This window comes from Kaistia algarum, from assembly GCF_026343945.1.
In the GTDB taxonomy this organism is placed as follows: domain Bacteria; phylum Pseudomonadota; class Alphaproteobacteria; order Rhizobiales; family Kaistiaceae; genus Kaistia; species Kaistia algarum.
On the sequence record NZ_JAPKNJ010000002.1, the window covers coordinates 852,313 to 909,983 of the forward strand.

The 57,671-nt window shown below is 64.8% G+C and carries 49 protein-coding genes, 1 tRNA gene and 1 riboswitch (2 of these 51 only partly in view); of the genes, 17 read left to right on the forward strand and 33 right to left on the reverse strand.

What is annotated here, in order from left to right:
• The 3 genes in view from OSH05_RS17235 to crcB are tightly spaced (at most 33 nt apart) and all read right to left on the reverse strand, a layout consistent with a single transcriptional unit that may run on beyond the window.
• On the reverse strand, positions 1–377 hold the 5' portion of the coding sequence (locus tag OSH05_RS17235; protein WP_104221155.1) for an ATP12 family chaperone protein. The gene continues 388 nt to the left of window position 1, outside the view; only the first 377 of its 765 coding nucleotides appear in the window; it begins with the start codon at positions 375–377; the stop codon falls past the left edge of the window.
• Positions 374–1,372, reverse strand: a complete 999-nt coding sequence (locus tag OSH05_RS17240) for an RluA family pseudouridine synthase (RefSeq protein ID WP_104221154.1) — start codon at positions 1,370–1,372, stop codon at positions 374–376. The genes OSH05_RS17235 and OSH05_RS17240 overlap by 4 nt, the downstream gene beginning before the upstream one ends.
• Before the next feature lie 33 nt (positions 1,373–1,405).
• On the reverse strand, positions 1,406–1,792 hold the full coding sequence (gene crcB, locus OSH05_RS17245; RefSeq protein WP_104221171.1) for a fluoride efflux transporter CrcB: 387 nt from the start codon (positions 1,790–1,792) through the stop codon (positions 1,406–1,408).
• Between the two features lie 99 nt (positions 1,793–1,891).
• Positions 1,892–1,972, reverse strand: a riboswitch (Fluoride riboswitch).
• A 161-nt stretch (positions 1,973–2,133) separates the two neighbouring features.
• Between crcB and OSH05_RS17250 the strand changes: the two genes are divergently transcribed.
• Both OSH05_RS17250 and OSH05_RS17255 read left to right on the forward strand, forming a co-directional pair.
• Complete coding sequence (locus OSH05_RS17250; protein ID WP_133163164.1) at positions 2,134–3,276, forward strand: hypothetical protein; 1,143 nt, start codon at positions 2,134–2,136, stop codon at positions 3,274–3,276.
• A 149-nt stretch (positions 3,277–3,425) separates the two neighbouring features.
• Complete coding sequence (locus tag OSH05_RS17255) at positions 3,426–5,474, forward strand: hypothetical protein (RefSeq protein ID WP_104221152.1); 2,049 nt, start codon at positions 3,426–3,428, stop codon at positions 5,472–5,474.
• 101 nt (positions 5,475–5,575) lie between these two features.
• Here OSH05_RS17255 and OSH05_RS17260 read toward each other — a convergent pair whose 3' ends face one another.
• Positions 5,576–6,214: an FMN-dependent NADH-azoreductase gene (locus tag OSH05_RS17260; protein ID WP_104221151.1), complete on the reverse strand. Its 639-nt coding sequence runs from the start codon at positions 6,212–6,214 to the stop codon at positions 5,576–5,578.
• Between the two features lie 99 nt (positions 6,215–6,313).
• On the opposite strand from OSH05_RS17260, the gene OSH05_RS17265 reads away from it, so the two are divergent.
• Positions 6,314–6,937 (forward strand): TetR/AcrR family transcriptional regulator, encoded by a 624-nt coding sequence (locus OSH05_RS17265; protein WP_104221150.1) that lies wholly within the window; start codon positions 6,314–6,316, stop codon positions 6,935–6,937.
• Here OSH05_RS17265 and cydC read toward each other — a convergent pair.
• Together cydC and cydD are read right to left on the reverse strand one after the other, a co-directional pair.
• On the reverse strand, positions 6,934–8,577 hold the full coding sequence (gene cydC, locus OSH05_RS17270; protein ID WP_104221149.1) for a thiol reductant ABC exporter subunit CydC: 1,644 nt from the start codon (positions 8,575–8,577) through the stop codon (positions 6,934–6,936). The two genes, OSH05_RS17265 and cydC, sit on opposite strands and share 4 nt — an antisense overlap.
• Positions 8,574–10,364 (reverse strand): thiol reductant ABC exporter subunit CydD, encoded by a 1,791-nt coding sequence (cydD, locus tag OSH05_RS17275; RefSeq protein ID WP_104221148.1) that lies wholly within the window; start codon positions 10,362–10,364, stop codon positions 8,574–8,576. The genes cydC and cydD overlap by 4 nt, the downstream gene beginning before the upstream one ends.
• A gap of 167 nt (positions 10,365–10,531) precedes the next feature.
• Between cydD and OSH05_RS17280 the strand changes: the two genes are divergently transcribed.
• Entirely contained in the window at positions 10,532–11,830 is a 1,299-nt protein-coding gene (locus OSH05_RS17280) for a DUF1576 domain-containing protein (protein ID WP_104221147.1), read from the forward strand.
• Between the two features lie 5 nt (positions 11,831–11,835).
• Here the strand turns inward: OSH05_RS17280 and yut are convergent, their stop codons facing one another.
• Complete coding sequence (yut, locus tag OSH05_RS17285) at positions 11,836–12,807, reverse strand: urea transporter (RefSeq protein ID WP_104221146.1); 972 nt, start codon at positions 12,805–12,807, stop codon at positions 11,836–11,838.
• Between the two features lie 204 nt (positions 12,808–13,011).
• Here yut and OSH05_RS17290 point away from each other — a divergent pair, with 204 nt between their 5' ends.
• From OSH05_RS17290 to cydX, 3 genes are read left to right on the forward strand one after another with little or no spacing between them, the layout of a single operon-like run.
• Positions 13,012–14,595, forward strand: a complete 1,584-nt coding sequence (locus OSH05_RS17290; protein ID WP_207778828.1) for a cytochrome ubiquinol oxidase subunit I — start codon at positions 13,012–13,014, stop codon at positions 14,593–14,595.
• A gap of 13 nt (positions 14,596–14,608) precedes the next feature.
• A complete protein-coding gene (gene cydB, locus OSH05_RS17295) occupies positions 14,609–15,754 on the forward strand; it encodes a cytochrome d ubiquinol oxidase subunit II (protein ID WP_104221144.1) in 1,146 nt (381 codons plus the stop codon).
• Between the two features lie 15 nt (positions 15,755–15,769).
• Entirely contained in the window at positions 15,770–15,892 is a 123-nt protein-coding gene (gene cydX / locus OSH05_RS17300; RefSeq protein WP_104221143.1) for a cytochrome bd-I oxidase subunit CydX, read from the forward strand.
• 97 nt (positions 15,893–15,989) lie between these two features.
• On the opposite strand, the gene OSH05_RS17305 is transcribed toward cydX, so the two are convergent.
• The 15 genes from OSH05_RS17305 to rpsB form a co-directional block, all read right to left on the reverse strand.
• Entirely contained in the window at positions 15,990–16,988 is a 999-nt protein-coding gene (locus tag OSH05_RS17305) for a CorA family divalent cation transporter (RefSeq protein ID WP_165801722.1), read from the reverse strand.
• A gap of 87 nt (positions 16,989–17,075) precedes the next feature.
• The gene (gene lpxB, locus OSH05_RS17310; protein WP_104221141.1) at positions 17,076–18,296 is read right to left on the reverse strand and encodes a lipid-A-disaccharide synthase; all 1,221 of its coding nucleotides are present in this window, start codon (positions 18,294–18,296) and stop codon (positions 17,076–17,078) included.
• Positions 18,293–19,141, reverse strand: a complete 849-nt coding sequence (locus tag OSH05_RS17315) for an LpxI family protein (RefSeq protein ID WP_266352668.1) — start codon at positions 19,139–19,141, stop codon at positions 18,293–18,295. The genes lpxB and OSH05_RS17315 overlap by 4 nt, the downstream gene beginning before the upstream one ends.
• A 4-nt stretch (positions 19,142–19,145) precedes the next feature.
• Complete coding sequence (lpxA, locus tag OSH05_RS17320) at positions 19,146–19,961, reverse strand: acyl-ACP--UDP-N-acetylglucosamine O-acyltransferase (protein WP_104221139.1); 816 nt, start codon at positions 19,959–19,961, stop codon at positions 19,146–19,148.
• 9 nt (positions 19,962–19,970) lie between these two features.
• Complete coding sequence (fabZ, locus tag OSH05_RS17325; RefSeq protein WP_104221138.1) at positions 19,971–20,426, reverse strand: 3-hydroxyacyl-ACP dehydratase FabZ; 456 nt, start codon at positions 20,424–20,426, stop codon at positions 19,971–19,973.
• Positions 20,427–20,430: 4 nt separating this feature from the next.
• Entirely contained in the window at positions 20,431–21,495 is a 1,065-nt protein-coding gene (gene lpxD / locus OSH05_RS17330) for a UDP-3-O-(3-hydroxymyristoyl)glucosamine N-acyltransferase (protein WP_104221137.1), read from the reverse strand.
• An 88-nt stretch (positions 21,496–21,583) separates the two neighbouring features.
• Complete coding sequence (bamA, locus tag OSH05_RS17335; protein ID WP_266352670.1) at positions 21,584–23,860, reverse strand: outer membrane protein assembly factor BamA; 2,277 nt, start codon at positions 23,858–23,860, stop codon at positions 21,584–21,586.
• Between the two features lie 278 nt (positions 23,861–24,138).
• The gene (gene rseP / locus OSH05_RS17340) at positions 24,139–25,284 is read right to left on the reverse strand and encodes an RIP metalloprotease RseP (protein ID WP_104221135.1); all 1,146 of its coding nucleotides are present in this window, start codon (positions 25,282–25,284) and stop codon (positions 24,139–24,141) included.
• Positions 25,285–25,325: 41 nt separating this feature from the next.
• Positions 25,326–26,552: a 1-deoxy-D-xylulose-5-phosphate reductoisomerase gene (dxr, locus tag OSH05_RS17345; RefSeq protein WP_104221170.1), complete on the reverse strand. Its 1,227-nt coding sequence runs from the start codon at positions 26,550–26,552 to the stop codon at positions 25,326–25,328.
• Positions 26,549–27,406 (reverse strand): phosphatidate cytidylyltransferase, encoded by an 858-nt coding sequence (locus OSH05_RS17350; protein WP_165801721.1) that lies wholly within the window; start codon positions 27,404–27,406, stop codon positions 26,549–26,551. The genes dxr and OSH05_RS17350 overlap by 4 nt, the downstream gene beginning before the upstream one ends.
• A complete protein-coding gene (locus OSH05_RS17355; protein WP_104221133.1) occupies positions 27,403–28,152 on the reverse strand; it encodes an isoprenyl transferase in 750 nt (249 codons plus the stop codon). Before OSH05_RS17355 ends, OSH05_RS17350 begins: the two co-directional genes overlap by 4 nt.
• Positions 28,153–28,215: 63 nt before the next feature.
• The gene (gene frr, locus OSH05_RS17360) at positions 28,216–28,761 is read right to left on the reverse strand and encodes a ribosome recycling factor (RefSeq protein ID WP_104221132.1); all 546 of its coding nucleotides are present in this window, start codon (positions 28,759–28,761) and stop codon (positions 28,216–28,218) included.
• A 45-nt stretch (positions 28,762–28,806) separates the two neighbouring features.
• Entirely contained in the window at positions 28,807–29,529 is a 723-nt protein-coding gene (gene pyrH, locus OSH05_RS17365; RefSeq protein ID WP_104221131.1) for a UMP kinase, read from the reverse strand.
• 104 nt (positions 29,530–29,633) lie between these two features.
• Positions 29,634–30,560 carry a translation elongation factor Ts gene (tsf, locus tag OSH05_RS17370; protein ID WP_104221130.1) on the reverse strand — a complete coding sequence of 309 codons (927 nt, stop codon included), beginning with the start codon at positions 30,558–30,560 and terminating at the stop codon, positions 29,634–29,636.
• Between the two features lie 105 nt (positions 30,561–30,665).
• A complete protein-coding gene (gene rpsB / locus OSH05_RS17375; RefSeq protein ID WP_104221129.1) occupies positions 30,666–31,466 on the reverse strand; it encodes a 30S ribosomal protein S2 in 801 nt (266 codons plus the stop codon).
• A gap of 274 nt (positions 31,467–31,740) precedes the next feature.
• Between rpsB and OSH05_RS17380 the strand changes: the two genes are divergently transcribed.
• Entirely contained in the window at positions 31,741–32,976 is a 1,236-nt protein-coding gene (locus OSH05_RS17380; RefSeq protein ID WP_133163163.1) for an acyltransferase family protein, read from the forward strand.
• Between the two features lie 796 nt (positions 32,977–33,772).
• Positions 33,773–34,336: a hypothetical protein gene (locus OSH05_RS17385; protein ID WP_104221018.1), complete on the forward strand. Its 564-nt coding sequence runs from the start codon at positions 33,773–33,775 to the stop codon at positions 34,334–34,336.
• Positions 34,337–34,342: 6 nt separating this feature from the next.
• Here OSH05_RS17385 and dnaE read toward each other — a convergent pair whose 3' ends face one another.
• Complete coding sequence (dnaE, locus tag OSH05_RS17390; protein ID WP_104221017.1) at positions 34,343–37,819, reverse strand: DNA polymerase III subunit alpha; 3,477 nt, start codon at positions 37,817–37,819, stop codon at positions 34,343–34,345.
• A gap of 388 nt (positions 37,820–38,207) precedes the next feature.
• On the opposite strand from dnaE, the gene OSH05_RS17395 reads away from it, so the two are divergent.
• A tRNA-Ser gene (locus tag OSH05_RS17395) sits at positions 38,208–38,279 on the forward strand.
• A 212-nt stretch (positions 38,280–38,491) separates the two neighbouring features.
• Here OSH05_RS17395 and OSH05_RS17400 read toward each other — a convergent pair.
• From OSH05_RS17400 to OSH05_RS17425, 6 genes are all read right to left on the reverse strand, one after another.
• On the reverse strand, positions 38,492–39,478 hold the full coding sequence (locus OSH05_RS17400) for a Gfo/Idh/MocA family protein (protein WP_104221015.1): 987 nt from the start codon (positions 39,476–39,478) through the stop codon (positions 38,492–38,494).
• Between the two features lie 193 nt (positions 39,479–39,671).
• Complete coding sequence (locus OSH05_RS17405; protein ID WP_104221014.1) at positions 39,672–39,947, reverse strand: TM2 domain-containing protein; 276 nt, start codon at positions 39,945–39,947, stop codon at positions 39,672–39,674.
• A gap of 73 nt (positions 39,948–40,020) precedes the next feature.
• A complete protein-coding gene (locus OSH05_RS17410) occupies positions 40,021–40,710 on the reverse strand; it encodes an ABC transporter ATP-binding protein (protein ID WP_104221024.1) in 690 nt (229 codons plus the stop codon).
• Positions 40,711–40,739: 29 nt separating this feature from the next.
• Positions 40,740–42,008, reverse strand: a complete 1,269-nt coding sequence (locus tag OSH05_RS17415; RefSeq protein ID WP_266352675.1) for a lipoprotein-releasing ABC transporter permease subunit — start codon at positions 42,006–42,008, stop codon at positions 40,740–40,742.
• A 49-nt stretch (positions 42,009–42,057) separates the two neighbouring features.
• Positions 42,058–43,377, reverse strand: a complete 1,320-nt coding sequence (proS, locus tag OSH05_RS17420; protein WP_104221022.1) for a proline--tRNA ligase — start codon at positions 43,375–43,377, stop codon at positions 42,058–42,060.
• Positions 43,378–43,898: 521 nt separating this feature from the next.
• Positions 43,899–44,783 carry an SMP-30/gluconolactonase/LRE family protein gene (locus tag OSH05_RS17425; protein ID WP_104221013.1) on the reverse strand — a complete coding sequence of 295 codons (885 nt, stop codon included), beginning with the start codon at positions 44,781–44,783 and terminating at the stop codon, positions 43,899–43,901.
• 387 nt (positions 44,784–45,170) lie between these two features.
• On the opposite strand from OSH05_RS17425, the gene OSH05_RS17430 reads away from it, so the two are divergent.
• The 3 genes from OSH05_RS17430 (at position 45,171) to OSH05_RS17440 (ending at position 49,450) form a co-directional block, all read left to right on the forward strand.
• Positions 45,171–46,253, forward strand: a complete 1,083-nt coding sequence (locus OSH05_RS17430; protein WP_104221012.1) for a substrate-binding domain-containing protein — start codon at positions 45,171–45,173, stop codon at positions 46,251–46,253.
• Positions 46,254–46,386: 133 nt separating this feature from the next.
• Entirely contained in the window at positions 46,387–48,672 is a 2,286-nt protein-coding gene (locus tag OSH05_RS17435; protein WP_165801712.1) for an ABC transporter permease, read from the forward strand.
• Entirely contained in the window at positions 48,665–49,450 is a 786-nt protein-coding gene (locus OSH05_RS17440; protein WP_104221011.1) for an ATP-binding cassette domain-containing protein, read from the forward strand. The genes OSH05_RS17435 and OSH05_RS17440 overlap by 8 nt, the downstream gene beginning before the upstream one ends.
• Positions 49,451–49,460: 10 nt before the next feature.
• On the opposite strand, the gene OSH05_RS17445 is transcribed toward OSH05_RS17440, so the two are convergent.
• Entirely contained in the window at positions 49,461–50,369 is a 909-nt protein-coding gene (locus tag OSH05_RS17445) for a DMT family transporter (RefSeq protein WP_266352676.1), read from the reverse strand.
• Positions 50,370–50,651: 282 nt separating this feature from the next.
• Complete coding sequence (gene moaA, locus OSH05_RS17450) at positions 50,652–51,680, reverse strand: GTP 3',8-cyclase MoaA (RefSeq protein ID WP_104221009.1); 1,029 nt, start codon at positions 51,678–51,680, stop codon at positions 50,652–50,654.
• Between the two features lie 131 nt (positions 51,681–51,811).
• Between moaA and OSH05_RS17455 the strand changes: the two genes are divergently transcribed.
• The 3 genes from OSH05_RS17455 to ligD all read left to right on the forward strand — a co-directional run bounded on the left by OSH05_RS17455 (position 51,812) and on the right by ligD (position 55,707).
• The gene (locus OSH05_RS17455; RefSeq protein WP_104221008.1) at positions 51,812–52,180 is read left to right on the forward strand and encodes a gamma-butyrobetaine hydroxylase-like domain-containing protein; all 369 of its coding nucleotides are present in this window, start codon (positions 51,812–51,814) and stop codon (positions 52,178–52,180) included.
• A gap of 63 nt (positions 52,181–52,243) precedes the next feature.
• Positions 52,244–53,167, forward strand: a complete 924-nt coding sequence (gene ku / locus OSH05_RS17460; RefSeq protein WP_104221007.1) for a non-homologous end joining protein Ku — start codon at positions 52,244–52,246, stop codon at positions 53,165–53,167.
• A gap of 2 nt (positions 53,168–53,169) precedes the next feature.
• Positions 53,170–55,707 carry a DNA ligase D gene (gene ligD, locus OSH05_RS17465; protein WP_104221006.1) on the forward strand — a complete coding sequence of 846 codons (2,538 nt, stop codon included), beginning with the start codon at positions 53,170–53,172 and terminating at the stop codon, positions 55,705–55,707.
• Here the strand turns inward: ligD and OSH05_RS17470 are convergent.
• Positions 55,697–56,251 (reverse strand): RNA 2'-phosphotransferase, encoded by a 555-nt coding sequence (locus OSH05_RS17470; protein WP_266352754.1) that lies wholly within the window; start codon positions 56,249–56,251, stop codon positions 55,697–55,699. The genes ligD and OSH05_RS17470 overlap by 11 nt on opposite strands.
• Positions 56,252–56,408: 157 nt before the next feature.
• On the opposite strand from OSH05_RS17470, the gene OSH05_RS17475 reads away from it, so the two are divergent.
• Positions 56,409–57,044, forward strand: coding sequence for a DsbA family protein (locus OSH05_RS17475; RefSeq protein WP_104221004.1), 636 nt, complete (start codon positions 56,409–56,411; stop codon positions 57,042–57,044).
• Positions 57,045–57,072: 28 nt separating this feature from the next.
• On the opposite strand, the gene OSH05_RS17480 is transcribed toward OSH05_RS17475, so the two are convergent.
• On the reverse strand, positions 57,073–57,671 hold the 3' portion of the coding sequence (locus OSH05_RS17480) for a LysR family transcriptional regulator (protein ID WP_266352677.1). It continues 277 nt past the right edge of the window; 599 of the gene's 876 nt are visible here — the last part of the coding sequence; the start codon falls outside the window, past its right edge; it ends in the stop codon at positions 57,073–57,075.

Sequence of the window (57,671 nt, forward strand, 5' to 3'; positions counted from 1 at the left end):
CCGGGCGCGCGGTAGCAAAGCAAATCGCTGCCGGCATAGCTGACGATCTCGGCTCGCACCGGCTCCTGATTGGCCGCAACACCGTCGATCGCCGAATTCACCAGTCGCGTCAGCGGCATGGTCGCCGGATCGATGAATTCGCCCTGAGCCGCCCATTCGGCCGCCACTTCCGCGGCGATCGGCTCGCGATTGACCTTCAGCAGGTTCTTGCCGGGCGTGCGAACCATCTTACCGTCGAGGCGCACGACAAGAGCATCACCCTCGGCGGCGTAGTCGGCGCGCTCATAGAACCGCTTCGGCAGCACCCGGCGATCCGAGGGCGTGCGGATGGGATCGCGCGGCGCATCGCCGGCGCTATCGTCGAAGAGCCCGCTCATTCTTCGTCCGGCGCGCCGGTCTCGCCCAGGTCGGAATCAAAGCCGAGCAGGTTCCAGCTCTGCAGCATGTGTGGCGAAAGCGGCGCGGTCACATCGAGCGTTCCCTTGCCCGAAGGATGGGGGATGATGATCCGCCGCGCATGAAGATGCAGCTTGTTCTGCATGCCGCCGGGGAAATCCCAGTTGGAATCGGCCTCGAAATACTTCGAATCGCCGAGGATCGGATGGCCGATATGGGCCGCGTGAGCGCGAAGCTGGTGCGTGCGGCCGGTCACGGGGCGCATGGTCAGCCAGGAAAAATTAGGGCCGGCATTGTCGACAACCGAATATAGCGAGACAGCATGGCTCGCATCGTCCTCGCCATGACGGGCGATCTTCATCTTCTCGCTGCTTTCCTCGCGTGCCAGCCAGGTCGAGACGCGGCCTTGCGGCGGACGCGGGACACCCTTCACCAGAGCCCAGTAGACTTTCTTGGTCGTGCGGGCGCGAAAGCTTGCGGCGAGCCGTGACGCGGCAAGGCGCGTGCGGGCCACGACGAGCACGCCGCTCGTCTCGCGATCGAGCCGGTGCACCAGCCGCGGCTTCTGGCCCTTGGGATCGCGAAGCGCCTCCAGCATGGCGTCGACATGGGTGGAGAGGCCAGAGCCGCCCTGGACGGCCAGGCCCCACGGCTTGTTGAAGACGTAGACGTGATCGTCCTCATAGAGCAGCATCGCCATGAGCGCATCGGCATCGCTGCCGCGCGCCCCGGCCGGCCTTGCCACATGCGGCGAGCCGCCGGCCTCATCGACACCGAGCGGCGGGATGCGGACCAATTGCCCCGGCGACACGCGGTCGCTGGTCTTGGCGCGGCCGCCATCGACGCGCACCTGGCCCGAGCGGACGAGCTTCTGCAAATGTCCGAAGGAAAGACCCGGATAATGCTGCTTGAACCAGCGATCGAGGCGCATATCCGCCTCGTCGGGTCCTACTGTCTTGGTGACGACGCTCGCCATCCCGCTCCGTCCTGATGCCAAACGCGGCTCATATCATCCGGCGAGGCTTCTGACGAGAAAAAGTCCGGCAAAGACGGCAATCAGCGAAACGAGGACCGATCCGCCGACATAAAGCGCCATCAGAACGAACTCATCCCGCTCCCAGAGATAGGCCGCATCGAGCGAGAAGGCGGAGAAGGTCGTGAACCCGCCGAGGACGCCCGTCGTCAGGAAAAGCCGCCATGCCGGCATGCCAAAAAAGCCGATCTTCGCGATGAAGGCGGCGGCAACGGCGCCCATGACGAACGAGCCGACGACATTGATCGCGAAGGTGCCGAACGGAAAGGCCTCGCCGAGCAGCCGGATCGCGGCAAGGCTGACGCCGTAGCGGATGACGCCGCCGATCCCGGCGCCGATGAAGACGATAGCAGCAAATAGCATGGAGCCTCCTTGCCGGCCGCGGCCGATGAACAAGGTCCGGTCAGTGATTGGATCGCAGCCGGACACCGGACGGATTCCTGCCGCGCGCCCTGTCCGGGCAGCGTCGCAGGAGCCATCAGCCGGTACCGGCGGTTCAGTTCTCGATTTGAAAACTCGGGAGACCCCATTCCCGAACCGACAACTAGGCGGGCGGCGGGGAAATTGCAAACACGCACGCTGCCGGCTGCCGGGTGACCACCGTCACATGTCGCCTGCGCCGTTCTTGCTCTCGCCATGAACTCACGACAGAATGCCGCCCCGATGCTTCGGCGCTGCCGACGCCCAATCGTTCCTCGGAGGACATGATGAGAGTTTCGCTTTCCGGCGCCCGCGGCCTTATGCTCATATCGACGCTTCTGCTGTCGACGACGGCCTTCGCTGCCCCTGATGCCACCAAGATCGCCAATAGCGTCGTCGCCTCCCTCCAGGCGAAGGGCGGCACCAAGGCCAGCTTCGACTCGGCTGCGGCGAATGGCGATGACGTGGTCATCACCAATCTGAAGATCAGCAACGAAGGTTCCGAGGCGACGGTTCCCTCGGTCGTCATCGCAAGCCCGGTTGAGCGCACGCCTGGCGGATTCACCGCGAAGAGCATCGCTTTCGACGCGGGCAAGGTGGTTGACGGCGACCAGACGATTTCCTGGAAGACCGGCATTTCGAACGACGCCATCGTTCCCGACCCGAGCGAAATGCATTCCACTGCCAAGATCACCCCGTTCTCCCATTTCGAGATCGCGGGGATCAGCGTCGTCAACAAGTCAGCGCCCGACCCGGTAACGGTCGATTCGGTCACGTTTGATCTCGGCAACGTCATTGACGGCGCTCCGAACGACGGCAAGCTCGCCATCTCCGGCATCAATGTTCCGGGCAGCGTCCTGAAATCGGCCGGCCAGGGCGCCAGCACGCTCACCGATCTCGGTTATGACAGCCTGCTGCTGAATATCGGGGTCGATGGCGGCTATGACAGCGCCAAGAACGCGCTGACGATCAACGGCATCACGGTCGACGGCAAGGACATTGGCAAGCTCGCCATCGGCGGCACCTTCGGCGGCCTGCCGCGCGAGAAGCTGCAGAACGCCGACCAGCTCAAGGAACTCGCCCCGACCGCGACGCTCGAAGTGGCGTCGATCCGTTATGACGATGCCGGCCTTACCAACCGTCTGCTCGACATGCAGGCCAAGCAGCTCGGCGCCAAGCGCGAGGATCTCGTCGCGATGGTTCCCGGCTTCCTGCCGCTCGCCTTCAGCCAGGTCAACATCACCGACGAGGCCTTCAAGACCCAGGTTTCCGATGCGGTCTCGGCCTTCCTGAAGGACCCGAAGTCGCTCAGCATCAAGTTTGCCCCGACGGCTCCGGTGCTGCTGATGGATGTGAGCAAGGCCGCAATGGTGAACCCGAACGGGGTCATCTCGCTGCTCGGCGTCGGCGTCTCCGCCAACAACTAAGACAATCACGGGACGGCCGCCGGTAAACCGGCCGTCCCGGCTTGACTGTCCCCTGCGACCTCAGGTTACCCTTGCCGAGGTCGCTCTACCGCCGATGCTGCCGGCCCGACCCAGCGCCTTCCGTCATCGATGCCGAGGAATGTAGAGACATGATCCCCTCCCTCCGGCGCCGTTGCGCCGCCGCCCTTGTTGGAAGCGTGGTGTTTGTTTCGGCTATTCCCGCCTTCGCGGAAGAGCCGGTGGAAACCGCGATCCGTAGCCTCGTATCGACCATCGATGCCTCGCCCAACTGGGTCGCCGGCTTCGGCGAACTCAGCTATGACGCCGCGACGCAGACGGCGACGGTGCGCAACCTCAGCATTCGCACGGAGAATGTGACGATCGTTCCTGGCGGCAAGCTAGAGGTCACCTTCGACCGGATCGACCTCAAGGGGTTCAGCCAGCAGCCGGACGGCGCGTTTTCGTTCAGCGAATTGCGCGTGCAGGATGCCCGTGCGCTCGCATCGGGGGCGCCGCCAGCCAAGGCTCCGGCTACCGATACCGGCACCGACGTCGTCGACACCCCGATTCGTCTGGATGTCCGGTTCGGATCGATTTCGTACAAGGACGCGTCCGTGCCCAGTTTCGCCGGTATCGTCATCGACCCGGCGACGCCTGTCGCTTCCTGGATCCGGGTGATGGCCACGGCGATGAAGGCTTCCGTCGGCCCGATGGAGGCTCGCAATATCGTCTATGACACGGAGATGCAGGGCGAAAAGACGCATTCGACGATCGAGTCCTATCAGTCCGACGGCTTCAAGAATGGCCTGGTGGAGAAGATGACCGTCGGTCCGATGGCGCAGGAAACACCTTCGCCGGACGGTCTCGTGAAGATGCGCATCGAATCCATGGAAGTGCGCGGTTATGATCTCGACGCCCTCCTTTCGGTCATCGATCCCGATCGCTACGTCGGTGGCGTTGGTGACGGGAAATGGCGCATCGCGATCGCCCTCGAGTCGCTCCGCAATTGGAGCATCACCATCCCGGGCGGCGAAGTGCGGATTGGCGCTTATGAGGTCGAGAACGTTAAGGTGCGCCAGCCGCCGCGGTCCTTCCCGGCAGCGCTGGTCCTGGACGAGCTCATCGCCAACCCCAATATGGAGGAGGAGAAGGTCCAGAAGCTCATCCTGGACAATCTGCCGAGCCTCTTCAACGCGTTCGGCTTCGGCGCGCTGCGCTTGACCGACCTCGATGTCGTAGCGCCGGAGATCGACCGGTTCCATCTCGGTGATTTCCATATCAACGATCTGTCCAGCGAGGGGCTCGGAGAGATCGGCATCGGCGATCTCGACGTCTCGGTGCAGGACAAGGGGTCATTCGGAGCCGAACGGCTTGCGATCGGCGGCTTCCGTTTCCCGTCGATGGACAAGATCATCGCCGCGATCCAGGCCGACGAGGCCGGAAGCGAAGTCGATCCGCTGCCGCTCATCCCGACGCTCGGCTATGGCGAGGCCATCAATCTCGACCTCGTCCAGGCAGGCAAGAAGCTCGGCGCGGTCGACCGCGCCCGTTTCGATCTCACCGATTATATCGGCCCGGTGCCGACCAAGCTTGCGCTCGATCTGCGCGGCCTTGATCTCGACCTCTCGCTGGTCGACGATCCGAAGGCGCGCAAGATGCTGGAAGGGCTCGGCTATGACCGCCTGCAGGCCGACTATGGCTTCAAGGTGAACTGGCGCGAGGCTGACCAGAGCCTCAATCTCGAGGACTTCAAGCTCGCCATCAAGGATGTCGGCTCGATCACCGCCGACGTGGCCCTCACCGGACTGACGCGCGCCACCATCGAGAATCCGATGGCCGCCGAAACCGCCCTGACCAGCCTGCTGTTCTCGCGTGGCAAGGTCGTGGTGAAGGATAGTTCGGTCGTCGACCGGGCCATCGCGATGGAAGCCAAGAAGAAGAACCAGACGCCGGAAAAATTTCGCGATGATATAGCCGGCGCTGTTCCCCTGTCGCTGATGCTGGTTCTGAAGAACCCGACCTTCCAGCAGAAGCTCGCTCCGGCGCTGCAGGCCTTCATCCGCACTCCCGGAACGATGACGCTGACGGCCGCCCCGGCGACGCCGGTTCCCGTCCTGGCGATATTGGCCGCCGCGGAGAACGATCCGCGCAGCCTGCCGAACCTGATCTCGCTCGACGTCAAGTCGGAGAAGCCATAGTCCCCGGCTTCGTAAGCCGCCGACCCAAGACGCTAAACGGAAAAGGCCCGCATCGTTCCAACGAACGCTGCGGGCCTTTTTTCAATCTACCGTTCCTGAATTCAGGCCGCCGCGCGCGCCTCGTGGACCATGCGCGCCGCCTCGTCCGCCCGGATGCCGGCGGCGGCAAGCGACTTTTCGGCCGCTTCCGGACCGAAGGCGACGCCCTCGACGCCGACCACTTCGACGTCGGTCATGCCCATGAAGCCGAGGATGAAGCGCAGATAGGGCTGCTGGTAGTCGTGGATTTTCATCGGCCCTTCGGAATAGATGCCGCCCTTCGCTTCGACCAGAATGACATGCTTGCCCTTCACCAGGCCCTCCGGACCCTTCTCGCCATAGTGGAACGTCTTGCCCGACCGCGCGATGTAGTCGAGCCAGGTCTTCAGCGTCGAGGGTATGGTGAAGTTGATCATCGCCGCGGCAATGACGATCACGTCAGCGGCGAATACCTCGTCGACCAGCTTGTCGGAGAGCGCCACCAGATCGCGTTGTTCTTCCGAATGCGCGTCCGGCGAACTGAAGAACGCACCGAGCAGGGTCTCGCCCAGATGCGGCAGCGGCTCGCGATTGAGGTCCCGACGCACAACCATCGAACCCGGCGCCGCCGCCTGGAGCCTCTCGACCACCTGTTCCGCGACACGGCTCGAATGCGACGCCGCGCCGCGCGGGCTCGACGTCACGAAAAGTATGTTGGTCATGGCTCAATCCTTCACTATCTTTAGACTAACGGCCACCAAAGCCGGTACCGTTTGGTAACATGATCAGATGTTACCTCTTAGTAACAAGGAATCAAGGGCGTGGGCCTCGCCGCTGGTGAACAGTCCGTTCAGCTTTCCGATCTCTGTGCTGGTCTTCGGCCGCGCGAGCGGATCCTGGTCGCGGCGCGCGAGCTATTTTATCGGCACGGCATCCAAGGCGTCGGTGTGGAGACGATCGCGGAACAGGCCGGTACCAACAAGATGACGCTCTACCGTCATTTCGAATCGAAGGACCTGCTCGTCGCCGAATATCTGCGCGGGCTCGTCGGCGAGGCAGAACGGAGCTGGACGGAGATCGAGGCGGCGCATCCGGGCGATCCGCTGGCGCAAATCAACGCTTGGCTGGTCGAGATCGACGAGCACCATACGCGGCGGGCCGACGGCGGCTGCGCCCTCGTCAATGCCGCGATCCAGATTAGCGACCCGAACCATCCGGGCCGCAAGGTGATCGAGCAGGGCAAGCGCCGACATCGCGAACGGCTGATCGAGCTTTGCCGTGCCTCCGGGCTGACGGAACCCGCGATGCTCGCCGACCAGTTGTTCCTTTTGGTTGAGGGGTCGCGCGTTTCCTATCGCAGCGTCGGAGCCGATGGCCCGACGACGGACCTGAAATCGTTGGCAGCCGGGATCATCGCCGCCCACCGTCCCGCCACTACAGCCTAGGCTGGCGCCAGCCGTCCCTGGTCCAGACGATAGATCCGGTCCACCGCATCCATTGGCAGCGCGGCATGCGTGGCGAGTATCAGCGTGCGCCCTTCGGCTGCGCCGACGATATCGCCCAGCAGTTCCGCCTCGGTCTCGGGATCGAGGCCGGCGGTTGGCTCGTCCAGCAGCAATATGCGGGCTGGCGACAGCAGCGTGCGCGCGAGGCAGAGCCGCCGCGCCTGACCGGCCGACAGCGTTTCCCCCGCCTCGCCGAGCCAGCTATCGAGGCCCTGCGGCAGGCGGCGGACGAAATCGGCCAGCCGGGCACGCGCGAGCGCGGCAAAGAGCGCCGCATCATCGGCATCGGGCGAGCCGATCCGCAGATTGTCGCGGATCGTGCCGATGAAGACCGGGGTCTCCTGCGTCAGCAATGCGATATGCGCATGGAGATCGGCCGTCGCGACGTCGCGTATGTCGATCCCGCCAAGGCGGATCGCGCCTTCCGCCGGGTCGGAGAGGCGGATCAGCAGCGACAACAGCGTCGACTTGCCGGAACCGCTTTCGCCCAGGATCGCGATCCTTTCGCCTGGCGCCACGGTGAGCGACAGATCCCGGAGGACGGTTCGCTCGCCCTGCGCGAAGCCGATATGCTCGACCGAGAGTACGCCTTCGGCCGGCAGCGGCGCCGGCTTTTTCGGTTCGACGACGGCCGGCGCGGCATCGAGGAGCCCGCGCACACGCTTCGATGCCGCCAATGCGCCGCCGAGACGACCCGCACCGCGCAGAACCGCGCCGCTCGCCTCGAAGCTGGCGAGGACCGCCAGCAGCTCGCCTACCAGCAGGGGGCCGCTGATCCGCCCTGCCGTGAAGGCACCAAGCCCGAACCAGAGCACGCCGACCAGCGTGGCACCGGCGCCAAACTGCATCGCCGCCGGCCCGAGCGCCGTCCAGCGTGCCTGTGCCAGTCGCGCCGCGCGGAGCGATCTTGCCGCTTTGGCGAAATCACCATCGATCGCTGGCTGAATGCCGAGCGCGACGATGTCGGCCTGCCCATCGACGCCGTCCAGCGCCAGCATGCGCAGATCCGCCGATCGCGCCACCACGGCAGTCCCCGGCGCGCCGCCGAGACGCGAGAGGATGAGTGGAACCAGCAGCGTGGTAACGGCGAAGCCGCCGACACCGATCCACACCGCCTCGGGCAGGAAGAAGCCCAGAACCACCGCAAGGCTAGTAAGGGCGACGAGCGCGGCGCCGATCGGCAGCAGGGCCTGCAGGAACACCATGTCGAGCGCTTCGATATCGGCGGTGAGCCGCGCCACGAAATCGCCGGTGCGCATCGCGGCGCCGCGAATTGGGACGATCGGGATGAGGCGCGAGAAGACCAGGACGCGCAGGTCGGAGAGGATGGAGAGCGTCGCCGCGTGTCCCGTCACGCGCTCGCCATAGCGCGAAACGATGCGGATGAAAGCGAAGCCGCGCACCAGCGACGACGGGATGAACAGGTTGAACGAAACGGCCCCGGCCAGCGCCGTTGCGGTCAGGAACCAGCCGGAGACGCCGAGCAGCGCCATGCCGGCCATCAGCGTGATGACGGCCAGCAGCCAGGCCAGAGCCAGCGCGCCGAGGCGCCGCTTCACGACGGCGGAAAGGACGCTCATGGCGCCTCTCCCCATCCAGCGCGCGGTCCGTCCGCTCCATGCGGGCGATGCGGGACGGGCAGAAGACGGCCGCCGGCGATGCGATAGATGCGGTCCATGCGCCGCGCGAGCGCCGCCGAATGGGTTGCGATCACGAGGGTGCGGCCCGCCGCGAAATCGAGAATGGAGTCGGCGACGCGCGCTTCGGTGATGGCATCGAGATGCGCCGTCGGCTCGTCGAGCAGCACGAGGCCCGGGTCGCGCAGGAAGATGCGAGCGAGAGCAACGCGCTGCGCCTCCCCGCCGGAAATACCCCTGCCCCGCTCGCCGACGACGGTGTCGAACCCGTCCGGCAGACGCCCGGCAAAATCGGTGACGAAGGCCAGGGCCGCGGATCTTCGAAGTTCCGCCTCGCTCGCACCGGGTCGTGAGAGACGGATGTTGGAAGCGATCGTGCCGTGGAACAGCCGCGGCCGCTGGCCGAGCAGCGCCACGTTCTGCCGAAACGCCGCTTCGTCCATTTCGCCGATCGGCACGCCATCGATGCGGATATCGCCCTCGAAGGCCCGAATACGCCCGATCGCCTCGATCAGCGTCGATTTGCCGATGCCGCTGGCGCCGAGCAGCGCGACGCGCTCGCCGGGAAGGATGTCGAGATCGATCCGGTCCAGCACAACACCGCGCCCCGGATTGACGACCGTCAGACCACGGATGGCCAGCGACGCCGGTCGAGGGCGCGGGAGCTGACCCGTCGCGATTGCCGGAGCCGGAGCCGGTGCATCCGCGTCCGGCAAGGCCTCGAACGCCGCCTCGATGCCGGCGACAGCCGCCCGGGCCGCAGCGCGATCGTGATAATGGGCTGCCAATGTGCGGAGCGGCAGATAGACTTCCGGCGCCATCAGGAGGCAGAAGAGTCCGGCGCCGAGGCCGAGCGGCGCACTGCGCAGATCGATGGCGCCCAGATAGGTGACACCGACATAGACGGCGACGCCGGCGACGCCGAGCGCCGCGAAGAATTCGAGCACGGCCGAGGAAAGGAAGGCGATCTTCAGAACGGCAAGGGTCCGGGTGGCGAGTTCATCGCTGGCACTCCGCACCCGCTGTACTTCGTCCTCGGCCCGGCCGAAGAGCTTGAGCACTACGATGCCGCGCAGACGGTCGGCGAACAGGCCGGAAAGTCGCGCCATCGCCGTCATGTGCTGGCGGCTCGCCGATTCGGCGCCCCAGCCGACCAGTGCCATGAAGACGGGGATCATCGGCGCCGTCACCAGGAAGATAAGGCCCACCACCCAGTCGACCGGCAATATACCGATGGCGAAGGCGAGCGGCAGCACGGTGGCGGCCACCATCGCCGGCAGGAAGCGCGCGAAATAGCCGTCCAGCGCCTCGACCTGATCGACGATGGCACTTACCAGTTCCCCGGAACTGCGCGTGCGCATCCAGCCGGGTTGCCGCGCCAGCAGCGCCGCGAACAGCCGCTGCCGCACCACGAGCTTGATATCCTCGGCAGCGCGGCTTGCCGCCCGTTCGCCGAACCAGGCGAGCAGCGTCCTTCCCGCGATCACCAGCAGCAACGCACCGATCGTCATGGCACTGGCGGAGGGCAACCGGCCCCCGATGATGGCCGCCTCGAGGATGCCGGCAAGCAGCAGCGCCTGCACGACGATCAGGCCGCCAACCAGGATCGGCACCGCGATGGTCGCGATCAGCCAGAAGCCGGCGCTCTTCCGCTGACGCGACAGCCAGCCTTTCGCCTCTGACGAAAGCGTGCCGCTGGATCGGGCGGGATCATATTCGACGACGCTCATGCGGATGAATTCGCCTTCTCAATGCTAGGGCGCAGCGGAGCGGCAACCCACCGGAGCCGGCTGCCGGGCGCGGCGCGAAGATGCGGCGCGGGCATGCGGAATGGATTGACAGAAATCAATCGCCGGGCGTCACCTTGATTTCCATCTCCCCACGCTGCCGAGGCATGATGCCTATCGATTCTTCCCCGACGATACCCGCTCATCCGGATCTCTCCGATCGGGGCAGGCTGCTTCTCATTGCCGCCGGCGCCACGCTGTTTCTGCTGTTCGGCCTCGTCGTCGACGGACCGGTAGCGGCGTTCCGCGGGCTCGGGGCCATTCTGATGGTCCGCGATACGCTGGTGACCGACTATATGGGCGTTGGCGGTATTGGCGGTGCCTTTCTGAACGCCGGATTGCTGACGCTGATTGCCGCAGCCATCTATCGCCTGTCGGGCGCTAAGATCGGCGGAGCGTCGATCGCCTGCCTGATGCTCGTTCTCGGCTTCTCGCTGTTCGGCAAGAATCTGCTGAATGTCTGGTTCATCATCCTTGGCGTCTTTCTCTATTCGCGCTTCAAGCGCGAACCTTTCTCCGCCCACATCAACACCGCCTTTTTCGGCGCCGCGCTCGCTCCGATCTTCACCGAGATCCTGTTCTCCACGACGCTGACGCTGCCGGTTGCCATCCCGCTTGCCATCGCGACGACGCTTCTCATCGGCTTCATTCTCGTTCCGGCGGCCGCCCAGTTGTTCAAGGCTCATATGGGCTTCAGCCTCTACAATATGGGCTTCACGGCCGGCATCGTCGGAACCTTGGTCGTCGCGATCTACAAATCCTACGGCTTCGTGCCCGACCCCGTGTTCATCTGGAGCCGGGGAAACAACCTCCTGCTCGGCGTCGCGCTCTACGTCTTCTTCCTGGCTGTGGCTGGAGTGGCGTTCCGCCTCGACACCACGTCGCTCCGGCGCCTGCCGGACCTCCTGCGCCTCTCCGGGCAATCGCCGACGGATTTCACCGGCGAGGTAGGCATCGGCCCGGCCCTCCTGAATATGGCGATCACCGGCTCGATCGGGACGACCTATGTCCTCCTCGTCGGCGGCGATCTGAACGGACCGACGATCGGCGCCATACTGACGATTGTCGGCTTCTCCGCCTATGGCAAGCACGCGCGCAACATCCTGCCGATCATGGCGGGCGTCGTCCTGGGGTCTCTGTTCAAGCCGTGGAACGTCGCCGATCCGTCGATCGTGCTGGCCGCTCTGTTCGGGACGACGCTCGCACCGATCGCCGGGCGCTTCGGCTGGCATTGGGGCCTCGTCGCCGGTTTCGTCCATTCATCGGCGGCGCTCAGCGTCGGCTTCCTGCATGGCGGTCTCAACCTCTACAACAATGGTTTCGCAGCCGGCATCGTCGCCGCTGTGATCGCTCCCGTCGCTCTCGCCATGAGCCGCCGCGAGGCGGGCAAGGAAGAGCCGGAGAAATAGCCCTCTCAGGCCTTCTTCTGGTCGAAGCGCTGGTCCGGGAGCAGGAACAGCCAGGATGTGAGGACGAAGGGCGCCGTCAGGCTCGGGATCGCCAAGGGCGCCAGTGCGGCGTTGGTAGCGGCCTGGGCAACAACGGTGAACAGCGTGCCGACAAGTGCATAGACAATGACGCGCGGGCTCGGCTTGTTGAATACGGTGCCAAGCGCGATCGCGGTCAGGATCGGGCTGAAGCCGAACAGGCCGCCGGTAATCAGATCGCTCTCCGCGCCAAAAAGATGAGCGAACAGGACGGCCACGACAGCGCCGCCGAGCGCGAACAGCGCCGCCGGCACCGAGTTCACGGCGAGGCCGACCAGCAGCAGCAGCGCCGTCACGATGCTGCCCTTCAGAAACACCTGCGAGATGCTCTTGAACACGCCGCCGAGGAACGCGACGAGATTGAGCGGGTCGCTCTCGACGATGGGCGAGACGATGATAGCGGTTGGTGCCGCGGCCACACCGGCGAAGCCATGGCTCGCCAACAGCATGAGCCATGTCACCAGCACGAAGGGAAAGGTCAGGGCGACAATGCCGAACGGTTTGCCGGCCCTCGCCGTCGCCAGCATCGCCACGACCGAGACGACGGCCCCGAGCGCGATATAGAGCCAGAGCAGCGGAGTGGCCGGCAGAAAAGTCGGCAAAGCGAGGCCGACCAGCACGCCGTTGTAGCCATAGAGGCCGGCCTTCAGCGGCGCTTCCTCGACACGAAGCCAGATCGCGGTCGCCGTGGCGATGATGATCGCGACCAGACCGCCGATCCAGACCTGCGGCATTCCGGCGAGCCACGAGCCCCATCCGATGGCCAGCAGAAAGATCGCACCGGTCAGCGGGTTGTCCTGGAACATGACCTGGCCGACACCGCGTAGGCAGATGTCGACGAAACGAAGCGGACCTGACGCGGCGGCGGCACGTTCCCAGGCCTTCAGCGCGTTCTCCATCCCTGCCTCTCCCCCGGCTTCAGCCTGGAGGCAAGGATGAAGGGCGGCTTCGATGAACGCAACTCTCTTAAGGATACGCACGCCAAGCGCGCCACGCTGCGCCAATCCACCGCATGCGTTGCTTCGCGCCATTGATTTCGGTCAACTCTGACGGCCTTATGAGGTGCATAGGTCAGGTGCGATGCGACTCGAAGGTGAATTATGATTGATCTCGACGTGGTAGCGCTGGCGCGACTGCAATTTGCCGCGACGGCTTTATATCATTTCCTATTCGTTCCCCTGACGCTCGGCCTGTCGTTTCTTCTTGCGATCATGGAGAGCGTCTATGTCATGACCGGCCGAGAAATCTGGCGGCGCATGACAATCTTCTGGGGAACGCTCTTCGGTATCAACTTCGCCATGGGCGTCGCCACCGGCGTCGTCATGGAGTTCCAGTTCGGAATGGACTGGGCCTATTACAGCCACTATGTCGGCGACATCTTCGGCGCGCCGCTGGCCATCGAAGGGCTGATGGCCTTCTTTCTGGAAGCGACCTTTGTCGGCCTGTTCTTCTTCGGGTGGGACCGGCTGTCGAAAGTGGGTCACCTGACCGTCACCTGGCTCGTCGCCTTCGGTGCCAATTTCTCGGCGCTCTGGATCCTGATTGCCAATGGCTGGATGCAGAATCCGGTCGGCGCGAAGTTCAATCCTGACACGATGCGCATGGAGATCGCCAATTTCAGCGATATCCTGTTCAACACGGTGGCGCAGGCCAAGTTCGTGCACACGGTAAGCGCCGGCTACGTCACCGGCTCCGTCTTCGTGATGGGCGTCAGCGCCTGGTATCTGCTGAAGGGCAGACATATCGAGATCGCCAAGCGATCCATGGCCGTGGCCGCCAGCTTCGGCCTCGCCGCCTCGCTCTCGGCCGTCGTGCTCGGCGATGAGAGCGGCTATCTCGCGACCGAGAACCAGAAGATGAAGGTGGCCGGCATGGAGTCCATGTGGCACACCGAGCCGGCTCCGGCAGCGATCAACGTCATCGCCATTCCCGACATGGCGAAGCAGGACAATTCCTTCGCCATCCAGATCCCCTACCTGCTGGGCATCATCGCGACGCGCTCGCTGGACACGCAGTTGCCCGGCATTGTCGACCTCGTCAACACAAGCAAGGATAAGATTCGCAGCGGCATCCTTGCCTATGCCGCCCTGCAGAAGGTACGGGCCGACAAGACCGACACAGCGTCCCGGGCAACGCTCGACCAGCATTGGAAGGACCTCGGCTACGGCCTGCTCTTGAAGAAGATCCGTCCCGACGTCGAAAACGCGACCGAGGCCGAGATCACGCAGGCGGCCAATGAGACCATCCCGAACGTGCCCGTGCTGTTCTGGGGCTTCCGTGTCATGGTCGCGTTCGGCTTCTACTTCATCGGCTTCTTCGCCGTGGCCTTCTGGGTGGCCTCGCGTCACCAGCTTGGCAAATGGCGCTGGATGCTCTGGGGCGCCGTCTTCACACTGCCGCTGCCGTGGATCACGGTAGAAATGGGGTGGATCGTCGCCGAACTCGGACGCCAGCCCTGGATCATTGAGGGCGTGCTGCCGACCTTCTATGCCGCGTCGAGCCTCACCGTGGCCGACATCGCGATCAGCCTTACCATCTTCGTGCTGCTCTATTCGGCCTTGCTGGTGGTCGAGCTCTATCTGCTGCGCCACACGATCCAGAAGGGCCCGGCCGAGCGCGATCCGCTTGATGATCCGTCGGGAGCCAGGGTGCTGCCGATTGCCGCCGCCGCCGAGCCCGAGCTCTAAGGGGACAACCAGGATGAGCATCCCTCTCGATTATGAAATCCTCCGCCTGATCTGGTGGCTGCTGCTTGGCGTATTGCTGATCGGCTTCGCGGTGATGGACGGCTTCGACCTCGGCGTTGGCGCCCTTCTGCCCTTCGTCGCCCGCAACGACGACGAGCGGCGCGTCGTCATCAACGCCGTCGGCCCGGTGTGGGAAGGCAACCAGGTCTGGCTGATCCTCGGCGGCGGCGCGATCTTCGCCGCCTGGCCGGCGCTCTATGCCGCCTCCTTCTCCGGCTTCTACCTCGCCATGATGGTGATCCTCTTCGCGCTCATCATCCGGCCGGTCGGCTTCAAGTTCCGCTCCAAGCTCGCGGATCCGCGCTGGCGCGCACTCTGGGATTGGGGCCTCTTCGTCGGCGGCTTCGTGCCGGCGCTGATCTTCGGCGTCGCCGTCGGCAATGTGCTGCAGGGCGTGCCGTTCACGCTGGACGACATATTGCGGCCGTCCTATCACGGCTCGTTCTTCGGCCTGCTTCTGCCCTTCGCACTGCTTAGCGGCCTGATCAGCGTCGCGATGCTCGTCGCCCATGGCGCCGCAATGCTGACGCTCAAGACCAGCGGCCCGATTTTCGAGCGTGCGCGTTCCTATGGCCGCCTCGCCTCGCTCCTGACGATCGTGCTTTTCGCGCTCGCCGGCCTCTGGGTCGCCACAAGCCTGCCCGGATATGTGGTCACCAGCGTGCAGGACGCGCTCGGCCCGTCCAATCCGATCGGCAAGACGGTCGTCACGCAACCAGGCGGCTGGATGCTGAACTATGGCAAGTACAGCTGGATGATCGCCGCGCCGGTGCTCGGCTTTCTCGGCAGCCTGATCGCGATCGCAGGCTTCTCGGCCCGCTCGGCCTGGACTGCCTTCCTCGGCACGGCGATCTCGATCGTCGGCATCATCTCGACGGCGGGCCTGTCGCTGTTCCCATTCCTGCTGCCGTCATCGCTCGATCCCGGCAAGAGCCTCACCGTCTGGGACGCTTCGTCCTCGCACCTGACGCTGTGGATCATGCTGATCGTCACCTGCATCTTCCTGCCGATCGTCCTCGCCTATACGGCCTTCGTCTATCGGGTGATGCGCGGCAAGGTCACGACCGAAGGTCTCGGCCGTAATCCCAACGCCTACTGAACGGAGAAAAGAACGATGTGGTACTTCTCCTGGATTCTCGGCATCGGCCTCGCCTGCGCCTTCGCGATCCTCAATGCTATGTGGTATGAGCTGCGCGACGATCAGGTGAAGCTGAATTCGGCAAACCGCCGCAACTGAGCCGCTACGCGACCTCGCTGGAGCCACGCAGCACCTTCACGGGCACTGCGTGGCTCCATTCGTTTCGGACCGCTTATTTCGAGAGGGGGTTGAGGCCTCAGTCGAAGAAGCCGAGCCGCCGCAGCAGATAGAGCACGCCAATCGACGCTGATCCGGCGATGAAGATCGCGATCAGCGTTCCATGTCCGCCCTTTTCGAGCCAGAGATCGCTCGTATTCATGCCGAAAATGCCCGTGACCAGCGTCGCGGGCATCAGCATGGCGGTCAGGATCGACAGCACATAGAGATGGCGGTTCGTCGTATTGGCGAGCTTCGCCGCGATCTCATCCTGTAGGAACCGCGCCCGATCCTGCACTTCCAGCACTTCCTGATCCAGTTCCTCGATCCGCCGGAAAAGCCGCTCTGCTGCCGCGCGCGAGCCTTCATGGGAAGGCTTGTCGGCATTGTCTTCGGCGAAGTGCTTCAGGATGCCGCGAAATGCCGTCAATTGCCGGCGAAGGCGAACGGCCGTGCGCCGGAGCGGAGCGAGGCGCTTCGATTCATCATGCAGGCGGTCATCGAGGACGCGATCCTCGATCGAATCTTCCTCGTTCCGCAGTTCGCGCAGCCTCTCCGCGATCGCGCGCAGCACCTGGGAGATCATCAACTCGAACAGCCCTACCGGACCATCGGTAACGGCATGGCCGCCATCGAGGCGATGTCGCATCAACGCGGCGGAGCGGACGGGATGCCGCCGGCCTGTGACGAGGAAGCCGTCGCCGAGGACGAAGCGCATCGGCGCCGCGCGCAGGCTGTCATCGTCGGGATCCTCGATCGTATCGACGAAGACGCCCCACAGCATGGCGGGATCGCAATCGAGCAACGGATGTTCGTCGGTTGCGAGCAAGGTCTGACGCGCCGCCAGCGGCAGCCTCGCGAGCTTCTCGACCCAGTCCCGCGCCAGACGATCGACGAGATCGAGATGCAGCCACAGGAAGCCGTCGTTGGGATCGAACAGATCAAACGGCGTGTCGATCGGCAGGGACCGCGCCCGCCCGCTGGCGTCGAACTGGTATAGCCAGATCACGCCGGAAACCGGGCGGCTTGGGACGCTCAAGGTCGCAACGTCCTGCACATTCATGGGCACAGCCGTCTCTGGATCCGCTCGACGAGAATGCGGCAACATAGCAGGTGCGAAATGCGTCTAAGAGCCAAAAGGTGGCGATGCCGCGATCTGCCGCGCCGCAGCATGGCCGCGCCCCTCCCGGGCGAGCCTCGCGACTATGTCGGCGGCGATTTCGGCAGGCGGCTTGCCGTCGGTTCCCATCAGAGCGACGAGGTGGTCAAAGCCATCCAACTGCTCCTGGCGTTCTGGGCCATCCACGAGCAGCGGCGCCATAGCCTCGGCAAGGCTCTCGGGTCGGCAATCATACTGCAGGAACTCCGGTATGACCGGCGCATCCAGCATGATGTTGACGAGCAGCGCCGACTTGACGGTCAGGACGCGCTTGGCGAGTTCCGCCTCCCAGGGCGCCACGCGATACGCACCGACATGAGGCACGCCGGCGAGCGCCAATTCGAGCGTCACCGTCCCGGAAGCGGCGAGCGCTGCCCGCGCCGAGCGGAAGGCTGCGAGCTTGTCGTCGTGGCCGGAAACGACGCGCGGCGTGATTGGCCAGTCGCGCGTCACCTCCGTGACCATGGACAGCAGGCGCCGTGTCGTCGGCAGGACGAGCTCGAAGTCATGGCCAGCCATCGCCAGCCGGCCGAAGGTATCTCCGAACACCGAGGCAAGCCGACGTACTTCCTGCCCGCGGCTGCCAGGCAGCGCCAGCACGACCGGCCGGCCCGACCGGCGGCGCTCGCTCTCACCAGGGCCGGGCCGCAATCGATCCAACTCGCTCAGGAGTGGGTGGCCGACATAGGTCGTCGGCGGGCCGCCGAGGCGCTGCATCACCGCGGGCTCGAACGGGAACAGCGCCAACACGTGATCGATCGACGGCGTCATCGCGCGTGCCCTGCCCGGCCGCCAGGCCCAGACCGTCGGCGCGACATATTTCACGATCGGAATCTCGGGTCTGAGGCGGCGGACGCGACGCGCGACGCGATGGGTGAAATCGGGCGAATCCACCAGGAGCAGCACATCCGGCGGATTGGCGACAATCGCGGCAACCGTCTCCCTTAGCCGACGAAGGATGAGCGGCAGTTTCGCGACGACGGCGCCGAAGCCCATCGCCGTGATGTCCTCCATGGGAAAGAGGGAATGCAGGCCCTCGGCCAGCATCCTGTCGCCGCCCACCCCGCGAAACGTCGCCCCGCCATGGTGCTCCCGCAACGCGCGCATGACCGGCGCGCCGAGCGCATCGCCCGACTCTTCTCCAGCGACGACGAAGACGTCGAGGCCCGGATGCGGGAGACGGCTCATGGATCGAGGCCGAACAGGAAGAGGCCGCGCGCATCGGCCTCGCGAATCATGTCTTCAACATCGACGGCGAGGACTCCGCCGGCCTCAACCGCGATTCCCGCAAGTCCGGCCTTGGCCGCCATTTCGACGGTTCGCTTTCCGATCGACGGCAGGTCGACGCGCCGATCCTGACCCGGCTTCGGCGCCTTGACCAGCACGCCCGACCGCCCCGGCAGCTTGACGCGGCCACGCTCGCGCAACAGCGCGCAGCGCTCCAGCATCCAGTCCGTCCCCTCCGCCGCCTCGACGGCCTGGACATGACGCTGCGCCACCACGACGCCCTGCCCTACATCGAAGGGTCCGAGGGTGCGAACCAGTTCAAGCCCGATGCGCGCATCTTCGAGATCCGCCGGCCGAGGCGGCACACTGCCGAACACGCCGGCGGGGACCAGCAGATCGGGCGCCACGTCGTGCGCCCCCAGAAGTGCGAAACCCTGCTCCTCGACGAATTCCGCAAGACGCGAGAGCAGATGATCATCGCCGCCTCGCATGGCCGCGAGAATTCTCGGCAGGAGGCGGATCGTCATCCAGTCGAGCCGGATCTGCCACCAATGCGGGCGCAGCACATTGCCGACGATGACGATATCGCGGCAGCCGCGGCGGCGTAGCGCCGAGGTCAGTTCCTTCGCGGCGCCAAGATGGATCCACTCATGCTGATAGCGTTCGACGGCTACCGGATCGGCGAAGCCGCGGATTGCGAACAGCACGACCGGCCGGCCGTCTCGAAGCGCCGAATCGGCGATCGCCATGGGAAAAGAACCGCCGCCACAGACCAGCGCCAGAGGCGCCGCGTCCTTGGCGGCCATGGCCTCACTCCTCGACGACATCGGCTCCGCTGACGGCGTGCGGCATGGTGATGCGTCGCTTGCCGCGCTCGCGGATGAAGGAGACGATATGCATGACGTTCTCATCGTCCCCATAGCGCTCGGCGACGCGCTCGACCCGCTCGGCAAAGCGCCCCTCCGTGAAGAAGAGGTCGCGATAGGCCGCGCGCAACGCATGAATAGCGGGACGGGAAAATCCACGGCGCTTCATGCCGATGATGTTGAGACCGCCAAGGCCTTCAAGCCCCTCGCGCAGCGCCCCGAAGGGGATGACGTCATGCCAGACCGGGCATAGACCGCCGACGATCGCATTGTCGCCGATGCGTACGAACTGGTGCAGCGCGCAGAGGCCGCCCATGAACACATTGTTACCGATGGTCACATGGCCGCCCATCGTCGCGCAATTGGCGAGGATGACATCGTTGCCGAGGGTGCAGTCATGCGCGACATGCACGCCGGTCATCAGGAAGCAGCGATCGCCGATCCGCGTCTCGCGGCGTTCGCCGACGAGGCCGAAATTGATCGTCACATTCTCGCGGATGACGCAGTTCTTGCCGATGACGATGGAGCCCGGCTCGCCCTTGTGATGAACCGATTGCGGCGTGCCGCCGATCGAGGCAAACGGGCTGACCGTCGTGCCGTCGCCAATGGTGACGTTCGATGCCACCGAGGCGTGGTTCTTCAGCACGACGCCGTCGCCAAGCACAACATCGGGACCGACATAGGAAAAGGCACCGATGCTCACATCGGCGCCGAGGCGCGCGCCATCTTCAACGACAGCGCTGGGATGAATCTTGGACATGGAACTCCGTTACTGCCCCACCAGCATGGCGCTGATTTCTGCCTCGGCGACCTTCACGCCGCCGACTTTCGCCTCGCTCTGGAAGCGCCAGAGATTGCCCCGGTTCTTGAGCTTGCGCACGTGATATTCGAGCACGTCGCCCGGCTCCACCGGCTTGCGGAACTTGCAATTGTCGATCGTCAGGAAATAGACGAGCTGCGGCTTCCCCGGCCGCGCCGCCAGGCAGATCGCGCCCGCCGTCTGCGCCATGCCCTCGATGATGAGGACGCCCGGCATAACCGGCTTGGACGGAAAATGCCCCTGGAAATGCGGCTCGTTGAAGGTGACGTTCTTGATGCCGATCGCGCTCTCGTCGCCGTCGATCTCGATGATCCGGTCGACCAGCAGAAACGGATAGCGGTGCGGCAGGAGTTCGAGCAGCCGCAATATGTCGGCGGTTGCCAGGCTCTTCGGGGCCTCGTCCATGAACTCAGCTCTCCTCCTCGTCGCGGGATCCCGACTTCAACTCGCGCAGAGCCAGCCGGCGCAGCGCGAGCTGCTCGCGATACCATTCCTTGATAGGTCTTGCAGGCGTGCCGCCATATCGTCCACCGGGCGGGACATCGTCCTTGACGCTCGACGTCGCCGCGACCTGCCCGCCATTGCCGACGCTCGCATGGCCGATCACGCCGGCCTGTCCGCCGATGACGACAAAGTCGCCCAGCGTGGCGCTGCCGGAAATGCCAACCTGCGAGACGATCACGCAGTGGCGGCCAATGACGACGTTGTGGGCAATCTGGACCTGGTTGTCGATCTTGGTGCCCTCGCCGATGACCGTATCGCGATTGGCGCCGCGGTCGACCGTCGTATTGGCGCCGATCTCGACATCGTCCTGGATGACGACACGGCCGATCTGCGGGACCTTGGCGTGGCCGCGCGCGCTCATGAGGTAGCCGAAGCCATCCTGGCCGATGCGCACGCCCGGATGAAGAATGACGCGGTTGCCCAGAAGCGCGTGGGTAACGGTCGCATTCGAACCGATATGGCAATCGCGGCCGATGCGCACGCCAGGTCCTATGACAGCCCCCGGAGCAACGATCGTCCCACGCCCAATCTCCGCCCCCGCGCCGACCACGGCGCCCGCCTCGATCGTGACATCCGCCTCGATCCTGGCCGAGGGGTGAATATGAGCGGCTGGCGACAGACCCGGCGCGAGGATCGCTGCCGGCCGGAGCGCCGATGGATAGAGCTGCCTCAGCACAGCGACATAGGCGTCATGAGGCTTGGCGGTCTCAAGCGCGGCGACCCCGGCCGGAACCGCGGCGATATGCCGGGAAGAGGCAAAGCAGGCCCCAGCGCGCGTCGTCGCCAGCAGCGGCAGGTAGCGAGGACCGTCGACGAAAGTCAGGTCGCCGGAGCCGGCCTCGTCGAGCGGCGCCACACCCGTGATTCGCAGCTCCGCATTCAACTCGCCAACGAGCCGGGCACCCGTCAGCGTCACGATTTCATCGAGGCTCAGCGAGCCATCCGGCGCAAAGAAGACAGGATCGGCCATCAACGCAGTCCAAGAACCATGGAACGCTATCCAACATGCAAAAGGCCGCCGGAAGTCCCGGCGGCCCCTGTCCCTTCTATAGGGAAGATCAGAACTGCGTACCAGCGCTGAAGCGGAAGACCTGCGTCTGGTCGTAGGTCGCCTTGGTGAGCGCCTGGCCGAAATCGCCACGCAGGATACCGAACGGCGAGTTCCAGATGATGGAGGCACCAACCGAGGAACGGATCATCGAGCTGTCCTCGATGTTCAGGCCCTCAAGGCCTTCATAGCCATACAACGTACCCGCATCGGCGAAGACCGCACCGCGCAGACCGAACTCTTCCGGCATAAGTGGCAGCGGGAACTGCAGTTCGGCCGTCACATTATAGTAGGTCGTGCCGCCGATGGCGTAGTTGCTGACATTGCCGAGGTAGCGCGCACCATAACCGTAGGACGCGAAGCCACGGATTGTCTCGCCGCCACGATAGAAGTTATCGAGCACCTGAACGTCCTGGCCGCCGAGGCCCATGATGTTACCGGCACCAGCCTTGATCAACCCGACCATATCGGAGTCCGGCATGATCTCCTTGTAGTAGCGCGCATCGATGGTCGACCGAATGAATTGGCCGTCACCGCCAAGGCCCGCGAAGTCCTGCGCCAGCTGGACGAACGTGCCGTTACGCGGGTTCTGGAAGTTGTCGATCGTCGTGTAGGTCAAGACATAGCCGACGGACGAGTTGATCCACGAGCCCTTCGGATACAGCTGGGCGAAGGCGCCCCAATCGGCCAAGTACTCCGAACCCCACGACGTCACGTCGCGCTGCGCCAACTTGTAGTTGAACTGAACATTCCACTCGTCGGTGATCGGCAGGCCGAGACGCAGCGTGCCGCCCCAGGTGTTCATGTTGTACGGACGGTAATCCGTCTGTTCCGCCTGATTGTAGAGCGCGTCGAAGCCGAACGACATGCGGCGGCCGAGGAAGAAGGGCTCGGTCCACGACACGTTGAATGTACGGTCGGAGGCGCCGCCGCCCACCGAGACCTTCAGATACTGGCCGCGGCCGAGGAAGTTCTTCTCGGTCAGAGCCACGGTGGCGATGAAGCCGCCGCCCTGGTCAGTCGTGTAGCCGCCGCCCACCGAGAACGAACCAGTCGACTGGTCCTCGACATTGACGACAACGATAACGCGGTCAGGCGAGCTGCCGGGCTGCGTGGCGATGTTGACCGTCTTGAAGTAGCCGAGATTCTTCAGCCGACGCTCGGCCTGGTCGATCAGCGCCTTGTTGTAGGCATCGCCTTCCGAGATGTTGAATTCACGACGGATGACATAGTCACGGGTACGGGTGTTGCCGCGAATGTCCAACCGCTCGACATAGAGCCTCGGACCCTCATCGACGAGATAGGTCACGTTGATCGTGTGGTTGGCATAGTCACGGTCGCCGCGGGGACGAACCTGGGCGAAGGAGTGGCCCTGGCTCAGCAGCGCGAGGCTCACCTTCTCCGTCGACTTCTGCACCAGATCGGCGTTGAAGACCTTGCCCGACTTCGTCTGCACATAAGGCATCAGACTGGCCGGCACGACGCTGGCGATCGACGAGTCCACCTGCACGCTACCGAATGTGTAGCGAGGGCCTTCTTCGATCGTGATCGTGATGTTGTAGCGGTTCTTCACTTCGTCGAACGCGACATCGGTGTTGACGATGCGGAAGTCGGCGAAACCGTTGCGCATATACATGCGGCGGATGAGCTCCTCATCGGCCTGCAGCTTAGCCTCGTCGAACTGGTCGCGCTTCGACAGCCAGCTGGTGAAGTCGGTCCGCTTGATCGTCATCACATTGCGCAGGCGGCCGGACGAGAAGGCCTTGTTGCCGACGAAGTTGATGCTCGAAATTCCGGTACGCGTGCCTTCGGTGATCTTGAAGACGACATCGGTACGGCCCGTGTCGCGCGGGATCGTCTGCACCTCGACCGTCGCCTCGGCACGTCCGTTGCGCTTGTAGGCTTCCTTCAGGCGCTCGACATCGCTCTGGAGCTTGGCATCACTCAGGATTCCGCGCGGCTTCGTCTCGATGACGGCCGACAGCATGTCGTCCTTGAGCTTCTTGTTGCCTTCAAAACGAACGCTGCCGACCACATTGTTCTCGGCGACCGTCACGACGAGGGAATTGCCCCGCTTCGCGATCTTGACGTCCGAAAACAGGCCCGTCGCATAGAGAGCCTTGATCGACTCGTTGATGTCGTTCGGAGTGAAATTCTGGCCGGGCTTGATCAGCACGTAGTTCTTGACGGTCTCAGCGTCGATTCGCTGGCCGCCCTGCACCACAATCGAACTGACGACCTCGGCCTGCGCCGGGCCCGCGCTCAGCACGGAGATCTGGCTAAACAACAGGAATGCCGCTGCCGCAACCACGGCCGAACGGACGACCCCCCGAGTGAAAGTCCTGAAGAAATTCATTGGGTTCAGACGCCCTTCTCGATTCCGACTTCCAAGCCCTTCTTCCCCGAGGCGGACTCGCCTCCGAAAGGCCGACTGACTAATTGCTTTGTGGCAGGCTTTCCGGAGACCCGCAAGCCGAGCTCCAGTCTGCCACGGCTTAATTTAACCGTCCGTTGCCATCGCGCCACGCATCCCATCGCATAGCCGCATGAAACGCTAGTGAACGCTCATAGCGATGACAAGTGGATGATATCGTTCCAAGTCGTGAAGATCATCAGCATCACGACAGCGGCAAGCCCTATGCGGAAACCAATGTCCTGGGCCCGCGCACTGAGGGGACGGCCGCGCAGAGCTTCGACCAGATAGAACATCAGATGCCCGCCATCGAGCATGGGAATCGGGAAGAGATTGAGCAGGCCGATGCTGACCGAGAGTATGGCCGCGAGATTGACGAGCGCGACGAATCCCAGCGTCGCGACCTGCCCCGAAGCGCGCGCGACGCCGATCATTCCGCTCAGCTGGTCGGTCGATTCGCGGCCCGTGAACAGGCGCCCGATATAGGTGAAGGTCCGGTCGACGACCGACCACGTCTCCTCGGCGCCCAGGACGATCGCCTGCGGAACCGAGAATCGCTCGACCTTGACGTTGCCGCCCGAGGCGTCGTGGCCGATGCCGAGCTGGCCCATCTTATAGATGTTGCCGAATCGGTCCTTGACCTCCTTGCGCTCGGGCGTCGCGACGAGGTTCACCTGGCCATCGCCGCGCTGGACGACGAGCTGGAGCGTCTCGTCGGAATTCATCGAGACGATTCGCTGCAGATCGTTGAAGCTGTCGATCGGCGAGCCGTCGATGGAGAGCACGAGGTCGCCCGGCTTAAAGCCAGCCCGTTCGGCGGCGCTGCCCGGAACGATCTGGTCGACCCGGGCCGACGTTACCTCACGGCCGTAGAGCGCGAAGATCCCGGCGAATATCGCAATCGCCAGAATGAAATTCGCCGCGGGGCCGGCAGCGACGATCGCCGCGCGCTGCCAGACGGACTTGCCGGCGAACGACGTCCGGCGCTCCTCCTCCGACATAGCCTCGATTGCCGCGCGGTCGGGCGTGCTGGCGGCATCCTCATCGCCGGAAAAACGGACATAGCCGCCGAGCGGCAAGGCCGACAGCTTCCAGCGCGTGCCGTGGCGATCGTCGAAGCCGAAGAGCTCCGGTCCAAAGCCGATCGAAAACGCCTTGACCTTGACGCCGCACCAGCGCGCGACGAGGAAATGGCCCAGCTCGTGCACGAAGACCACCAGGGTCAGGACGAAGAGGAAGGGAACGATATAACCGAGGGTTCCGGATCCGAATTGTCCGATCTGCCCGAAGACTTCCATGAACGATTGACCTCTTCCTGCCTTCCCGCCCGAAGGGGGATCTAACCCACCCGAATGCGGAGCCTGTGCCCGATCGCCTCGCGCGCGATGCGGCGGCCCTCGGCATCCATCACCAGGGCCGCGTCGATCGACGCGATGGCCGATCCGCCGAGCGAGCCCGCTGCCGCGTCCAGCGACTCTGCCACGATCGATGCAATATCGAGAAAGGCGATCTCGCCCCCGAGAAACGAATCGACGGCGACCTCATTGGCCGCATTCAATATATTGGTAGCCCAGCTTCCACTTTCCAAAGCGTAACGGGCAAGCGACAGCGCAGGAAAGCGCTGCAAATCCGGCTTTTCAAAGGTGAGGCTGCCGACTGCGGCCAGATCGAGGCGGGGCGTGGCCACCGCGCCGCGCGAGGGCCAGCCGAGGCAATGCGCAATTGGGATGCGCATGTCGGCCGCGCCGAGCTGAGCCAGGATGGAGCCGTCGCAATAGGTGATGAAGCCATGCACCACCGATTGCGGATGGACGAGCACGTCGAGCCGCGCCGATTCGACGGCGAACAGATGATGCGCCTCTATCACCTCGAGGCCCTTGTTCATCATCGTCGCCGAATCGATGGTGATCTTCGGTCCCATCGACCAGCGCGGATGCTTCAGCGCATCCGCGATCGTGGCGCGGCGCATCGCTTCTTCGGGCCAGGAGCGGAACGGGCCGCCGGAGGCTGTCAGCGTGATGGTCTCGACCGCCTGGGCGTTCTCCGCCTCCAGCGCCTGGAAAATCGCATTGTGTTCCGAATCGACCGGGAGGATGCGGATGCCCGCCGCCTCGGCCCGCGCCATGAACAATTCGCCCGCACAGACGAGACATTCCTTGTTGGCGAGCGCCACGTCGATCCCCGCCTCGACGGCCGCGAGTGCCGGCGCCAGACCGGCGGCGCCGACGACGGCGGCGACCACCAGATCGACCGGACGAGATGCCGCCTCGATCATCGCTGCCGACCCGGCCGCCGCCTCGATGCCACTGCCGGCGAGCGCTTCGCGCAGCGCATCAAGCCTTGACGGGTCGTCGATCACCGCCAGCCGCGCGCCAAGGCGTCGCGCCACGGCAGCCAGTTCTTCGACGCGGCTCCGGGCGGTAACGACATCGACCTCGAACTCGCCCCGGCGCTGCAGGATGACATCCGCGACGCTGGTTCCGACGGAGCCGGTTGCGCCGAAGATCGACACGGTGCGGACCGCCGACTGCCGGCGCCTTGAATCGACGGGGGCCGGGCTTTTCACCAAAACAGAATTCCCATGCCGATCGCGTCCGATCCCTGATGCATCCAGCCGACGAGCAGCGCGAGGCCGCTGGCGGTAACGAGGCCATCGACGCGGTCCATCATGCCGCCATGGCCGGGAATGATGGCGCTCGAATCCTTGCGGCCAAAGCGGCGCTTCAGCGCCGATTCGCCGAGATCTCCCGCCTGGGAGGCGAGCGAGAGCAGGACCAGCAGGACGACGAGGCCGCCGCTCCACGGCACGCCGAGCCAAAGCGCCACGGCCAGGGCCAGGAGCACGCCGCCGGTCAGCCCGCCGATGGCTCCAGACCAGGTCTTCTTCGGCGAGACGCGCGTCCATAGCTTCGGCCCACCAATCGACCGGCCGGCGAAATAGGCGAAGGAATCGCTGGCCCAGACGACCACGAGCAGCACGATCACCGCGTCGAGGCCCGAGACGGCGTCGCTGCGGATGGCTGCGAGCGCCACGCCGAACAGACCGGCGTAGAGCGCGCCGGCCGCCAGCCAGGTCGACCGCGCCATGAGACCGGCGGCGAGTACGGATAGACCGACGAGGCCGAGCCCGGCCGCCGGTGTCCAGAGGCCCGCCACCAGCGCCGCGGCGGCGATCGCGACCAATGTCAGAAGGACGGCCGGATCTTCCGGCAGCAGACGCTCGGAGCGGCCGATCACCAGCGCCCACTCCGCGAACACGATGGCGGCGACGAGCGCCGCCAGGCCATAGGCCGGAAGGCCGCCCCACCAGGCGCCGAACAGAGCGACCGGGATCAGCACGAGGGACGAGCCGAGGCGCAGCGGCAAATCGCTGCGGTTCAGCTTTTGCGGGCTTTCCGGCGCCGGATCGGCGGCCTTCAAGCCCCCCTCCGGGCGGCGAGGCCGCCGAATCGTCGCGCCCGCTGTGCATATTGTTCGAGCGCCTCGACGAAGGCGGCGCGGTCGAAATCCGGCCAGTAGAGCGGCATGAACAGCAATTCCGAATAGGCCGCCTGCCAGAGCAGGAAGTTCGACAGCCGCATTTCGCCGCTGGTGCGGATGACGAGGTCGGGATCCGGCATGAAGGCCGTATCGAGCCGCGACGCGAGGGCCGCCTCGTCGATCGCCTCCGCCTTGATCCGGCCGGCAGCGACATCCTGGGCTAGCGACCGGACGGCGCGGGCGATCTCCTCGCGGGCGCCGTAGTTGAAGGCGATGACGAGGCAAAGGCCGGTATTGGCGGCGGTCAGCGTCTCGGCCTGATCGAGCAGCGAGCGGATATCGGCGGCGAGAGCTATACGGTTTCCGATGACGCGAACGCGAACATTGTTGCGATGGAGATCGGCGAGGTCGCGCTGGATAAACAGACGCAGCAGACCGAACAGGAACTGAACCTCCAGCGGCGGGCGAGCCCAGTTTTCCGACGAGAAGGAGAACAGCGTCAAATAGCCGACGCCGAATTCGCGCGAGGCCTCTACTGCGGCCCGCACCGCCTCCATGCCGCGCCGATGGCCCTCGGTGCGCGACAGTCCCCTGCCCTGCGCCCAGCGGCCATTGCCGTCCATGATGATGGCGACATGACGCGGAATCTTCGGCGCCGCGACGGCGCTATCGGCCGGCGCCGCCATGATCCCTGCGCCCAATTCGTCGGCTTTGGAGCTCACGGGCCCTGTCCTGTCGCCAATGCCTGCCTAGACCTGGAGAATCTCCGCCTCTTTTGCGGCAAGAATCGTTTCGATCTCGGCAATCGACTCGTCGGTCAGCTTCTGGATCCGGTCGGTCAGGCGGCGCGACTCGTCCTCGCCGAGGCCGTCGGCTTCGCTCTTCTTCAGCATGTCCATGCCGTCGCGGCGCACATGGCGAATGGCAACGCGCGCGCCCTCGGCATATTTATGCGCGACCTTGACGAATTCCTTGCGGCGCTCCGTGTTGAGCTCAGGGATCGGGATGCGGAACACGGCACCCTCGACGATCGGATTGAGCCCAAGGCTCGATTCCCGGATCGCCTTCTCGACCGCCTGCGCCGTTCCCCGGTCCCAGACCTGGACCGTGATCATTCTCGGCTCGGGCACGTTGACGGTGGCGAGCTGGTTCAGCGGCATGGTCGAGCCATAGACGTTGACCGTGATCGGGTCGAGCATGCTCGAAGAGGCGCGACCGGTGCGCAACCCGGCGAGTTCGCCCTTGAACGCGGTGATGGCGCCGTTCATGCGGCGGCTCAGATCGTCCAGATTCATGACTTCCTCTTCTTCTTGCGCCCGCGGGCGGACGAGCGTCGGCAGCTATTCGTCGGCGATGACCGTAGCGCGGCCCCTGCCGCACAACACGTCGACAAACGCGCCCGGCTCCTTGATCGAGAACACGATTAGCGGAATATGATTGTCACGGGCAAGCGCCACGGCGGCGGCATCCATGACCTGCAAGCCCCGGCCCAGTACCTCGGCATGCGATATGCGATCGAATCGCACCGCATTGGGGTCTTTCTTCGGGTCGGCAGAATAGACGCCGTCGACATTGGTACCCTTCAAAATGGCGTCGCAGCCCATTTCGGCAGCGCGCAGCGCCGCACCCGAATCCGTCGTGAAGAAAGGGTTGCCCGTGCCGCCTGCGAACAGGACAACACGGCCGCGCTTCAGCGCCCGTTCGGCGCGCTGCTGCGAGAAGGTCTCGCAGATGGTCGGCATGGGCACTGCCGAGAAGATGCGCGACGAGATCCCCTGTCGCTCCAGCCCCTCATGCAGGCCGATCGCGTTCATGACCGTCGCGAGCATGCCCATATGGTCGCCGGCGACGCGGTTGCCGCCCGCATTCGCGATCGACATGCCGCGGAAGATGTTGCCGCCGCCGACAACCAGCCCGACTTCGACGCCGAGAGCCACCGCCTCGCCGATCTCACCGGCGATGCGGCCCACCATGGCCTCGTCGATGCCGAAAGGCTGCGATCCGAGCAGCGCTTCGCCCGAGACCTTGAGCAGCACACGTCGATAGAGGGCCGGCGCCGCCATGGGGTTCTCCTGCGATTGAAACTGGGCGCATCCCGATACACGAAGGGCGCCGGAATGTCATCCCGGCGCCCTTGCGAAAGGTGTTAAAGCGTTCGTTCAGAAGCTTATTTCTTGCCCGCAGCGGCAGCAACCTCGGCCGCGAAATCGGTCTCTTCCTTCTCGACGCCGTCGCCGAGACGGAAGATCGCGAAGCCCGTCAGCTGTATCGGCGCACCGACATCGGCTTCCGCCGCCTTGACCGCCTTCTCGACCGTCAGGTCGGGATTGATGACGAAAGCCTGCGAGAGCAGGACGACTTCCTCATAGAACTTGCGGACGCGGCCCTCGACCATCTTCTCGATGATCGCTTCGGGCTTGCCCGATTCGCGCGCCTGGTCGGCATAGACGGCGCGCTCGCGCGCCACCACGGCCGGGTCGAGTTCCTCGGTCTTCAGCGCCAGCGGATTGGTCGCGGCGATGTGCATGGCGATCTGCCGGCCGAGCGCCAGCAGCTTGTCCTTGTCGCCCGTCGATTCGAGGCCGACGAGCACGCCGATCTTGCCGAGGCCGGGAGCGGTCGCCGAATGGACATAGGTCGCGACCACGCCGTTCGAGACGGCGAGGCTCGCCGTGCGGCGCAAATTCATGTTCTCGCCGATCGTCGCCACCGCCTCGGTGATCGTATCGGCGACGGACTTGCCGGACGCGGGATGCGTCGCCGCCGCTACGGATTCGAGCGTCCCGTCGGTGCCCAGCGCCGCCTTGGCGACGTTCAGGACGAGCTGCTGGAACTCGGCATTGCGCGCCACGAAATCGGTCTCGGAATTGAGTTCGACGACGACGGCCTTGCCGTCGACGGAGGCAACGCCGATCAGGCCTTCGGCTGCAACGCGGCCGGCCTTCTTGGCGGCCTTGGCGAGGCCCTTGGTGCGCAGCCAGTCGATGGCGGCCTCGATATCGCCCGCCGTCTCCGACAGGGCCGCCTTGCAATCCATCATGCCCGCGCCGGTCTTTTCGCGCAGGTCCTTCACCATCGAAGCGGAAATGGTCATCGTCTGCCTCGTTTCTCTCTCTTTAACAAACAGCCGGGCGTCAGGCGCCCGGCTGCGTGATGTACGATCGGGAAGCGCCGCCCCGGGCGGCGCAGCCTCTGCCTATCAGGCGGCTGTCGCCTGGTCGGCCGGAACTTCTTCAGCCGGGATCTCCTCGGCGGGAAGGACGTCCTCATAGACGTCTTCCTGCGCGCCGAGATCGATGCCCGCATGGCCGGACGCACGCGAGATGCCGTCGAGCGCGGCGCGGGCGATCAGATCGCCATACAGCGTCAGTGCACGGCCGGCGTCGTCATTGCCGGGGATCGGATAGTTGATGCCGTCCGGATCCGAATTCGAATCGATGATCGCGGCGACCGGGATGTGGAGGCGGCGCGCCTCCTGGATGGCGAGCGCCTCCTTGTTGGTGTCGATCACGAAGAGAAGGTCGGGAATGCCGCCCATGTCCTTGATACCGCCGAGGGCGTTCTCGAGCTTGTCGCGCTCGCGCGACAGCGTCAGACGCTCCTTCTTCGTCAGGCCCTGCACGTCCGAGGACAGCAGTTCGTCGAGGTGACGCAGGCGCTGGATCGAATGCGAGATCGTCTTCCAGTTGGTCAGCATGCCGCCGAGCCAGCGGGAATTCACATAATACTGCGCGCAACGCTTCGCCGCATCCGCGACCGGATCGGAAGCCTGGCGCTTGGTGCCGACGAACAGCACGCGGCCGCCGCCAGCGACCGTGTCGCTCACGGCCTGCAGGGCGCGATGCAGCAGCGGAACCGTCTGCGCGAGGTCGATGATGTGGATGTTGTTGCGCACGCCATAGAGATACGGCGCCATCTTCGGATTCCAGCGGTGCTTCTGGTGACCGAAATGAACGCCGGCTTCGAGAAGCTGGCGCATGGAGAAATCAGGAACTGCCATTCTTTATCGTCCTTTACCGGTTAGCCTCCGCGGGGAAAGCCGGATGGAAATCCGGCACCGGTGGGTTTCGACGAACGCAAAGCGCCGCCGGAGCCCGAGCCCCACGTGTGGAATGCGCGCCTTATAGTCGGGCGGGGGCGAAAGGGCAAGCTTGACGTTCCAGGCGCCGCTCCTCATCGTGGCTTCGAGGCGGAGGGCTTCCGAATTCGGCCGAACCGCCTGCCCGCCGGGGAAGGGCAATTTCAATGTCGCAGCGTTGCGGGACGATGGCTGCATGAGTTCGTTGCCGCCTGCACCGGCCGAGATCCGCTCGACGGATCCAAGGATCGACACGCTGACGTCGCTGCGGTTCTTCGCGGCGATCGCGATCGTCATCCACCATCTGCGCGATTTCGGCTTCACGACGCCGTTCCTGAGCCGCCTGCCACTCGACAATGGCGTCTCCTTCTTCTTCGTCCTGTCGGGCTTCGTGATGTTCTTCGTCTATGGCAGCCTGCAGGGCGCCGCCGATCGCAAATCCTATCTGGCCGCCCGCGTGGCCCGGATCTATCCGCTGCACTGGCTGACCTTTGCCCTGCTGTTCCTGTTGCTGGACGGAAATCCCGGAAGCTATGGAGCCGAGCAGAAGAGCCCGTTTGTCGGCGGCTTGAATTTGCTGCTGTTGCAGGCTTGGGTACCGGCACAAAGCTACTTCTGGTCGTTCAATGGCGTCAGTTGGACGATCTCTGCCGAGATGTTCTTCTACGTCGCCTTCCTGCTCCTCGTCATACGGTTTGAGCGCAGCTGGCACTACAAGCTCATCCTGAGTGCCCTACCGGTCGTCGCCCTCTGCATGCTGGGCGATGCCATGGGACTGGATCCGCGCGAGGTCGCCAACGACCAGATCAGCACGGCGGGACTGCTTTACATCAACCCGCTGGCCCGATTGTTCGAATTTGTGCTCGGCATGTGCATCGCGCTGCTGTTCAACCGGCTTCGCTCCGGATGGCAGCCCGGCCGACGCATTGCGACCGCCATGGAAGTCGCCGTTCTGCTGCTGTTCGCCGCGAACGCATGGCTCATCCAGCCGATGGCCATCTGGGTGTTCCAGAACATCAGTCCTTCCGCTGCCGTCTGGATCATTCATGGCGGGGGCATATGCCTTTCGACGGCCCTCCTCATTCTCGTCTTCGCCTTCCAGAAAGGCTGGTTGTCCGCGATGCTGCTGAAGAAGCCGCTCGTGCTGCTCGGCGAGATTTCGTTCTCGATTTACATGATCCACCAGATCCTGCTGCGGTCCTATGCGGTGCATATCGGATGGTTTGAAGGGTTGTCGCCTATGGCGTTGGTGCCGCTGTATTTCGCCACCTTGTTAATCGTATCCGCCCTGCTCTGGCGGTTCTTCGAAGTCCCGTCCCGCAACCTCCTGCGCAAGGCCTATGCCCGCAGAGCCGGCAATCTCCGAAAACACTCAGCCGAATCGTCCGCCGCAGCACCGATCTCCCCGCCGGCCGGTGGCCGCGGGTCTTGAGACAATCGAAGAGGTCGCGCGGGGCGGCCGGGCGTCGGCGCAGGAGCGGCGCGCCGGCGTAAGATTGAATGGAGTGGGTTGCTCCGACCGCTTCTCTCCGGCGGTCCGGCGCCCCGCGCGCGGCAGGTGTTCCAGCCTCGCGAAATGGACCCTGGGCGTTGCTTTGCCTTCGGCCGCCTGGCGACGAATTCCGCGCCCGAACCCTTGTCCGATCCGAACGCCGCCGCTGTCCCGACGTCACGGGACAGGCGCATCTCGCTTCAGCCGCCGGAAGGTGAAGGCTCGTTACACCTCGCCAGCCGGCCCGCCACATCCCCGCCCGCGCCGCGGAACGACCGGTTCGCCCTCTTCGATGGGCGGAGACAACCGGACTATACTCCAGGTTGTGGTATGCGGGGACAGATTTCTTTTCGGAGGCGTCGACAAGCCGGAACCGTCCCTCCTTCTCCCTCCCCCTTTCGGGGAGGGTCGGGGTGGGGGTACCGGCTCCGGTGCCGGGAGTGGGTGGCAGACAAAGCAAGGCAATTTCCGGAGAGACCTCGCCGGTACGCCCTCCCTACCCCTCCCCGCAAGGGGGAGGGAATCCGCATTGTTTCTGAGAGCGAGACCGACGACGGGTGCCAAGGCCGCTTCCGCGGCTCCGACCCTGCGCGCCAGGACTAGACCGAGCCATCACCAGCCACGCTCGGCGGCTCTCGACAGCCATCGCGTCCCTGGCCCAGGAGCATCGGCGCGCCATGGCGGCCGCGCCGCCTCGCCGCTATGCTCCTCCGGCCTTTCGTGCGGGGAGCCTCATTTGGACACGTTTCGTTGGATCGCCGTCGTCTTCTCGATGATCCTCGGGCTCGGGGTTGCACGGCTGCTGACCTCGGGGGCGGCGGTGTTTCGCGCCCGCCGCCGCGCCGAGATCGACTGGATCCCGCTCGTCTGGGCCGGCTTCATCTTCCTGCAGCAGATCACCTTCTGGTGGAGCCTCGAGGAACTGGCGACCATGATGCCGAAATGGACATTTGGCAGCTTCCTGTTGCTGGTCGGGCTGGTGCTCGCTCTGTTCCTGGCCGCGGCGCTGATCCTGCCACCTTCCGAAATCGCCGAAGGGGAGAGCCTTCGCCGCTATTTCGAGGCTGACGGCCGCTGGAGCCTCATCGCGGTGGCCGTCTTCAATGGTCTTGCCCTCCTCATCAACCTTCTCTTCTGGGGCACGCCCGTCCTTTCGGCGGCGACGTTTCTCAACCTCGCGCTCGGCCTGCTGCCGATCCTGGTCTTTGCCGGCTCCCGGCGCGTCCAGATGCTTGGCACGGTGCTCTATGTGCCGGTCGGTCTCTATGCCGCGGCGCAATTGCTGCCGACGAGCTATTGAGGCCGCCTAGACCAGTTCGACATGCTCAATGCCACCGACCGCGCGCAGCGCGCTGGCCAGTTGCGGTGATAGCGCGTAGCGGCCCGGGAGTTGGACCTCGACTTCGCGCTGGCCGCCATCCAGCAGCAGGACGAGGCTGACATCGCCGTCGCCGCCGCGCGGCAGATGGCGGTCGAGGCTTGGCAGCGGCGCCTCGCCGCGCAGGAAGACGCGCAATTGCTTCAGCCCCGTCGCCATGGCGTCGAGCGGCTTGACCGAGACGATGCGCACGCTGATGCCCTCCGGCCGATCCTCGGCGGCAACCTGCACGACTACCGAGAGGCCGGGCTCCAGCACGTCGCGAAACTCGTTCAGCGCCTCGGAAAAGAGGATCGCCTCGAACTGTCCGGTCGGGTCGGAGAACTGGACGATGCCCATCCGGTTGCCGGTCTTGGTCTTGCGCTCCTGCCGCGCCGTCACCGTACCGGCGAGACGCCCTGCAGCGGCGCCGCGATGCACGGCCTCGGAAAAATCGGCCCAGTTCTGGACGCGCAGCCGCTTCAGCACCGGGGCATATTCATCGAGCGGATGCGCCGACAGATAGAAGCCGACCACCGCGAATTCACGCTGCAGCTTTTCCGCCGGGAGCCAGGGCTCGGCCGGCGCGAGAACGAGCTTCTCGGCTTCCCCCCCGCCCCCGCCGAACAATTCATCCTGCCCGAGCGCGGCGCCCTCGACGCGGCGGGCGCCGAGGCCCATGATCCGGTCGACGCCGGCCGTGACGCGGGCGCGGTCGGGCTCCAGATCGTCGAGCGCGCCGGCCGCGATGAGGCTTTCCAGCGTGCGCTTGTTGAGGATCTTCGGGTTGATGCGGGCGGCGAAATCCGACAAGTCACGGAACGGCCGCTCGGCCCGCGCCTCGACCAGATGCTCGACCGCCTGCGCACCCACACCCTTCACCGCGGCCAGCGAATAGAGGATGCGGCCCGCCTCGACGTCGAAGACGGCGCCCGATCGGTTTACCGACGGCAGATCGACCTTGATGCCGAGCCGCATCGCATCGCGGCGGAAATCATTGACCTTGTCGGTGTTGCCCATGTCGAGAGTCATCGACGCGGCAAGGAACTCGGTCGGATAGTTCGCCTTCAGATAGGCCGTCTGATAGGCGACCAGCGCATAGGCCGCTGCGTGGCTCTTGTTGAAGCCGTAATCGGCAAACTTCGCCAGCAGATCGAAGATCATGTCGGCGTGGTCCTGGGTCAGGCCCTCGCGAACCGCGCCCTCGACGAAGCGGGCGCGCTGCGCATCCATCTCCGCCTTAATCTTCTTGCCCATGGCGCGGCGCAGCAGATCGGCTTCGCCGAGCGAATAGCCGGAGAGAATCTGCGCGATCTGCATCACCTGTTCCTGGTAGATGATGACGCCGTGCGTCTCCTTCAGCACCATTTCCAGCTTGGGGTGAAGGTAATCCGGCTTCTCCTCGCCATGCTTGCGCGCATTATAGACCGGGATATTGTCCATCGGACCGGGGCGATAGAGCGCGACGAGGGCGATGATGTCCTCGAAACGGTCCGGCTTCATGCCGACCAGCGCCTTGCGCATGCCCTGGCTTTCCAGCTGGAACACGCCCACCGTCTCGCCGCGCTGGAGCATCTCATAGGTCGGCTTGTCGTCGAGCGGCAAAGCCGAAAGATCGAGTCCAATCCCGCGCTTGGCGACGAGTTTTACAGCGGTTTCGAGGACCGTCAGCGTCTTCAGGCCGAGGAAGTCGAACTTGACCAGGCCGGCGCTTTCGACCCATTTCATGTTGAACTGGGTGACCGGCATGTTCGAGCGCGGATCCCGGTAGAGCGGCACCAGCGCGTCGAGCCTTCGGTCGCCGATCACGATGCCGGCGGCGTGGGTCGAGGCATGGCGATAGAGGCCCTCGAGCTTCTGCGCCATGTCGAGCAGGCGCGCCACGATCGGTTCCTCATCGCGGGCGGCGCGCAGGCGCGGCTCGTCCTCGATCGCCTTGTCGAGCGAAACCGGATTGGCCGGATTCTGCGGCACCAATTTGCACAGCCGATCGACCTGGCCATAGGGCATCTGCAGCACGCGGCCGACGTCGCGCAGCACGGCACGCGCCTGGAGCGTTCCAAACGTGATGATCTGCGCGACCTGATCGCGGCCATATTTCTGCTGGACGTAGTCGATGACCTCGTCGCGCCGGTCCTGGCAGAAGTCGATGTCGAAATCCGGCATCGAGACGCGCTCGGGATTGAGGAAGCGCTCGAACAGCAAGGCGAAGCGCATCGGGTCGAGATCGGTAATGGTCAGCGACCAGGCGACCAGCGAGCCGGCGCCCGAGCCACGCCCCGGGCCGACGGGAATCCCCTGCGATTTCGCCCATTGGATGAAGTCGGCGACGATGAGGAAATAGCCCGGAAACTTCATCTTCTCGATGACCGAGAGCTCGAATTCGAGCCGGTCCCGATAATCCTTGTCCGAGAGGCCCGGCGCGAGGCCGTGGCGCTCGAGCCGACGATCCAGACCGCCGCGCGCGGCCAGCCGCAGCGCCTCGATCTCCGCGGCCTCGGCCGCCTCCGGCTCGGCATCGGCGCCAGCGAAGCGCGGCAGGATCGGCTTGCGCTTCATCGGCCGGTAGCGGCATCGCATCGCGATCTCGACCGAATTCGCCGTCGCCTCAGGCAGATCGGCAAACAGCGCGATCATCTCGGCGCGGGTCTTGAAATAATGCTCCGCCGTCAGCCGGCGGCGCTTCTCCTCGGCGATCACAGCGCCCTCGGCGATCGCGATCAGCGCGTCATGCGCCTCATAGTCGCCCCGCGCCGGGAAAAACGCTTCGTTGGTCGCGACCAGCGGCAGGCCCATGCCATAGGCGAGCGTCAGAAGTTCGCTCTCATGGCGCGCCTCGTCCGGCGTGCCGTGGCGCTGTAATTCGACATAGAGGCGGTCGCCGAACAAAGCAGCGAGGCGGGAAAGACGCTCGCCGGCAAAAGCGCCCTGCCCGGCACGGATCGCCTGGTCGACCGGCCCGTTGGCGCCGCCGGTCAGCACGATCAACCCCTCACTTGCCGCCTCCAGCGCGGCAAAGGAGATATTCGGCTTGTCGATCGCCTCGCTCTCCATGAAGGAAAGCGAAACCAGACGGACGAGGTTCCAATAGCCCGCCTCGCTGGCGGCGATCAGCACGAGATCGGCAAGTTGCCGCCCGGCAGAGGCGCCGCGCCGCCCCGGCTCGAAGCCATCGTCAAAGGCGACAGCCATCTGGCAGCCGATGATCGGCTGAATGCCGATCTCGACCATCTTTTCCGAGAATTCCAGCGCACCGAAGAGATTGCCGGTATCGGTCAGCGCCAGGGCCGGCATCTGGTCGGCAAGCGCCAGCTTGGTCAGCTTCTTGAGAGGCAGCGCCCCTTCGAGCAGCGAATAGGCCGAATGGACGCGAAGATGCACGAAGCCGACCTTCGATACGATCCCGGCCCGCTCCGCACTGCCCATGGCTCGTCTCCCGCCGCGCCCGCCCGACTCGGGGGCCGCCTAGTGCCCCATTCTCCCGCCCAGACGCTCCATAGTCCACGGCCAACGCCGTGGCCCATCGTCGCCTGTGGAGAACGGAAGACGCAGCTCAGACGAGGCGGGCGACGAGATCCGACCAGAGCGTAACGGTCGCCACAAACGAAGCGAGAACGACGAGAGCGGCGGCATCGCGAAGCAAGATCGACATCGGCTTATCCCCTGAATTCACATCGATATCCCCATATGTTCATGTTTTGTTCTTTTCGTCAACAGCCGGGATTTAGGGGTAGTGTCTCAGTTTGGAATTCTAGTAGACTCGCGCTATAGTTGCTGCGTCGTGCGAACACGACCTGCCTCGAAAGGCTGTTGCAGTGGTAGCTCAGGTGGATAGAGCGCCCGCCTGCTAAGCGAGAGGACGCGGGTTCGAGTCCCGCCTACTCTCCTAGGCGCTTTTTGTACGGCCCGCGCTCTCCTTGCTTTCGCGACCGCGCGTCGATCCGTTCGGCGATGACTTCCACCGTCCCCAGCCGATCCGCGTCGCCCCCCGTCATGGCTGGCGGCAGCTTGTGCGCCGTGACCTGATGGGTGGGGTCGTGCGAGACGACATGGAGCGACAGCGCGCCTGCGCGTAACGGCGCCGGGATCGGCCGCGTTCTACACCTCCACCCAGCCGCCCGCGTCGGCGCTTGCATAGATCGCGTCGATCACGCGCTGGTTCTTCACCGAATCCTCGAGCGTGAAGATGCGCTGGGTCTCGCCGCGCGCCGCGCGCACGAAGGCCTCGGCTTCGAGGCGGTATTGATGGGTGCCGGGGAAGCGCAGGATGCGGGCCTCGTCATGCGATCTGTTGTGCCACTCGATCCGGTGGTCGTCATAGAGGCCGGCATTGAAGGGCGAGCGGACCTCGATAAAGCCCTCGTCGCCGTGGAAGACCATGAGCTGGCGGGCCGCGAGTTGCGTTCCGATGTAGAAGGAGAGGTCGAAATCGCCGAAATCGGCGTTGACGACCGAATAGATATCCGTGCCGAAAGTCTGGTCGCGCTCGACCGTGGCGCGCAGCCGCTTCGGCTCCTTGCCCGACACGAAGCGGGTCGAGACGGTCGGGTAGACGCCGATATCGGGCAGACCGCCGCCGCCGAGCTCTGGGATGTTCCGCATGTTGGTCGGATCGGTGAGGAAGTAGGAAAAGGCGCCCTGGACGTGGCGCAGCCGCCCGATCGCGCCGGAGCCGACGAGCTCCTGCACCTTGATCCATTGCGGATGGTGCACGACCATGAAGGCCTCGCTGATCAGCACGCCGTTGCGCTCGCGCGCCTCGATCACCGCGCCGATATCCTCAGCCTTCAGCGCCAGCGGTTTCTCGACCAGCACATGCTTGCCCGCGTCGGCGGCGCGGATCGCCCATTCGACATGCTGGGAGGTCGGCAGCGGGATATAGACCCCGTCGACCGCGTCGGAAGCGAGCAGCGCGTCATAGGAACCGAACGCCAGCGGCGCGCCGGTGCGATCGGCGAGTTCGCGAGCGCGCGCCTCGTCGCGGCTGGCGATCGCCTGGAGGACGCCATTGCCCGATTGCTGGATACCCGGAATCATCTGCTCCCGGGCAATGAGAGCCGTCGACAGAACACCCCAGCGAAACATCTTTGCCTCCCGTTTCTTTCAGAAATTATCCACGATTCGACCGCTTCCGACGTTACGCAGCGCGGTTTTCCCCTTCCAGCCCTCGTGGGACCGATGCCTCCGCGGAGGCGCATCGAACAGGCCCTGCCCGATGCGGGCGGCGTCCATACGTCGCCAGGGCCCGGTGGCCATCACCGGCGAAAGCGTTGCGTCCCTACAGCCCGTGCGCCGCGTATCGTTCCCTCAGTGCCTGCTGCCTGTCGCGGACCATGCCGGGGATGAGGAAGAGGTCGATCAGCCACCAGATGAAGCCGATGATGATGAAATAGGAAAGGATCTGCAGGATCGCCGAGGTCGTGCGGCCGAGGTAGAAGCGGTGGGCCGAGACCCAGCCGAGGAAGAACCAGAACAGATAGGCGACGGCGACGTCCGGGCCCTCATTCGTGACCCGCGCCTCGATCAGCAGCTTTTCCTCGGTCGACAGCGCCATTCCTATGCCCTCAGCCCTTGGCTTGTCGGCGCTTTCTTCACGCGAGCCGGAGCCCGCTTCTCTCGAAAGCGCTTCAAAGCTCGACGACCTGGCCGCCGGCCAGCGTGATCCGCCGGTCCATGCGCTCGGCGAGGTCCATATTGTGGGTGACGATCAACGCCGCGAGGCCCGAGGCGCGGACGAGGGCCGACAGCGCGTCGAAGACGTAATGTGCCGTCGTTGGGTCGAGATTGCCGGTCGGCTCGTCGGCGAGCAGGATGCGCGGCGCATTGGCGACGGCCCTGGCGATCGCGACGCGCTGCTGCTCGCCGCCGGAAAGCTCGGACGGGCGGTGATGGCCGCGCTCGGCGAGCCGCATATAGGAGAGCAGATCCCCTGCCCTTTTGGCCGCCTCGCGCTTGGAGAGGCCGCGGATCAGTTGCGGCATCATGACGTTCTCAAGCGCCGTGAATTCGGGCAGCAAATGGTGAAACTGGTAGACGAAACCGATCTGGCTGCGGCGGATCGCCGTGCGCTCGGCATCGCCCGCCGCGCCGACCGGCTTGCCGTCGATCAGGACCTCGCCGGCATCCGGCTTTTCCAGGAGGCCGGCGACATGCAGCAGCGTCGACTTGCCGGCGCCGGAGGGCGCTACCAGCGCGACGATCTCGCCGGCATAGACGGAAAGATCGGCGCCCTGGAGGATGGCGAGTTCGCCCGCCCCTTCCTTGAAGCGGCGCTCGATCCCGGCAAGACGCAGCACCGGCGGCGGGCCGGCGGCCATGGCCTCATAGTTCTCTGCGGCGAGTTCGCTCATTCGTAACGCAGAGCCTCCACCGGATCGAGCCGTGCGGCGCGCCAGGCCGGGAAGATCGTGGCGAGATAGGAGAGGACAAGGGAAATGGCCACGATCACCACGACCTCGCCGGGGTTCACCTTGGCCGGCAATTGGGACAGGAAATAGAGTTCTGGCGAGAAGAGTTCCGTGCGCGTCAGCCAGGAGAAGAACTGACGGATCGGCTCGACATAGGCGCAGATCAGCATGCCGAGCAAGACGCCGAAGAGCGTGCCGAGCGTGCCGATGGTAGCACCAGTTATAAAGAAGACGCGCAAGATTGCGCCTCGAGTCGCGCCCATGGTGCGCAGGATGGCGATGTCGTGGCCCTTGTCCTTCACCAGCATGGTGAGGCCGGAGATGATGTTGAGTGCCGCGACGAGCACAATCATCGTCAGGATCATGAACATCATCGTTCGCTCGACCTCGAGCGCCGAGAAGAAGGTCATGCTTCGCTGGCGCCAATCGGTCAGGAAGACCTGCCGGCCGGCCGCGGTCTCGATCTCGGGCCTCAGCGCGCCGGTCATCTCGGCGTCGTCGAGGTATATCTCGATGCCGGATGCTCTGTCGTCGACGTTGAAATAAGCCTGCGCTTCCGTGAACGGCATGAACACGAAGGAGGAGTCATATTCGGACATGCCGATCTCGAAGATCGCCACGACCGGATAAGCTTTGACCCGTGGTGTGACACCCATCGGCGTGATCGCGCCACGGGGGGAGAGCAGCGTAATCTTGTCACCGATCGTGAGGCCGAGCTGAGTCGCTAGCCTCGTCCCGATGGCGACACCGCCAGCCGTATCGAACCCGTCCAAGGTCCCCTGCCGAATATTCTTCGACAGGCTTGGAATGCTCGGCAAATCATCAGCGCGGACAGCGCGCACGAGCGCTCCCGTCGACGCATTGGACCCTGATGCGAGCACCTGACCTTCGACGAAGGGGATTGCTGACTTGACACCCTTCACCATCGAAACGCGTGTTGCGACGTCGGCGAAATCAGTCAGCGGCGTGTCGATTGGGTTCAGGATAATATGGCCGTTGATGCCGAGTATCTTAACGATCAATTCGGCTCGAAAGCCGTTTAACACCGACATCACCGTGATGAGCGTTGCCACCCCGATTACAATGCCCAGAAACGAAAGGGCGGCAATAACCGACACCGCCGCCTGCCCTCGCCGCGCGCGCAGATAGCGCCCGGCGAGCATCCATTCGAAGGCCGAGAAGGGTCTGGTGCCGTTCGGCTCCGCCATGAAGTTCCTCTTCGCGGCGCGTCCTGCGCCGTCTGCCGCCGACCGGCGGTCAGCCGCCGATCAGGCGATTCACCGCCGCGTCGAGTGTAAGCGTTTCGCGCTCGCCCGTCGCGCGCCGTTTCAGCTCGACTTCGCCATTGGCGAGCCCCTTCGGGCCGACGATGAGCTGCCACGGCAGACCGATGAGATCCATCGAGGCGAACTTGGCGCCGGCGCGCTGATCGACATCATCGTATAGGACGTCAATTCCGGCATTCCCGAGGCGCTCATAAATCCCGGCGCAGGCGGCGTCGGTCGCGGCATCGCCGACTTTCAGATTGATCAGGCCGACATGGAACGGCGCGACGCTGTCCGGCCAGATGATGCCGGCCTCATCATGGCTCGCCTCGATGATCGCGGCGACGAGGCGCGAGACGCCGATGCCATAGGAGCCCATATGGACGGCATGCTCCTGCCCGTCGGGGCCGGAGACCTTGGCGCCCATCGGCTCCGAATATTTGGTGCCGAAATAGAACACCTGCCCGACCTCGATGCCGCGCGCCGCGATGCGCCGATCCTCCGGCAGCGCCTCGAAGGCGGCCTTGTCGTGCATTTCGTAGGTGGCGGCATATTTCGTCGTCCAGGCCGTCACGATCGGGGTCAGATCGCCCTCGAAATCCGTGTCGGCGCCGGGAACGGGGGTGTCGAGCGCTTCCTTGTCGAGGAACACCGCGCTCTCGCCGGTCGAGGCGAGGACGATGAATTCATGCGTGGCGTCGCCGCCGATCGGGCCCGAATCGGCGCGCATCGGGATCGCCTTCACACCGAGCCGGTCGAAGGTGCGGAGATAGGCGACGAACATGCGATTATAGGCACGCCGCGCCGCCGCCTCGTCGATGTCGAAGGAATAGGCGTCCTTCATCAGGAATTCGCGACCGCGCATGACGCCGAATCGGGGGCGCAACTCGTCGCGGAACTTCCACTGGATATGGTAGAGGTTGAGCGGCAGTTCCTTGTAGGAACGCACATAAGAACGGAAGATGTCGGTGACCATCTCCTCGTTCGTCGGGCCGTAGAGCATCTCGCGCTCCTGCCGATCCTCGATGCGCAGCATCTCCTTGCCATAGTCGTCATAGCGCCCGCTTTCGCGCCACAGCTCGGCCGATTGCAGCGTCGGCATCAGGATCTCGACGGCACCGGCGCGGTTCTGTTCCTCACGCACGATCTGTTCGATCTTCGCCAGAACTTTCTTGCCGAGCGGCAGCCATGAATAGATGCCGGCGCCCTGCTGGCGCAGCATGCCGGCGCGCAGCATCAACCGATGCGAAACGATCTCCGCCTCCTTCGGGGTCTCGCGCAGGATCGGCAGGAAATAGCGGGAAAGTCGCATCGGCAGGAAGCTCCGCAGAAAAAGCCGGACGGGAAACGCCGGGAGAGTCGATTGGGCCGCCATCAAGCCATAGACGAACGAAAAGGCAAGGGCGACGCGGCGCCAGATCGTCGGGCGCAGCCGCCTTTCTGCGGCAAGGTCAAGCGATGGCTGTTCTGCCTCACCGAAGATCGCGATCATCGGCCGCTAAGGTCAGTCATACTGACGCAAAAAAAATGTGCTGACGCTGCACAAATTGATGACAAGTGTTCCGCCTTTGGATAACGTCCGTCACCATAAGAATGGGGCTGGCGAACAAGCACGGTCCCGGCAAAAGGCATCGCGGTCTAAGTCTTGGGAGGAAGCCCCCTCTGGCGCGCCGAAAGGCTGCTGCCGCCGGTCTCATAAAAGAGTTCGATAAGCCAATCGGGCGAAAAGCCCGGCTTAGAGGGGTAGGACGCGAACTGACAAAGGGCAAAGCTCTCGGGCTTTGCCCTTTTTTATTGGCCGGCTTTCTATCTCGTCGCTTCGAGGGATGGACGTCAACGATCCTTGAAGCGGAAGGCCGGCACGCCGGCGACCGGGGCTCGGCCCTCAAAGACGCTGCCGCTCAGCGGATAGGCAGCAAGTTGCTCGGCGCTGCGGCCTTCGCGGAGGCTGGTGACGAAGAGCGATCGGCCATCCGGGCCGCCGAAGGCCGGCATGGTCGGGGCGGCGGCAGGCACCGCGAAACTGGCGACGAGCTTGCCGTCCGGCGCGTAGCGATTGAGCTTCGCCGCCGAAATCCCGGCACTCCAGTAAAAGCCGTCCATGTCGGTTGCCCCGCCATCCGGCCGTCCGCCGGCATCGTCCGGCTCGGCGATGCGGGTGCGGCCCGACATCGCTCCGGTCGCCGGATCGAAATTCCAGCGGTCGATCCAGACGCCGCGCGTATCGGACAGGAACATGGTGCGGCCATCGGCGGTCCAGGCGAGACCGTTCGAGGCCTTGATGCCTTCGACTTTCGTCTCGACCTTTCCCGAAGCGTCGATGCGGTAGAGCGCGCCGATCGGCGCCTTGTCGGGCGCCTCGTTGATCGAACCGACCCAGAAGGCGCCGTCCGGCCCGACCTTGCCGTCATTCAGCCGCGCTGTGGGCTTGTCGGCGCCAACCTCGGCGAGGAGACGGCTCTCGCCATTTTCGGGATCGAACAGCACGACGCTGTGCTTCAACGCCACCACGAACTTACCCCCCTCGGTCAGCCCGAAGGAAGCGACCAGCGAGGGGAACGACCAGGAGCGATGCGCACCGGTCGCAAGCTCGACCGCGTGGATGTCGCCCTTCAGTATGTCGCAGAAAAGCAGGCGGCCCGCCAAAGCGTCATAGACCGGGCATTCGGCGAGCTGGAAAAGCGTCGGCAGCAACGGGCGAAGGCCGAGTTCGGTCATGGTGGTCTCCGATAAAGGTCGAACTGGGCCGGACCATGCCATGGCGTACCGCGCCCGTCGACTATGGCGGTTGACCGCGACGGCCTGAGGCCGCGCCGTGCGGTCGTCGATGGATTGCGGCAACAGGGTGAGGGAAAGACCGTTTGTGCTGCATTGCGATAGCGTAATGCAGCATCGATTGGGCCGATTAGAATGCGATGCGCAATAATTGATTGCCGACTGAAAGTTTATCTCCGCTCACAGAACCGTCTTTTCCTGAGGGCCGCCCCTCAGATTCGATCCTTTGGCCCTCAAAACAATCGTTGCGAGCGTTCGTGCCGTTGCATATGCTGCTGCAACTCGGAACGGCAAAGATTTCCGAGATCATCGACTTTCGGGAGGATCGTCATGAAACATCTGATGAAGACGCTTGCGCTCGGCGCGGCCGTCTCGCTGGTGGGAACCTACGCATTCGCGCAGTCCGGCACACTCGACAAGGCTGTCGGCGGCTATTCCTTTGAAGAAGCTGCGAAGGAAGCCCCCGGCACGAAGGATTTCCATTCCAAGGATGGCAAGCTGACCTTCGCCATCATCACGCATACGGCTGGCAACGGCTTCTTCGACCCGACCTATGTCGGCGCCCAGGTGGCGGCCAATGCCTTTGGCATCAATCTGATCAAGCTCGGCTCGGAAGCACCGGTCGACGATATTCCGCGCGAGATCGAGATCCTCAACCAGGTCATCAACGATCCGACCATCGACGGCATCATCCTGACGTCGCCGCAGTCGGGCGCCTATGACGACATCGTCAAGAAGGCCTTCGCCAACGGCATTCCGGTCGCCACCACCAATTCGTTCGATCCGAACATCCTCAACCGCTCGCAGATCAGCCATACCGGCCAGCTCTCGGCGGCAGCGGCGATCGGCGGCGAGGCGCTGGCCAAATGCGTGCTCGCCAGTGGCGCCAAGGGCGGCTCGATCATCTTCCCGTCGACGACGACGCTCGGCAATGAGGAAGTCAATCGCCGCGTGACCGCCGCCTTCGAGGCAACCGTCAAGGCGCTCTCCGACGCTGGCCGCCTCAACGACTTCAAGGTCGATGCGGGCCCGGAGAATATCGGCATCGACGTCAACAAGGACGACATCGTCAACTCGGTCGTCTCGCTGATCGAATCCCGCGGCGACGTGGTCGGCGGCTTCGCGGCCAATGGCTTCGTGACCCCGGCGCTGGGCGACGCGGTCGCGCAGCTGAAGCTCAACGGCAAGATCTGCGCCTTCGGCTTCGACCTCGGTCCGAAGCAGCAGGAACAGATCCGCACCGGCGCCCTCACCGGCTCGCTCGGCCAGCAGCCGTTCCTGCAGGGCTTCTGGCCCGTCGCGCAGCTCTATCTCCAGATCGACCGCGGCGTCTCCGCCGCCAATCTCGACACGAGCGCGCAACTCGTGACGAAGGACACCGTCGATCTGGTCGGCAAGCGCTTCGAGAACTGATCCAGACTCGATTTGGCACGTCGCGTCTCTCAGTAAGGCGCGACGTGCGCCAGCATGCTGCCGTCATTCCTGGCTCGGCCCGGAATGACGGAGCTTGGCCTTCGGCAACGCCCTGAATCCAAAGACCGAGTTGATGTCCGCAACCACCCTTCCCGCCCCTATCCGCCGCAGGCTGCCGCTCAATCTGATCGGCGGCTGGGAGGTGGGGCTGCTCATCTTCATGACGCTGCTCTACATCGCGGGCGTCTTCATCAACCCGAAATTCTTCGGCCAGACCGACGCCTTCTCGGCGATCCTGCGCGATACGGCGCGCTTCGGCGTCATGGCCGCCGGCATGACCTTCGTCATCGTCAACAAGGATCTCGACCTCTCGGTAGGCTCGACCTACGGCCTCGTCGCGACGGTGTTCTCGCTCGCCTTCTCCAGCTCCTACTATGATCTCGGCATTGGGCCTTCGCTGATCGCGGCCGTCGCGGCAGGACTGGCGGTCGGCCTCGTCAATGGCTTCTTCGTCACCTATCTGCGCGTGCCGTCCTTCATCACCACGCTGACCATGCTGTTCATCGGGCGCGGCCTCGTGCTCGGATTGACCGGCGGGAAGACCATATCCTTCAGCGAAAAGGCGGCGAGCAACGGCGCCTGGTCCTTCTCGATCGGCGAGACCAACGGCCTCGGCTTCAACAATCAGATCCTGATCTTCATCGCCGTCACGATCGTCGGCATGATCGTGCTCGCCAAGACGCGCTGGGGATACGAGACCTATGCGACCGGCGGCAACGAGCTGGCCGCGACCTATGCCGGCATCCCGACCCGCCGCGTGCGCATTCGCGGCTACGTGCTCTCGGCCCTGTCGGCAACGCTCGCCGGCCTGATGGCGGTGGCGCAGGACAAGGGCATCACCTCGCAATATGGCCAGGGCGCGGAACTGATCGTCATCGCCTCGGTGATCGTCGGCGGCGCCTCGATCCTGGGTGGCCGGGGACGGCTGCTGGGCGGCGCGCTCGGCGCGGTGCTCGTTACTCTCATCGACAAGGTGCTGCGCGAAGGCATCCCGATGACGCGCATGGTCAAGGTCGGCAAGGTCGAGATGCCGGTGCAGGGCATGGCGCAATTGCCGCCCGGCGCCGTGCCGGCCTTTCTCGGACTGATCCTGCTGGTCGCCGTCCTGATCGAGCCCTGGATCATCCGCCGCAACGTCTTCCCCCGCCTCTGGGCGCGGCTCAACGGCCGCCCGCTGCCGCCGATCATCGAGGTCGGCGGGGTTGCGATCGAGGGCGCGCAGACCAAGGGCTCCTCGGCCTCCGACCGTTCGATGCGGGCGAGCGGGCCAATTGGCCGCTTCCTGGCCCGCCGCGACGCCGCCGCGATCCTGCTCGCCGTCGCGCTGTGGCTGGTCGGTCTCTATCTGCGGCCCGATTTCTGGGGCTCGATCGACAATTCCTTCAACCTGATGCTGTCCTTCACCGAGGTCGGGCTGCTGGCCATCGGCATGACTTATGTCGTCGCGAATGGCGACATCGACCTCTCGGTCGGCTCGATCCTGGCGCTGTCGGCCGCGACCTGCGCCTTCTTGATGAAGCAGCTCGGCTTCGATCCGTGGACGGCCGTGTTCATCGCGATGCTGGCCGGCGCGGCCGCTGGCCTTGTCAACGCAGCGCTCACCGTCGGCTTCGGCCTGCCCGCCTTCGTGGCGACGCTCGGCATGTTCTACATGGCGCGCGGCATCGGCGCCTGGATGACCGCCGGGCGGCAGCTTTCCTCCTTCCCGGAAGCCTTCAACCTGCTCGGCCGCAAGCTCATCGATATTCTCACTTATTTCGGCATCGACCCTGCCCCAGGCACCCTCCTCTACGACATCGCGGCGGCTCTGAGCGTGCAGACCATCTTCATGGTCGTCGTCGCCATCCTCGCCGGCATCGTGCTCGCCAAGACGCCATTCGGCCAGATGATCTATGCGACCGGAGGCAACCGCCGCGCCTCGGAATATGCCGGCATCAATACGGGGCGCGTGCGCGCGATCAGCCTCGTCTTCTCGGCGCTGTGCGCGGCATCCGCTGGCGTGATCTATGTGGCGTTCCTGCGCTCGTTCAATCCGTCGGCCGGCCAGCTCCGCGAACTCGATGCCATCGCGGCGGTGATCATCGGCGGCGGCTCGATCTTCGGCGGCTACGGCACGGTGCTGGGGGCGCTCGCCGGCGCGGCTGTGATCGCCCTGATCCGAGCGCTGCTCTCTCTCCAGCTGATCCTCTCCAACGGCCAGTCCTTCGTGATGCCGCAGCACTGGGTCAATGTGTTCATCGGCCTGATCCTGATCATCGCGGTGGTCGGCGACATCTGGCTGCGCCAGAACGACGCCCTCGCCTCCCTTCGCCAGTTTCTCCTGCCGCGCCGCAAGCCCGGAGCCAAGACCCATGCCTGAAACGACGCCCCTTCTGATCGAGATGCGCAACATCTCCAAGGCCTTCGGCCCGGTCCAGGCACTCAACAATGTCAACCTGACGCTGGGGCCCGGCGAAATCCTAGGTCTCGTCGGCGACAATTCAGCCGGCAAGTCGACGCTGATGAAGGTGATGACAGGCGCCTATCAACGCGACAGCGGCGACGTGCTGCTCGACGGCAGGCCGACGCATTTCAAGAGCCCGCATGAGAGCCGCGCCGACGGCATCGAGATGATCTACCAGGACTTCGCGCTCTGCGGGAACATGGACATCGCGCAGAACATCTTCCTCGGCCGCTGGCCGCGTCGGGGTCTCTTCGTCGACCGTCGTCGGATGTATGCCGAGGCCAATGACGTGCTGAAGCGGCTGAAGGTCGATGTGAACTCGGTGTTCCAGAAGGTCGAGAGCCTCTCGGGCGGCCGCCAGCAATCCGTCGCGATCGCGAGAGCCATCTCATTCAATCCGCGCGTCGTCGTGCTCGACGAACCGACCGCCAATCTCTCGGTCATGGCGACCGACCGCCTGCTGGAGACGATGAGCGAACTGAAGAAGCAGGGCGTCGCGCAGATCATCATCTCGCACCGCCTCACCGACATCTTCGAGGTCGGCGACCGCATCATGGTGATGAAGCGCGGCCAGGCCGTCGGCGACCGCTACATCGCCCATACGGACGAGGCCGAAGTGTTGGAAATGATCGTCTCCGGCACGCCGGAGAGCGCGCTCACGGCGGATCAGGCGCTCGCCGCCAAGGCGGCGTGACAGCGGCGCCTCAGGCGGACGCGGCGGCGGCGCGCGCCGCGAGCTTCTGTTCGCGGCGGAAGGAGTAGACGCCAGTCGCCACCACGATCGCCGTGCCGATGAGCATGTAGCGGTCCGGAATGTCGCCGAAGACGAGATAGCCGAGCGCGATCGCGAAGATGATCACCGAATAGCGGAACGGCGCGACCACGGCGACGGCGCCATGGCGCATGGCGAGGATGACGCAGCCATAACCGACCATGAGCAGGCAGGCCGCGCCCGAGAGGATCAGCCAGTCCTCGCGCGATGGATCGACCCAGGTCTCGGTCAACGACAGCCCCGCGCCCATCACCAGGACGCCGATTGCCGTCACGGCGGTGATCACGAGCGTGGGAATCCCCGGATGCATCCGCCGTGTCACCAGATCACGCATCGAGATGAAGGCCATGGAGCCGAGCGCCGCCAGCGAATAGACATCGAAACCGGACAGGCCCGGTCGCATGATGATCATGACGCCGACGAAGCCGACCCCGATCGCCGTCCAGCGCCGCCAGCCGACCGTCTCGCCGAGGAACACAGCCGCGGCGGCCGTTGTCATCAGCGGCACGATCTGGTTGACGGCCGAGATGTTGGCGAGCGGCATGTGGAACAGCGCATAGAGATAAAGCAGCGTCGCGCCGACCTCGCCGATGGTGCGCCACAGCACCATGCGGTCGAGCGCCATGCGCCAATATCGATAGGTCCCCGTCGCCAGCAGCACCACGACCATCAGGACGAGCGCGACCAGCCCGCGCATGACCAGGATCTGCCCGGTCGGCAGATGGGCACTGGCGAGCTTGATCAGCGTATCGTTCAGGATGAAGACGAAGCTCGACATCATCATCATGATGATGCCGCGCAGATTGGCGGCGAAGGGGGACATGAAAGCAGAGGCACGCACGGCGAATCGGCGCCGCGGAAGACCGGGTCAAAACAGAATGGTCAGGACAAAGGCAGATTGAACAATCGGCAGGCAGGATGCAACCGGCAGACCGAGAATTCGACCCTTCCACGGCTCCAAAACGCTGGTTGGTTTCCCCTCCCCCTTGCGGGGAGGGTCAGGGTGGAGGTCGAGGGCGTGGGACTCGGCGCAGAAAGGGCCGTGCGGACAGCGCGGCCTCTCCCCAAAATCGAAAGTGACACCGCGCGCCCCACCCCGGAAGGGGGCAGGTGAAGAACGGCCCTATCCGCCGGTCATGCTCATATGGCGGCCGAGCGCCGGGCGCTGGTGGTCGCGGTCGATGATGAAGTCATGGCCCTTGGGCTTCCTCGCGATCGCCTCGTCGATGGCGGCGGCGATGAGTTCGTTGCCTTCCGAGGCGCGCAGCGGGGCGCGCAGGTCCTTCGCGTCCTCCTGGCCGAGGCACATGAACAGCGTGCCGGTGCAGGTTACGCGGACGCGGTTGCAAGTCTCGCAGAAATTATGGGTGAGCGGCGTGATGAAGCCGAGCCGGCCGCCCGTTTCCTCCACCGTGTAATAGCGCGCCGGGCCGCCTGTGCGATGCGCGCTGCCGGTGAGCGTCCACTTCTCCTCGAGACGGCGCCGAACCAGCGACAGCGGCAGATATTGCTCCGTCCGGTCGCCCTCGATCTCGCCGAGCGGCATGGTCTCGATCAGCGTCAGCTCCATGCCGAGCCCATGGGCCCAGACCATGAGATCCTCAATCTCGTGTTCGTTCTCGCCCTTGAGCGCGACGGCATTAATCTTGACGGCAATCCCCGCGGCCTGCGCCGCCTCGATGCCGGCAAGCACCTTCGAGAGATCGCCCCAGCGCGTCAGAGCGCGGAAGCGGTCCGGATCGAGCGTGTCGAGCGAGACATTGATGCGCCTCACCCCGGCATCCGCGAGCTCCGCGCTGTAGCGCGAGAGCTGCGAGCCGTTCGTCGTCAGCGTCAATTCCTCCAGCGCACCGGAGACCAAATGGCGGGACAGCGAGCGGATCAGGCTCATAATGTTGCGGCGGACCAGCGGCTCGCCGCCTGTGAGGCGCAGCTTGCGGACGCCCTTCTCGACGAAGGCCGTGCAGAGACGGTCCAGTTCTTCCAGCGTCAGCACGTCTCGCTTCGGCAGGAAGGTCATGTCCTCGGCCATGCAATAGACGCAGCGGAAATCGCAGCGATCCGTCACGGAGACGCGCAGATAGCGGATCGACCGCCCGAAGGGATCGACCATCGGCGTCGTTGCTGGCTGGACCGCGGTGATTTCGTTCATGGCTTTTCCGGAGTCGGAAGCTGCGCGCCTTCCTTATCTAGAGGATCAGGGCGCGACTTCAAAGGCATTGGCTCCCCTGGGCTTGCCGGAGGCGCCGGATCGGCCTAGCTAGCCGGCAGCAAGGAGCCATCATGTCCGACAATGCCCCCTGGCCGACCGAGATCCGCCTGTCGCCCGATCGGCGTACGCTGACTGTCGCCTTCGATGATGGCAGCCGCCATGTGTTCGCCGCCGAGTTCCTGCGCGTCGTCAGCCCTTCGGCCGAGGTGCAGGGCCATAATGCGGCGCAGCGGCAGACCGTGCCCGGCAAGATCGATGTGGTGATCGAGAAGATCGATCCGGTCGGCAACTACGCCGTCCGGCTGCATTTCGACGACGGCCACCATACCGGCCTCTATTCCTGGATCTATCTGGCCGAGATCGGCCGCGATCACAACCGGCTCTGGCAGCGATATCTGGACGAGATCGCTGAGAAGGGGCTGAAGCGCGAGGCCCGCTAGAGGCGGCGCGGAACCCAGAAGCCTTGGCGCCGTTGATCTTGTTCCGCACCAGGGGACCTCGCCATGCCGCGCAGCAGCCGACCGCGTCAGACCGCCAGCGACAAGACCGCCAAGCCGTCCTCGTCGGGCGGTCCTCGGCCGATCTGGACCGGCACGCTGCGCCTCTCGCTCGTCTCGGTTCCCGTCATCCTCGTGCCGGCGACGCAATCCTCCTCCCATCTGGCGCTGCACCAGATCCACGGGCCAAGCGGCAAGCGAATTCGCTATGACAAGGTGGCACCGGGCGTCGGGTCGGTCGATGCGGACGATATCGAGAAGGCCGTCGAGGTCGGACGCGACCGCTATGTTGTGCTCAGCGACGCGGAGCTTGATTCCCTGAAGATCGAGGCGAAGCGGACGCTGGACCTTGTGCAGTTCGTGAAAGAGGGTGAGATCGATCCGATCTGGTTCGAGCGGCCCTATTATCTTCTGCCGGATGGCGGCGATGCCGAGGAACCTTATGGCGTGATCCGCGATGCGCTTCGCAAGAGCGGCAAGGTTGGCATCGGCCAGTTCGTCATGCGCAACCGCGACTATGTCGCCGCGCTGAAGCCCTGCGGCGACGGCATGATGCTGGAGACGCTGCGCTTCGCCGACGAGGTCAAGGATGCGAGCCGCATCTTCGAGCCGATAAAGCGATTCAAGGCTGACCCAGAACTGCTTGACCTCGCTGGCGAATTGATCTCGCGCAAGACGGCCGATTTCAACCCCGACGCCTTTCACGACCGCTATGCCGAAGCGTTGAAAGCGCTGGTCGAGGCGAAGGCCAAGCATGAGCGCTTCGTCGAGGTCGAGGACGAGGAGCTGCCGAGCGGCGGCGCCAAGGTCATCGATCTGGTCGAGGCGCTCAAGCGCAGCGTTCGCGCCGCTTCGGGCGATGAGAAGGCGTCCGAGCCGAAAGCGGAGAGCCCGAAGCCGGCCCGTGCGCGCAAGGCGAAGGCCAGCTAGCCATGGCCCCCGCCCCGCGCAACGAAGCCGATCTCTCCGTCTACCGCCAGAAGCGCGACTTCTCGAAGACCTCGGAGCCGGGCGGCGACAGCGCCGGAACGCCGGGGCATCGCTTCGTCGTGCAGAAACATGATGCGACGCGGCTGCATTATGATTTCCGCCTCGAACTGGACGGGGTTCTGAAGAGCTGGGCGGTGACGCGCGGACCGAGCCTCGACCCGTCCGAGAAGCGCCTTGCCGTGCGCACGGAGGATCACCCGGTCGACTATGCCGCCTTCGAGGGCGTCATCCCGGAGGGCCAATATGGCGCCGGCACCGTCATCGTCTGGGATCATGGCGACTGGGAGCCAGTCGGCGACCCGCATGAGGGGCTGGCCGATGGCAAGCTGACCTTCCTTCTCTATGGCGAGCGGATGAAGGGCGAATGGGCGCTCATCCGCATGCGCGGCGGCAAGAGCCGGGCCGACGCCAAGCGCGAGAACTGGCTGCTGATCAAGGCGGACGACGCCGAGGCGAACCGCGAGGCCGACATTCTCGATGCCGTCACCAGCGTCAACAGCGGCCGCGACCTCGCCAAGGTGACGGAGGATGCCAAGCATGGCGATGCAGCAATCTATGGCAAGCCGACGAAGCGGCCCGGCAAACCCGCAGCCGCGCAGGCCATCCCTTCCCGGTCGAGAAAGGCCAACCTCCCCGATTTCGTCGAGCCGCAGCTTTGCGCCCTCGTTGAGGACGTGCCGAAGGGCGACGATTGGCTCTATGAGATCAAATTCGACGGCTACAGGGCGATCGTCGCGGCCGATGGCGACGCTGTGCGCATATCGACGCGGAACGGGCTCGACTGGACCGACCGCTTCGCGCCGCTCGCCCGCGCCGTCGGTTCGCTCGGACTGAGCTCGGTTCTCATCGACGGCGAGATCGTCGTTCTCGACAATAATGGCGTTTCCGATTTCGGCGCGCTGCAGAATGCGATCGAGGAAGGCGGCGGAAGGCCCGTGCTCTTCGCCTTCGACTTCCTCGTCGAGAACGGCCAATCGATCGCCGATCGCCCGCTGACCGAGCGCAAGGCCCGGCTGGCGGCGCTGCTGAAAGCGGCGCCGAAGCAGGATCGCGTCTTCTTCAGCGACCATGTCGAAGGCGATGGCGCCGCCATGCTCGGCTCGCTCTGCGAGAAGGGATTCGAAGGCATCATCGCCAAGCGCGCCGATGCCCCCTACCGGCCGGGGCGGCGGGACTGGCTGAAGATCAAATGCGGCCACCAACAGGAATTCGTCATCGCCGGTACCTCGCCTTCAACGCGTGGCCGGCCTTTCGCCTCGCTATTGCTCGGCGTGCAGGAGAAGGATGGGCTGCGCTATGCCGGGCGCGTCGGCAGCGGCCTTTCCGGCGCCGAACTGGATCGGCTGGAGGCCAGTTTCGCCAAGCTTCAGCGCAAGACCTCGCCCTTCGTCGGCGAGGTGCCGCGCGAGATCGCCCGCGATGCGCGATGGCTGAAGCCTGAACTCGTAGCCGAGATCGCCTTTGCCGGCTGGACGCGCGACAATCTGGTAAGACAGGGTCGTTTCCTGGCGCTGCGATCCGACAAGGCCGCCGACAAGATCGTCATCGAAAAGCCGGCCAAGATCGCGACGAAGGACAAGACCGAGGAGCGGGAGACGCCGCCGATGAATGTCCGCCTCACCCATCCCGAGCGCGTGCTCTATCCGGACGAGAACATCACCAAGGCCGATCTCGCCGCCTATCTCCAGGCTGTGGGTCCGAAGATGCTGCCGCATGTCGAGCGGCGCATATTGAGCCTGGTGCGCTGCCCCGACGGGGCCGAGAAGGCCTGCTTCTTCCAGAAGCACGCCTCGCGCGGCATGCCGGAGGCATTTCACGAAATCCCGGTTTCCGAGAAGGATGGCGGCAAGGAGGATTATCTCTATGTCGACACGGTCGACGGCCTCGTCTCGGCGGCGCAGATCGGCGGACTGGAGCTCCATATCTGGGGCTCGCACATCGACACAATCGAGCAGCCCGACCGCATCGTCTTCGATTTCGATCCCGACGAGAGCGTCGCCTTCGAGGAGGTGAGACAAGCGGCGGTGACGATGCGCGAGGCGCTGGACGCGCTGGGCCTCAAGAGCTTTCCATTGCTCACCGGCGGCAAGGGCATCCATGTCGTCGTGCCGATCCTGCCCGAAATGGAATGGCCGGCAGTGAAGGGCTTCGCCCGCGCGCTGGCCGAGCACTTTGCCACCAATGAGCCGAACCGCTATGTCGCGACGATGAGCAAGGCCCGGCGCAAGGGCAAGATCTTCATCGACCATTTCCGCAACGAACGCGGCTCGACTGCCATCGCCCCCTTCTCGCCCCGCGCCCGCGCCGGAGCGCCGGTCGCCTGGCCGGTTGCCTGGGACGCCCTTCCCGGCTTCAAGGCGGCGAATGCCGTGACGATCGCGAACCATGAGCAGCAGGATACGGACGGCTGGAAGGGCTATTTCGACGTCCGGCAGAAACTGACCGCGACGATGCTGAAGGCGCTGGGGGTCAAAGAGTAGACGGCGGCGGGGTCAGGAAACCCGGCGGTACGTTGTCGGTCAGCCAGACGCCATTGTCGGCGAGATAGAATCGAAAGCCGGCCTCGTACATGCGCCGTGCTGCAATCACGAGGACGACGGGTTTGCCGTGGCGCTGGCCGACCTTTGTGGCCGTCGTCTCCTCGGCCGAGAGGTGGACCTGCTGGCGTGACTGAGGCTTCAGGCCTTCGGAGAGGATGGAATCAAGGAATCGCGTTGCCGTGCCGTGAAACAGGGTTTCCGGCGGCTCCTTCGGCGCTAGACCGAGCTCGACAGGGACGGAATGGCCTTGCGCCGCTCGTATCTTCAATCCGTCTGCCGAGATCGAGAAACGCTTCTTGTCGCTGGTCTCGACGACCTGACGCAGTTCGTCTCGATCGAACGACGTTCCCGTCTCCCAGCTCTTTGCAATGAGTTCGTCAATATCAGCCCAACCGTCCGCCGACAGGATCAGCCCGATGGAGTCGGGCTTGTGACGCAGCACGAAGCTCAGATATTTGCTCAATTGGATGGTGTTGATCGGCACGGAAAGCTGCTCTGGTCCAAACGCTGGTCGCGACGGGAGCGTTATACGATCTGGCAACACCCCTTTGAAGATCAGCTCACCAACATCAAGTCCGCCTTCCGCCGTCCTGCTCCCCATGCCATGTTGCGGCGCAAATAGACGCCGGATGCCCTGATCAATGACCACCCTCCTCTATCTCTTCGATCCGCTCTGCGGCTGGTGCTATGGCGCCACGGCGGCGTTGCAGCGCCTGGCGGAGCAGCCTGGATTCACGGTCGAGCTGGCGCCGTCGGGTCTTTTTTCCGGCTCCGGCGCGCGGCCGATGGACGAGAATTTCGCCGCTTTCGCCTGGGGCCATGACCAACGCATCTCGCAGATGACGGGCCAGCCCTTCAGCGAGGCTTATCGCCAGAACGTGCTCGGCGGCCATGGACGCCGGCTCGATTCGGGCCCGGCGACGCTAGCGTTGACGGCGGTGCACCAGACCGATCCGGCGCAGGAGCGCGCTGCCCTGAAGGCGATCCAGGCGGCGCGTTACGTCGAGGGCCGCGACATTACGGACCCTGCCGTCCTGGCCGAGGTACTGGAGAGTATCGGCCTTGGCGCCGCCGCCGATGTCATCCGGCTGCCCGACGAGACGCTGAAAGCAGCCAATCGCCAACGCGTCGAGACCACGCGCGCCGCGATGCAGCGCTTCGGCATCAACGGCGTACCGGCGCTGCTGATCGGCGACGACCCCCGCCGGCGGCCTGTTCAGGCTGGCGCCTTGTTCGGCGATGTCGACACGCTCGTCAGCGCTCTCAAGGCAGCGTGAGCGATGGCCCGCAGGCCGGCAGATCTCCCTATTTCGGGCCGAATGCCTCGACCACGGCCTCGACGAAACTGCGCAGCTTGACCGTCGGGCGCCGGCTCGCCGGATAGATGACATGCATCGGCCGGGCCGGGCCTTCATACTCGGACAACACGCGCACCAGCCGTCCCGCCGCCAATTCGGCTGAGAGCACGCTTTCCGGGCCGAGGGTGATGCCGAAGCCCTCGGTCGCCGCGTGGAGCAGCGTTCTCCAATCATTACTGCGGAAACGACCCGTCGCCTTCACCTCCTCCTCCCTGCCGTCGCGGCTGAATCGCCAGCGGCACGGCAGCGACGGCGACCAATAGGCATAGGCGAGGCAGTCATGCGCCTCGAGATCGCCCGGCGTTTGCGGCGTGCCGCGCTCCGCCAGATAGGCCGGTGAGGCGCAGGCGATCAGCCGATAGGGCGCCAGTCTGTGGGCGATCAGCGACGCATCCTCGAACTCTCCAATCCGCACCAGAACCTCGAACCCATCTTCAAGCGGATCGACGAAGCGGTCGTTCAGCGTAAGGTCGACCTGCATGTCCGGATAGCGGGCCAGATAGCGCGTCAGGAATGGCGCCAAGCTGAAGGCGCCGAAGGTGACGG

Bases quoted from the DNA above. Each gene is read 5' to 3' on its own strand.
- OSH05_RS17280 (WP_104221147.1), top strand. From the start codon at position 10,532: ATGCCTATCGATTCTTCCCCGACGATACCCGCTCATCCGGATCTCTCC.
- lpxD (WP_104221137.1), bottom strand. From the start codon at position 21,495: ATGGCCGATCCTGTCTTCTTTGCGCCGGATGGCTCGCTGAGCCTCGAT.
- cydB (WP_104221144.1), top strand. From the start codon at position 14,609: ATGAGCATCCCTCTCGATTATGAAATCCTCCGCCTGATCTGGTGGCTG.
- OSH05_RS17455 (WP_104221008.1), top strand. From the start codon at position 51,812: ATGTCCGACAATGCCCCCTGGCCGACCGAGATCCGCCTGTCGCCCGAT.
- OSH05_RS17380 (WP_133163163.1), top strand. From the start codon at position 31,741: ATGAGTTCGTTGCCGCCTGCACCGGCCGAGATCCGCTCGACGGATCCA.
- OSH05_RS17430 (WP_104221012.1), top strand. From the start codon at position 45,171: ATGAAACATCTGATGAAGACGCTTGCGCTCGGCGCGGCCGTCTCGCTG.
- cydC (WP_104221149.1), bottom strand. From the start codon at position 8,577: ATGAGCGTCCTTTCCGCCGTCGTGAAGCGGCGCCTCGGCGCGCTGGCT.
- tsf (WP_104221130.1), bottom strand. From the start codon at position 30,560: ATGACCATTTCCGCTTCGATGGTGAAGGACCTGCGCGAAAAGACCGGC.
- OSH05_RS17415 (WP_266352675.1), bottom strand. From the start codon at position 42,008: ATGGCGGAGCCGAACGGCACCAGACCCTTCTCGGCCTTCGAATGGATG.
- OSH05_RS17240 (WP_104221154.1), bottom strand. From the start codon at position 1,372: ATGGCGAGCGTCGTCACCAAGACAGTAGGACCCGACGAGGCGGATATG.
- yut (WP_104221146.1), bottom strand. From the start codon at position 12,807: ATGGAGAACGCGCTGAAGGCCTGGGAACGTGCCGCCGCCGCGTCAGGT.
- crcB (WP_104221171.1), bottom strand. From the start codon at position 1,792: ATGCTATTTGCTGCTATCGTCTTCATCGGCGCCGGGATCGGCGGCGTC.
- lpxA (WP_104221139.1), bottom strand. From the start codon at position 19,961: ATGTCCAAGATTCATCCCAGCGCTGTCGTTGAAGATGGCGCGCGCCTC.
- cydX (WP_104221143.1), top strand. From the start codon at position 15,770: ATGTGGTACTTCTCCTGGATTCTCGGCATCGGCCTCGCCTGCGCCTTC.
- fabZ (WP_104221138.1), bottom strand. From the start codon at position 20,426: ATGGACGAGGCCCCGAAGAGCCTGGCAACCGCCGACATATTGCGGCTG.
- OSH05_RS17260 (WP_104221151.1), bottom strand. From the start codon at position 6,214: ATGACCAACATACTTTTCGTGACGTCGAGCCCGCGCGGCGCGGCGTCG.
- OSH05_RS17250 (WP_133163164.1), top strand. From the start codon at position 2,134: ATGATGAGAGTTTCGCTTTCCGGCGCCCGCGGCCTTATGCTCATATCG.
- OSH05_RS17475 (WP_104221004.1), top strand. From the start codon at position 56,409: ATGACCACCCTCCTCTATCTCTTCGATCCGCTCTGCGGCTGGTGCTAT.
- ku (WP_104221007.1), top strand. From the start codon at position 52,244: ATGCCGCGCAGCAGCCGACCGCGTCAGACCGCCAGCGACAAGACCGCC.
- OSH05_RS17400 (WP_104221015.1), bottom strand. From the start codon at position 39,478: ATGTTTCGCTGGGGTGTTCTGTCGACGGCTCTCATTGCCCGGGAGCAG.
- OSH05_RS17315 (WP_266352668.1), bottom strand. From the start codon at position 19,141: ATGGCCGCCAAGGACGCGGCGCCTCTGGCGCTGGTCTGTGGCGGCGGT.
- pyrH (WP_104221131.1), bottom strand. From the start codon at position 29,529: ATGGCGGCGCCGGCCCTCTATCGACGTGTGCTGCTCAAGGTCTCGGGC.
- cydD (WP_104221148.1), bottom strand. From the start codon at position 10,364: ATGAGCGTCGTCGAATATGATCCCGCCCGATCCAGCGGCACGCTTTCG.
- OSH05_RS17410 (WP_104221024.1), bottom strand. From the start codon at position 40,710: ATGGCCGCCGGCCCGCCGCCGGTGCTGCGTCTTGCCGGGATCGAGCGC.
- frr (WP_104221132.1), bottom strand. From the start codon at position 28,761: ATGAATCTGGACGATCTGAGCCGCCGCATGAACGGCGCCATCACCGCG.
- OSH05_RS17435 (WP_165801712.1), top strand. From the start codon at position 46,387: ATGTCCGCAACCACCCTTCCCGCCCCTATCCGCCGCAGGCTGCCGCTC.
- OSH05_RS17440 (WP_104221011.1), top strand. From the start codon at position 48,665: ATGCCTGAAACGACGCCCCTTCTGATCGAGATGCGCAACATCTCCAAG.
- OSH05_RS17425 (WP_104221013.1), bottom strand. From the start codon at position 44,783: ATGACCGAACTCGGCCTTCGCCCGTTGCTGCCGACGCTTTTCCAGCTC.
- OSH05_RS17405 (WP_104221014.1), bottom strand. From the start codon at position 39,947: ATGGCGCTGTCGACCGAGGAAAAGCTGCTGATCGAGGCGCGGGTCACG.
- OSH05_RS17355 (WP_104221133.1), bottom strand. From the start codon at position 28,152: ATGGCGGCGCCGGCCGATAGCGCCGTCGCGGCGCCGAAGATTCCGCGT.
- ligD (WP_104221006.1), top strand. From the start codon at position 53,170: ATGGCCCCCGCCCCGCGCAACGAAGCCGATCTCTCCGTCTACCGCCAG.
- rpsB (WP_104221129.1), bottom strand. From the start codon at position 31,466: ATGGCAGTTCCTGATTTCTCCATGCGCCAGCTTCTCGAAGCCGGCGTT.
- moaA (WP_104221009.1), bottom strand. From the start codon at position 51,680: ATGAACGAAATCACCGCGGTCCAGCCAGCAACGACGCCGATGGTCGAT.
- dnaE (WP_104221017.1), bottom strand. From the start codon at position 37,819: ATGGGCAGTGCGGAGCGGGCCGGGATCGTATCGAAGGTCGGCTTCGTG.
- proS (WP_104221022.1), bottom strand. From the start codon at position 43,377: ATGCGACTTTCCCGCTATTTCCTGCCGATCCTGCGCGAGACCCCGAAG.
- lpxB (WP_104221141.1), bottom strand. From the start codon at position 18,296: ATGAGCCGTCTCCCGCATCCGGGCCTCGACGTCTTCGTCGTCGCTGGA.
- rseP (WP_104221135.1), bottom strand. From the start codon at position 25,284: ATGGAAGTCTTCGGGCAGATCGGACAATTCGGATCCGGAACCCTCGGT.
- OSH05_RS17255 (WP_104221152.1), top strand. From the start codon at position 3,426: ATGATCCCCTCCCTCCGGCGCCGTTGCGCCGCCGCCCTTGTTGGAAGC.